This window comes from Sphingomonas sp. IC-56 (assembly GCF_021043375.1).
GTDB lineage: Bacteria > Pseudomonadota > Alphaproteobacteria > Sphingomonadales > Sphingomonadaceae > Sphingomonas.
The window spans coordinates 285471-342258 of sequence record NZ_JAJNDV010000002.1 but is presented as its reverse complement, the minus strand read 5'-3'; the positions used below and the strand labels follow the sequence as shown (position 1 = coordinate 342258).

The 56788-nt window shown below is 62.2% G+C and carries 52 protein-coding genes, 1 tRNA gene and 2 pseudogenes (2 of these 55 only partly in view); 26 read left to right on the top strand and 29 right to left on the bottom strand.

Annotated features, from left to right (window positions below; translation table 11 throughout):
- The 3 genes in view from rfbD to rfbC are tightly spaced (at most 12 nt apart) and all read right to left on the bottom strand, a layout consistent with a single transcriptional unit that may run on beyond the window.
- Positions 1-713, bottom strand: the 5' portion of a protein-coding gene (gene rfbD / locus LQ953_RS04740; protein ID WP_231029515.1) for a dTDP-4-dehydrorhamnose reductase. Its footprint begins 172 nt before the window's first position; the window shows 713 of its 885 coding nt (coding positions 1-713); it begins with the start codon at positions 711-713; its stop codon lies beyond the left edge, outside the window.
- Between the two features lie 11 nt (positions 714-724).
- Complete coding sequence (rfbB, locus tag LQ953_RS04735; protein ID WP_231029514.1) at positions 725-1777, bottom strand: dTDP-glucose 4,6-dehydratase; 1053 nt, start codon at positions 1775-1777, stop codon at positions 725-727.
- 12 nt (positions 1778-1789) lie between these two features.
- Positions 1790-2353, bottom strand: coding sequence for a dTDP-4-dehydrorhamnose 3,5-epimerase (rfbC, locus tag LQ953_RS04730; RefSeq protein ID WP_231029513.1), 564 nt, complete (start codon positions 2351-2353; stop codon positions 1790-1792).
- Between the two features lie 414 nt (positions 2354-2767).
- On the opposite strand from rfbC, the gene LQ953_RS04725 reads away from it, so the two are divergent.
- From LQ953_RS04725 to LQ953_RS04715, 3 genes are read left to right on the top strand one after another with little or no spacing between them, the layout of a single operon-like run.
- A complete protein-coding gene (locus LQ953_RS04725) occupies positions 2768-4126 on the top strand; it encodes an O-antigen ligase family protein (RefSeq protein ID WP_231029512.1) in 1359 nt (452 codons plus the stop codon).
- Positions 4126-4857, top strand: a complete 732-nt coding sequence (locus LQ953_RS04720; RefSeq protein WP_231029511.1) for a polysaccharide biosynthesis/export family protein — start codon at positions 4126-4128, stop codon at positions 4855-4857. The genes LQ953_RS04725 and LQ953_RS04720 overlap by 1 nt, the downstream gene beginning before the upstream one ends.
- An 18-nt stretch (positions 4858-4875) precedes the next feature.
- Entirely contained in the window at positions 4876-7065 is a 2190-nt protein-coding gene (locus tag LQ953_RS04715; RefSeq protein ID WP_231029510.1) for a GumC family protein, read from the top strand.
- Between the two features lie 323 nt (positions 7066-7388).
- On the opposite strand, the gene LQ953_RS04710 is transcribed toward LQ953_RS04715, so the two are convergent.
- The 11 genes from LQ953_RS04710 to LQ953_RS04660 form a co-directional block, all read right to left on the bottom strand.
- Entirely contained in the window at positions 7389-8486 is a 1098-nt protein-coding gene (locus tag LQ953_RS04710) for a DUF1972 domain-containing protein (protein WP_231029509.1), read from the bottom strand.
- A gap of 4 nt (positions 8487-8490) precedes the next feature.
- Positions 8491-9780 carry a hypothetical protein gene (locus LQ953_RS04705; protein ID WP_231029508.1) on the bottom strand — a complete coding sequence of 430 codons (1290 nt, stop codon included), beginning with the start codon at positions 9778-9780 and terminating at the stop codon, positions 8491-8493.
- The gene (locus tag LQ953_RS04700) at positions 9780-10418 is read right to left on the bottom strand and encodes an acyltransferase (protein WP_231029507.1); all 639 of its coding nucleotides are present in this window, start codon (positions 10416-10418) and stop codon (positions 9780-9782) included. The genes LQ953_RS04705 and LQ953_RS04700 overlap by 1 nt, the downstream gene beginning before the upstream one ends.
- Positions 10418-11758, bottom strand: a complete 1341-nt coding sequence (locus tag LQ953_RS04695) for a glycosyltransferase family 4 protein (RefSeq protein ID WP_231029506.1) — start codon at positions 11756-11758, stop codon at positions 10418-10420. Before LQ953_RS04695 ends, LQ953_RS04700 begins: the two co-directional genes overlap by 1 nt.
- 6 nt (positions 11759-11764) lie before the next feature.
- The gene (locus LQ953_RS04690) at positions 11765-12601 is read right to left on the bottom strand and encodes a glycosyltransferase (protein WP_231029505.1); all 837 of its coding nucleotides are present in this window, start codon (positions 12599-12601) and stop codon (positions 11765-11767) included.
- A complete protein-coding gene (locus tag LQ953_RS04685) occupies positions 12598-13710 on the bottom strand; it encodes a glycosyltransferase family 4 protein (RefSeq protein WP_231029504.1) in 1113 nt (370 codons plus the stop codon). Before LQ953_RS04685 ends, LQ953_RS04690 begins: the two co-directional genes overlap by 4 nt.
- An 11-nt stretch (positions 13711-13721) precedes the next feature.
- A complete protein-coding gene (locus tag LQ953_RS04680) occupies positions 13722-14909 on the bottom strand; it encodes a hypothetical protein (protein WP_231029503.1) in 1188 nt (395 codons plus the stop codon).
- 48 nt (positions 14910-14957) lie between these two features.
- Positions 14958-16244: a sugar transferase gene (locus tag LQ953_RS04675; protein ID WP_231029502.1), complete on the bottom strand. Its 1287-nt coding sequence runs from the start codon at positions 16242-16244 to the stop codon at positions 14958-14960.
- 195 nt (positions 16245-16439) lie between these two features.
- Positions 16440-17396: a GDP-L-fucose synthase gene (fcl, locus tag LQ953_RS04670; RefSeq protein ID WP_231029501.1), complete on the bottom strand. Its 957-nt coding sequence runs from the start codon at positions 17394-17396 to the stop codon at positions 16440-16442.
- A gap of 5 nt (positions 17397-17401) precedes the next feature.
- Positions 17402-18481 carry a GDP-mannose 4,6-dehydratase gene (gene gmd, locus LQ953_RS04665; RefSeq protein WP_443026543.1) on the bottom strand — a complete coding sequence of 360 codons (1080 nt, stop codon included), beginning with the start codon at positions 18479-18481 and terminating at the stop codon, positions 17402-17404.
- A 75-nt stretch (positions 18482-18556) separates the two neighbouring features.
- The gene (locus LQ953_RS04660) at positions 18557-19522 is read right to left on the bottom strand and encodes an STELLO glycosyltransferase family protein (RefSeq protein ID WP_231029499.1); all 966 of its coding nucleotides are present in this window, start codon (positions 19520-19522) and stop codon (positions 18557-18559) included.
- 312 nt (positions 19523-19834) lie between these two features.
- On the opposite strand from LQ953_RS04660, the gene LQ953_RS16320 reads away from it, so the two are divergent.
- The 9 genes from LQ953_RS16320 to LQ953_RS04615 all read left to right on the top strand — a co-directional run bounded on the left by LQ953_RS16320 (position 19835) and on the right by LQ953_RS04615 (position 27138).
- Positions 19835-21019, top strand: a complete 1185-nt coding sequence (locus tag LQ953_RS16320) for a glycosyltransferase family 4 protein (RefSeq protein ID WP_231029498.1) — start codon at positions 19835-19837, stop codon at positions 21017-21019.
- Between the two features lie 67 nt (positions 21020-21086).
- A complete protein-coding gene (locus tag LQ953_RS04650) occupies positions 21087-22625 on the top strand; it encodes an amino acid adenylation domain-containing protein (RefSeq protein WP_231029497.1) in 1539 nt (512 codons plus the stop codon).
- A gap of 135 nt (positions 22626-22760) precedes the next feature.
- Positions 22761-23426 (top strand): GNAT family N-acetyltransferase, encoded by a 666-nt coding sequence (locus tag LQ953_RS04645; RefSeq protein WP_231029496.1) that lies wholly within the window; start codon positions 22761-22763, stop codon positions 23424-23426.
- Positions 23427-23428: 2 nt separating this feature from the next.
- Complete coding sequence (locus tag LQ953_RS04640; RefSeq protein WP_231029495.1) at positions 23429-23659, top strand: acyl carrier protein; 231 nt, start codon at positions 23429-23431, stop codon at positions 23657-23659.
- Complete coding sequence (locus tag LQ953_RS04635) at positions 23656-24732, top strand: 3-oxoacyl-ACP synthase III family protein (RefSeq protein WP_231029494.1); 1077 nt, start codon at positions 23656-23658, stop codon at positions 24730-24732. The genes LQ953_RS04640 and LQ953_RS04635 overlap by 4 nt, the downstream gene beginning before the upstream one ends.
- Before the next feature lie 2 nt (positions 24733-24734).
- A complete protein-coding gene (locus LQ953_RS04630) occupies positions 24735-24956 on the top strand; it encodes a phosphopantetheine-binding protein (RefSeq protein WP_231029493.1) in 222 nt (73 codons plus the stop codon).
- A 27-nt stretch (positions 24957-24983) separates the two neighbouring features.
- Positions 24984-25736 carry an SDR family NAD(P)-dependent oxidoreductase gene (locus tag LQ953_RS04625; RefSeq protein WP_231029558.1) on the top strand — a complete coding sequence of 251 codons (753 nt, stop codon included), beginning with the start codon at positions 24984-24986 and terminating at the stop codon, positions 25734-25736.
- Positions 25737-25750: 14 nt separating this feature from the next.
- Positions 25751-26509, top strand: coding sequence for an SDR family NAD(P)-dependent oxidoreductase (locus tag LQ953_RS04620; RefSeq protein WP_231029492.1), 759 nt, complete (start codon positions 25751-25753; stop codon positions 26507-26509).
- On the top strand, positions 26506-27138 hold the full coding sequence (locus LQ953_RS04615) for a NeuD/PglB/VioB family sugar acetyltransferase (RefSeq protein WP_231029491.1): 633 nt from the start codon (positions 26506-26508) through the stop codon (positions 27136-27138). Before LQ953_RS04620 ends, LQ953_RS04615 begins: the two co-directional genes overlap by 4 nt.
- Positions 27139-27190: 52 nt before the next feature.
- Here the strand turns inward: LQ953_RS04615 and LQ953_RS04610 are convergent, their stop codons facing one another.
- Positions 27191-27991: a glycosyltransferase family 2 protein gene (locus LQ953_RS04610; protein WP_231029490.1), complete on the bottom strand. Its 801-nt coding sequence runs from the start codon at positions 27989-27991 to the stop codon at positions 27191-27193.
- Positions 27992-28307: 316 nt separating this feature from the next.
- Here LQ953_RS04610 and LQ953_RS04605 point away from each other — a divergent pair, with 316 nt between their 5' ends.
- From LQ953_RS04605 to LQ953_RS04580, 5 genes are all read left to right on the top strand, one after another.
- The gene (locus LQ953_RS04605; protein ID WP_330999377.1) at positions 28308-29726 is read left to right on the top strand and encodes a lipopolysaccharide biosynthesis protein; all 1419 of its coding nucleotides are present in this window, start codon (positions 28308-28310) and stop codon (positions 29724-29726) included.
- A 254-nt stretch (positions 29727-29980) separates the two neighbouring features.
- Complete coding sequence (locus LQ953_RS04600; protein WP_231029489.1) at positions 29981-31069, top strand: DegT/DnrJ/EryC1/StrS family aminotransferase; 1089 nt, start codon at positions 29981-29983, stop codon at positions 31067-31069.
- Positions 31070-31115: 46 nt separating this feature from the next.
- The gene (locus LQ953_RS04595) at positions 31116-32069 is read left to right on the top strand and encodes a glycosyltransferase family 2 protein (RefSeq protein WP_231029488.1); all 954 of its coding nucleotides are present in this window, start codon (positions 31116-31118) and stop codon (positions 32067-32069) included.
- Positions 32066-33043, top strand: coding sequence for a WxcM-like domain-containing protein (locus tag LQ953_RS16315; RefSeq protein ID WP_330999376.1), 978 nt, complete (start codon positions 32066-32068; stop codon positions 33041-33043). The genes LQ953_RS04595 and LQ953_RS16315 overlap by 4 nt, the downstream gene beginning before the upstream one ends.
- A complete protein-coding gene (locus LQ953_RS04580; RefSeq protein ID WP_231029487.1) occupies positions 33040-33450 on the top strand; it encodes a hypothetical protein in 411 nt (136 codons plus the stop codon). The genes LQ953_RS16315 and LQ953_RS04580 overlap by 4 nt, the downstream gene beginning before the upstream one ends.
- On the opposite strand, the gene LQ953_RS04575 is transcribed toward LQ953_RS04580, so the two are convergent.
- On the bottom strand, positions 33422-35173 hold the full coding sequence (locus LQ953_RS04575) for a hypothetical protein (protein ID WP_231029486.1): 1752 nt from the start codon (positions 35171-35173) through the stop codon (positions 33422-33424). The genes LQ953_RS04580 and LQ953_RS04575 overlap by 29 nt on opposite strands.
- A gap of 488 nt (positions 35174-35661) precedes the next feature.
- Here LQ953_RS04575 and LQ953_RS04570 point away from each other — a divergent pair, with 488 nt between their 5' ends.
- Both LQ953_RS04570 and LQ953_RS04565 read left to right on the top strand, forming a co-directional pair.
- The gene (locus LQ953_RS04570) at positions 35662-37176 is read left to right on the top strand and encodes a glycoside hydrolase family 55 protein (protein WP_231029485.1); all 1515 of its coding nucleotides are present in this window, start codon (positions 35662-35664) and stop codon (positions 37174-37176) included.
- 204 nt (positions 37177-37380) lie between these two features.
- A pseudogene (locus LQ953_RS04565) lies at positions 37381-38137 on the top strand (IS5 family transposase).
- Positions 38138-38505: 368 nt separating this feature from the next.
- On the opposite strand, the gene LQ953_RS16310 reads toward LQ953_RS04565, so the two are convergent.
- Positions 38506-39894 (bottom strand): sulfatase-like hydrolase/transferase, encoded by a 1389-nt coding sequence (locus LQ953_RS16310; RefSeq protein ID WP_231029484.1) that lies wholly within the window; start codon positions 39892-39894, stop codon positions 38506-38508.
- 480 nt (positions 39895-40374) lie between these two features.
- Positions 40375-41214 carry a hypothetical protein gene (locus tag LQ953_RS04555; protein WP_231029483.1) on the bottom strand — a complete coding sequence of 280 codons (840 nt, stop codon included), beginning with the start codon at positions 41212-41214 and terminating at the stop codon, positions 40375-40377.
- 544 nt (positions 41215-41758) lie between these two features.
- On the opposite strand from LQ953_RS04555, the gene LQ953_RS04550 reads away from it, so the two are divergent.
- The 3 genes and pseudogenes from LQ953_RS04550 to LQ953_RS16400 form a co-directional block, all read left to right on the top strand.
- The gene (locus tag LQ953_RS04550; RefSeq protein ID WP_231029482.1) at positions 41759-42001 is read left to right on the top strand and encodes a conjugal transfer protein TraD; all 243 of its coding nucleotides are present in this window, start codon (positions 41759-41761) and stop codon (positions 41999-42001) included.
- A gap of 90 nt (positions 42002-42091) precedes the next feature.
- A complete protein-coding gene (traD, locus tag LQ953_RS04545; RefSeq protein ID WP_330999375.1) occupies positions 42092-42334 on the top strand; it encodes a conjugal transfer protein TraD in 243 nt (80 codons plus the stop codon).
- A 78-nt stretch (positions 42335-42412) separates the two neighbouring features.
- Positions 42413-42841, top strand: a pseudogene (locus tag LQ953_RS16400) (MucR family transcriptional regulator); the annotation flags it as partial.
- Between the two features lie 121 nt (positions 42842-42962).
- On the opposite strand, the gene LQ953_RS04535 reads toward LQ953_RS16400, so the two are convergent.
- From LQ953_RS04535 to LQ953_RS04525, 3 genes are all read right to left on the bottom strand, one after another.
- Positions 42963-43886, bottom strand: a complete 924-nt coding sequence (locus tag LQ953_RS04535) for a HEPN domain-containing protein (protein ID WP_231029481.1) — start codon at positions 43884-43886, stop codon at positions 42963-42965.
- A gap of 72 nt (positions 43887-43958) precedes the next feature.
- Entirely contained in the window at positions 43959-44168 is a 210-nt protein-coding gene (locus tag LQ953_RS04530; protein WP_231029480.1) for a sigma-70 region 4 domain-containing protein, read from the bottom strand.
- Complete coding sequence (locus tag LQ953_RS04525) at positions 44165-45070, bottom strand: ArdC family protein (protein ID WP_231029479.1); 906 nt, start codon at positions 45068-45070, stop codon at positions 44165-44167. Before LQ953_RS04525 ends, LQ953_RS04530 begins: the two co-directional genes overlap by 4 nt.
- A gap of 721 nt (positions 45071-45791) precedes the next feature.
- On the opposite strand from LQ953_RS04525, the gene LQ953_RS04520 reads away from it, so the two are divergent.
- Positions 45792-46007: a helix-turn-helix transcriptional regulator gene (locus LQ953_RS04520; protein ID WP_231029478.1), complete on the top strand. Its 216-nt coding sequence runs from the start codon at positions 45792-45794 to the stop codon at positions 46005-46007.
- 1126 nt (positions 46008-47133) lie between these two features.
- Here the strand turns inward: LQ953_RS04520 and LQ953_RS04515 are convergent.
- The gene (locus LQ953_RS04515) at positions 47134-48297 is read right to left on the bottom strand and encodes a tyrosine-type recombinase/integrase (protein WP_231029477.1); all 1164 of its coding nucleotides are present in this window, start codon (positions 48295-48297) and stop codon (positions 47134-47136) included.
- Between the two features lie 154 nt (positions 48298-48451).
- Positions 48452-48542: transfer RNA gene (locus LQ953_RS04510), tRNA-Ser, on the bottom strand.
- Between the two features lie 77 nt (positions 48543-48619).
- Between LQ953_RS04510 and LQ953_RS04505 the strand changes: the two genes are divergently transcribed.
- Complete coding sequence (locus tag LQ953_RS04505) at positions 48620-49489, top strand: peptidylprolyl isomerase (RefSeq protein WP_231029476.1); 870 nt, start codon at positions 48620-48622, stop codon at positions 49487-49489.
- Positions 49490-49628: 139 nt separating this feature from the next.
- On the opposite strand, the gene LQ953_RS04500 is transcribed toward LQ953_RS04505, so the two are convergent.
- From LQ953_RS04500 to LQ953_RS04485, 4 genes are read right to left on the bottom strand one after another with little or no spacing between them, the layout of a single operon-like run.
- Positions 49629-50222: an ABC-type transport auxiliary lipoprotein family protein gene (locus LQ953_RS04500; RefSeq protein WP_231029475.1), complete on the bottom strand. Its 594-nt coding sequence runs from the start codon at positions 50220-50222 to the stop codon at positions 49629-49631.
- Positions 50223-50230: 8 nt separating this feature from the next.
- Positions 50231-51199, bottom strand: a complete 969-nt coding sequence (locus LQ953_RS04495) for an MlaD family protein (RefSeq protein ID WP_231029474.1) — start codon at positions 51197-51199, stop codon at positions 50231-50233.
- Positions 51199-52014: an ABC transporter ATP-binding protein gene (locus tag LQ953_RS04490; protein WP_231029473.1), complete on the bottom strand. Its 816-nt coding sequence runs from the start codon at positions 52012-52014 to the stop codon at positions 51199-51201. The genes LQ953_RS04495 and LQ953_RS04490 overlap by 1 nt, the downstream gene beginning before the upstream one ends.
- Complete coding sequence (locus LQ953_RS04485) at positions 52014-53120, bottom strand: ABC transporter permease (RefSeq protein ID WP_231029472.1); 1107 nt, start codon at positions 53118-53120, stop codon at positions 52014-52016. The genes LQ953_RS04490 and LQ953_RS04485 overlap by 1 nt, the downstream gene beginning before the upstream one ends.
- 82 nt (positions 53121-53202) lie before the next feature.
- Here LQ953_RS04485 and LQ953_RS04480 point away from each other — a divergent pair, with 82 nt between their 5' ends.
- Both LQ953_RS04480 and LQ953_RS04475 read left to right on the top strand, forming a co-directional pair.
- Entirely contained in the window at positions 53203-53874 is a 672-nt protein-coding gene (locus LQ953_RS04480; protein WP_231029471.1) for an HAD family hydrolase, read from the top strand.
- A 55-nt stretch (positions 53875-53929) separates the two neighbouring features.
- Positions 53930-54400, top strand: a complete 471-nt coding sequence (locus LQ953_RS04475; RefSeq protein ID WP_231029470.1) for a pyridoxamine 5'-phosphate oxidase family protein — start codon at positions 53930-53932, stop codon at positions 54398-54400.
- Between the two features lie 532 nt (positions 54401-54932).
- Here LQ953_RS04475 and LQ953_RS04470 read toward each other — a convergent pair.
- Together LQ953_RS04470 and LQ953_RS04465 are read right to left on the bottom strand one after the other, a co-directional pair.
- Complete coding sequence (locus tag LQ953_RS04470; protein WP_231029469.1) at positions 54933-56138, bottom strand: DUF445 domain-containing protein; 1206 nt, start codon at positions 56136-56138, stop codon at positions 54933-54935.
- Positions 56139-56226: 88 nt separating this feature from the next.
- A protein-coding gene (locus tag LQ953_RS04465; protein ID WP_231029468.1) for an efflux RND transporter permease subunit crosses the window boundary here: on the bottom strand, positions 56227-56788 show its final stretch. 2582 nt of this gene lie beyond the right edge of the window; only the last 562 of its 3144 coding nucleotides appear in the window; the start codon falls outside the window, past its right edge; its stop codon occupies positions 56227-56229.

Below are 56788 nucleotides of genomic sequence, written 5' to 3'. Positions count from 1 at the left end.
ACATGGGCTTCAGATCCCCCCCGGGCGGCACTTTGAGCAAAAATCTCTCGCGCGAAATCCGCCCAATTGGTACAACCTGCGTTCGCGAAATGGTACGTACCCGAGGGTGCAGCAGGATCTTGCCATAGGCGTACCACAATGCGCGCCAGTGCATCCGCAAGATCGGCAGCCGCAGTGGGGCCACCGGTCTGATCTGCCACCACACGTACTGTGTCGCGGTCTGCGGCAAGCCGCAACATCGTTTTCACGAAATTGCTGCCCTGCGCGCTGAAGACCCACGAGGTGCGGACTACCGCGTGACGTGCGCCCGAAGTGCCGACGGCGAGTTCGCCCCCAAGCTTGGAAGCGCCATAGACACCAAGCGGAGCGACAGGGTCGGTGACCGCCCAGGCTCCAAGCTTCGTGCCGGGGAATACATAATCGGTAGACACCTGAACGATCGGAATGCCCGCCTCCCGGCAGCACTCCGCCAGGATCGCCGGCCCCAGGGCATTGACCGCCCAGGCCTTGGCGGGCTCGTCTTCGGCGCGGTCGACCGCGGTATAGGCGGCCGCGTTGATCACCGCATCCCACCGCCCCTCGGCGAAGCGCGCGCGGACGCCGGCAGCATCCTCCAGGTCGAGCAGATCGCGAGTAACCGGATCCGCGCACCAGCCATCGGGCCAGCGCAACCGGCTAAGCGCCGAACCAAGCTGCCCGGCACCGCCCGTCACCAGAACACGCCTCAAGCTGCTAAACCGCGTCGGTCCACGGCCCCGGCCTCCACAATGGAGCGCCACCAATGTTCGTTGTCCAGATACCAGCGAACCGTCTTTTCGATGCCGCTCTCGAAGGTCTCGGCCGGAGACCAGCCCAACTCGTCGCGGATGCGGCTGGCGTCGATGGCATAACGCTTGTCGTGACCGGGCCGGTCGGCGACATACCCGATCTGTTCTTCGTAGCGTTTGCCGTCGGAGCGCGGGCGTAGCCGGTCGAGGATGGCGCAGATGGTTTGTACGACCTCGACGTTCTGCTTCTCGTTATGGCCGCCGATGTTATAGGTACGCCCCGTCTTGCCGTGTTCGAACACCGTCTGGAGGGCGCGGGCATGATCCTCGACGAACAGCCAGTCGCGAATTTGATCCCCCTTGCCATAGACGGGCAGCATTTCGCCCGCGAGGGCCTTGACGATCATCAGAGGGATGAGCTTCTCGGGAAAGTGAAACGGACCGTAGTTGTTCGAGCAATTCGTAATCAGGACGGGGAGGCCGAAGGTGTGCCCCCATGCGCTCACCAAGTGGTCCGAAGAGGCTTTCGACGCTGAATAAGGCGAGCGGGGATCGTAGGGCGTCTCCTCGGTAAAGAGGCCGCTCTCGCCCAGGGATCCATAAACCTCGTCGGTGGAGATATGGTGGAACCGGAACGCCGCGCGCCTCGCCGCGTCAAGGCCCTGCCAATAGCGCCGCGCCTCCGTCAGCATCACGAAGGTTCCGACGACGTTCGTCTGGATGAAGGCGTCGGGCCCATCGATAGAGCGGTCCACGTGGCTTTCGGCCGCCAGATGGGTCACCACATCGGGTGCGAATTCCTGCATCGCGCGTGCAACAGCGTCACCGTCGCAGATGTCGCCGCGAACGAACTTATAGCGGGGGTCCGTCGCTACGTCCGTGACCGTCGACAGGCTGCCCGCGTAGGTAAGCTTGTCGTAATTGAGGACTTCGTGCCCCGTGTTCGCGATAAGGTGCCGAATCAAGGCGGAGCCGATGAACCCGGCGCCGCCAGTGACGAATATCCGCATCTTCTTCTTTCCTTAGCCGAGCGGCTCGAGTGGGTGACCGTCATAGACGAAGGGCGAATGGAAGTTTTCCAGCGCCGGAAGGGCCGCGTCCTTCGGAGAGAGCTCAGGGAGAGCCCCGTCAGGTAGCGGCCACGCAATCGGCACGGAGTCCCACCGAATGCCCGCATCGCAATCCGGCGCGTAGAAATCAGAGACCTTGTACATGATCTCGCAGTCGCTCTCCAGCGTCAGGAACCCGTGCGCAAATCCGGCAGGCACGAACATCTGCGATCCGTTTTCCGCCGTTAATTCAGCGGCCACCCAGTGGCCATAAGTCGGGGAACCCGATCGCATGTCGACGGCGACATCGTATATGCGTCCTCGAACACAGCGCACCAGCTTGGCCTGGCTATGCGGCGGCACTTGAAAATGGAGACCTCGCAGCGTGAACGGCGCTACGGAGAGCGAGTGATTGTCTTGCACGAACCGACAGGCGCGGCCGTTCGCCGTAAAGTTGCGCTCCGAGTAGACCTCGGTGAACCAACCCCTACTGTCGACATGGCGCGATGCGGGAATGAGCTGTACTGGAGACGTCACCGGGGCTCCATAACCAGTCTTCCATGAGGAGGCAATCGCACGGGGCGTCGCCGTCGTTGGCACCCGAGAGCCTGGCGGCTGCCTTGCGTTGCTTGCGCGCGGCTTGTACATGCGCGAGCCGAAATGGACGGGGCGACTTAGATATTCGAGGCCTCATCCATACTCATCAGCAAGTTGATCCTGCATGGAAGCCAGTGAAAGTAATGCCCGGCATTTGCCGCGATCGGACGATCAGGGTGAGGGGCTGACCGGAGGGAGGATTGCGCGGAGCGGCCATGTTCGTGTCGTTCTCCTCGGCGCGGCGAACAAAGGCTGTGCGGCATGAGGCGACGCAGCCGATCGGGCGCACACCGGTGGAAGAGGCTTGTAGAGCGGCTAGGCCTGGATCGAGAGGCGGTGCCATTCGCCGTCCTCGTGACGTTCCTGCTCCTCGTCCTGGTGACTGGCGGCAGCTCTCGTGAAGATGTGCAGTCGCTCGTCGTTTTGCTGCCCGCCGCGGTACTATGCTGTGGCGTCGCACTTTGGGGTTTGCGCGCAGAGCATCTTCGGCGATATCGCGGTCTCGCGGCACTGCTGGGCGCGATCCTGGTCCTTGTGGTACTTCATATGGTGCCGCTTCCCCCTGCGCTATGGCACGCGCTTCCCGGGCGGGAACTCGTAGCGCAACAAGATCGATTGCTAGGCTTCGGGGAGGTTTGGCGCCCGATAAGCCTAGTGCCCGAAGGCGCGGCAAACGTCCTTTATGGCTTAGCCGTTCCAGTGGCGGTTTTCTTGTTAGGCATTCGCCTAAGTCAAGATCGGTTGCGACAACTTGTGCCGGTGCTCCTCGTTCTTGGCGCCATAAGTGGTTGCTGGGCGGTTTTGCAGTTTGCCGGAGGCCTCGACAGCGTTTTTTATACTTATCGCGTATCCAATCCCGATGTTGCGACCGGTGCGTTCGCAAATCGAAACCATCAGGCGGTTTTCCTGGCGTTGCTGTACCCGATGTTGGGAGCATTCGCCGCCGGACCGTCGAGAGATGGCGGGGTAGCTCGGGCAAAACGTCTAGGATCGCTGGCGCTAGGCTTGTTCCTGTTTCCGCTCATCCTTGGGGGCGGGTCGCGCATCGGCCTCTTTGCGGCGTTGCTCGGGATCCTCTTTGGCGGGCTCCTCTATGTGACGAGCACCGCAAGGCGCTTAAGGGAACGGCGGAAAGAAGGCGGGGCGCTTCGGCGTGGCCTCATCGTGGCAGCCGTCCTGCTCGTAAGTGCGATCGTGATCGCAAGCGTGACGTACAAGGGCGTGTCATTTGACAGGTTGATGCAGGCAAGCGCCACACAGGAACTGCGCCTGAAGGTATGGCCGCTCATTTGGAAGCAGAGTGGCGACTATTTCCCTGTGGGATCTGGTGCAGGCTCTTTTGCGCCAGTGTTCCAGTTGGCCGAACCCGACCAGATTCTGCGACCCACTTACCTCAATCGCGCGCATAATGAGTTCCTGGAAATTCTCCTGACCGCCGGATTGCCCGGCATGCTGTTGCTCGCCGCCGGCTTCATCATGGTCCTGAATTACGGGCGCCAGGCCTTGATGCGCGGACGGCACGCCCGCGTCGCGCAGTGCGGCGTTGCCGTGATCATCCTACTTGTGCTGGGCAGCATCACCGACTATCCGATCAGAACACCCATTTTGTCATCCGTACTCGTCATCGCGTCGCTATGGGCTGCGGCTGTGGAGGCGGAGGTACGCGGGGGTGCGAAGCGGCCGGACGACCGGTCTGACAGTGCGGAGCAGTAATGAGCATTCTGAAGCGTAGCGTGGTGTTCAGAACAGCGTCCTTAGTCTTATGCGTGGCGCTGATCGGTTGCGCATCGCGACCACTGGGCGGCTCCGAAGCGGTAAAGGTTGTCGATAGCGCGGCTTTGCCCGAGCCTGGGCGTGCGGATCTGGTAAGCGGAGATCGCCCCTATCTGATCGGACCGTTCGACAAGCTGACCATCGACGTCTTTGGCATACCAGAACTGAGCCAGCGTGAAGTGCAGACCGACGCGAGCGGCCGCTTGTCCTTCCCCCTCGTCGGAACTCTTGAAGTGGCAGGGCAGACGCCATCGGAAGTTCAAGAGATGATCAAGGAGCGGCTGCGGGGCTCCTATGTCCGCGATCCGCAGGTAACGGTGAACCTCAAGGAGACCGTTAGCCAGATGGTGACAGTCGACGGTGAGGTGCGCGATCCTGGCCTCTTTCCCGTTGTGGGGCGCATGACGTTGATGCGCGCGATTGCGACGGCGAAGGGAACTGCGCAGTTTGCGAAGCTCGACGACGTGGTTGTGTTCCGGACGGTGCAGGGACAGCGGTACGCCGCACTCTACAATCTGAAGGCGATCAGACGCGGTGCCTATAGCGATCCGGAGATCTTCGCGAACGACGTGATCGTGGTCGGCGATTCGCCAGGCCGTCGTCTATTCAGCACATTCTTGCAGGCTGCTCCGATTTTGTCAGGGCCTCTCATTGTCGCATTACAGAACTGATCTGGGGAACTTAGCAGCATGTATCAACAGCATCTGACTCCTCCCCAGCTTGCATCGTTCGAAGTCTCTTCGCAGCCAGCATCGCGACTCGGGCCTCCTATACTTTTGCAGTACTGGCACATTGTAACACGCTGGAAGTGGCTCATCGCCGGCATCATCGCGGCGGCGGTTGTGGCCGGGCTCGTGATTACGCTTCTGATAACCCCGGAATATACAGCCTCGACACGAATCCAGATCAGCCGAGATCAGAAGAACATCGCGAAAGTCGACGGATTGGAGTCGCCGGAATCGGGGCGAGACCTTGAATTCTACCAAACGCAGTATTCGCTGCTAAAAGCCCGATCGCTTGCCGAGCGGGTCGCGCGGCGCCTTCGCCTCTCCGCGAACGATGCCTTCTTTGCAGCGCACGGGATCAAGCCGTCCCGTTTGGTAAGCTCGCCCAGCGGCGCAGCCAATAAGCGCAAAGAACTCGATGAGCGGGAGAAGATGGCCGTTGGCCTGCTACTCAATCATGTCAACGTCGACCCCGTTCGGGGCTCGGCACTGGTCGATGTCAGTTATACCAGCCAGAATCCCGAACTCACCGCGCAGATCGCCAACGCTTGGGCGCGCGAGTATATCGCTGCCAGCATTGACCGGCGTTTCGGATCCACTGCAGATGCCCGGCGCTTTCTGGAGGGCAGGCTTTCGGATCTTCGCACGAAACTGGAAGCGTCTGAGCGTGCGCTCGTAAGCTACGCTTCAAACAAGAATATTGTTGCCCTAAGCCAAGGGCGTGACGGAGATGGGAAGACCGGGAGCGCACGGACGCTCGCGCTTGTCGACTTGGAAGCGCTGAATACCGCTTTGAGTCAGGCCGTAGCCGACCGCGTGATCGCAGAGAGCCGCGCCAGCACGGCCGGCAGCGTGGATCTAGGCGCTTTGCAGGCGAGTCCGGCAGTGTCTGCGCTGCGCCAGCGCCGCGCTGAGCTTCAGTCGGAATACGCGAAGCTGCTGACGCAGTTCGAGCCGGGATATCCGGCGGCCCGTGCGCTGGCAGAGCAGATCAAGGTCCTAAGCAGCAACATCGCTCGGGAGGAAGGCCGCGCGGCATCTACCAGCCAGGGCAGCCGACAAAGTGAGTATCGCGCGGCTCTCAAGCGCGAACAGGACCTGCGTCAGCGGGTAGCGGCGTTGCGCGCGCAGTTTGACACGCAGCAGCGCGACACCATCCAATACAACATCTATCAGCGCGATGCCGACACGAACCGCGAATTGTACGATGCGTTGCTGCAACGATACAAGGAGATCGGCGTTTCGGGCGTGTCTGCCAACAACCTTGCTATCGTCGACGTGGCTGAGGCGCCGAACGCGCCGTCCTCGCCGAACCTTCCGCTGAACCTGGCGATAGCCTTGCTCGCTGGGATCGGTTTGGCGGGCTTGGCGGCGCTTGGTCTGGAGCAGATCGACGAAGGCCTGCGCGACCCGAGCCAAGTGAACCGGCTTCTGCAGGCCCCACTTCTCGGAAGCGTCCCGGCGGATGCAGACGAAAAGGGCGTTGCAGCCCTTGCGGACACCAAGTCGGCCATCTTCGAGGCATATCTCAGCATCCGGTCCAATCTCGCCTTCTCGACGGACCATGGCGTCCCGCGGTCATTCATGGTCACGAGCACCCGCGCGTCCGAAGGCAAGAGTACGACCAGTTATGCGCTCGCCACTGTGTTGGCCCGGACGGGCAAGCGCGTTCTGCTCATCGACGCCGACATTCGCAGTCCGTCAGGCCATGAGATGATGGGGGCTACGAACACGCGGGGGCTGACCAACTTCCTCGCCGGGGATGACGCTCTCGACTCCCTTATTGCGCCGGGGGCCGCGAACATGCCGGCACTGCTGTCGGCCGGTCCTCCGCCGCCCAATGCTGCGGAGTTGCTGAGTTCCGATCGCCTGGAGATGCTAGTTAATCGCCTCGTGCAGGAATACGACCACGTCGTGATCGATTCACCTCCGGTCCTAGGGCTCGCCGATGCCCCGCTCGTCGCGCGAGCGGTCGAAGGCTGCATCTACGTGGTCGAGGCGGAGGGTGTAGCAGTACGTGGCATCAAGTCGGCGCTGGATCGTCTTCGGTCGGTTCACGCGAACATATTTGGGGTCGTCCTCACCAAGCTGCACGCCAAACATGCTGGCTATGGCTATGGCTATGGCTACGGGGATACATACGGCGGGAAATAAGGGGATTTGCCCGGCTGCCTTCCCGCAGCCGGGCATTTCTCGGTTCGGTCGCGGCTAACGGCCCGGCCTTCTGTCATGATCAGACCGTCAGCTCGACGATGCCTTCGCCGCCGGGCCGCTCTTGCGCAAGCCGGTGCGGAGCCGTTCTCCGCTCAGACCTAGAGCGCCAGAGGGAACCAGGCATCTCTTCTCGCAACCATCGCAGGGGGCGTGTTGCGTGCTTGCGGCGTGGCGGCAGTTGAGCCGTCAGGTCCTGGGTTCATGCTTGCGACCCATGGTCTGCAGGGTGCCTTCCGTCGAGTAATCCGGTCGAGAGTCGGTGATCAGTCGAGGAGGAGTTCGAAGTACCGGCGACCGATCTCATCCCAGGTGTAACGGCGCATCGCGATCTCGGCCATCTCGGCCCCGCACGCACTTCGGACCGGTTCCCCCAATAGCTGCGCGAGCCCCTTCTTGTCGGTGAAATACGCAGCTTTCCCTTCTGTCGTGTATCTATTGTAGACACAGTCGAAAGCTAATACTGGCGTTCCAAGACTCATCATCTCGACCAACGAAGGGTTGGTGCCACCCGCGGAGTGGCCATGAATATATTGTGAGCAGCAGGAGCGGACGCGATACAACGCGCCAGCTTCGTATATGGGATCAGACAAGGTGATGTTGGGCGTGTTGCCGAACCGCTTGTGCAATTGCCTTCCGTGCTCGGAGTTGCTCCAATTGCCCACGGCGACTAAGCGGCGCCCGGGCACATCGGCAAACGCCTCGAGGATCATCTCGACGTTGTTTTCCGGCTCTATTCTGCACAGCATCAGCGCATAGTCACCGCCCAGCATGTCCGCAGCCGGTAAGGTGCTTGCTGCAGACGCGTGGTCGCCGCCATAGGCGATATCGACCGCGTCGCGACCGTAGCTCTGCGACACATGATCTACGATGCCTTGATTGTCGGCGACGATCACGTCCCCAAACCGGACAGCGACTTTTTCGCACCAGCGCAGGAATGCGGCTGGCGCGGGTGCCCATTTCGCCCGCTTCCATTCGAGCCCGTCGATGTTCACGACCAGCTTGGCGCGCGATAGGAGCTTGACGATCGGCAGCGCGATGGCGCCCGAGACGCCTAGTACAAGAATTGCATCGCTTCGCCGCCACGACGCCCACAGCAGCGACAATATGTCGTACGGCACGCTCCATACGCCGTTCGCTTTGATCGGCAGGTAGAGCAGCCGAGCGCCGTTATGACGCTCCGGGCGGGAGGGATATGCGGTGGCGGTGCAATACACTTCGACGTCGCAGGGCAGACCGTGCTTCGCGGCGTGAAGTGTCAAGTTCTCGACCAGCGTCTCGAACCCGCCATAGTTTGCCGGAATGCCTACGGTGCCGACGACCGCAATGCGTGGCCTGCTGCGGCGACTGGTGTCAGAAATCATGAGTTCACGCGCTCCGCGGAATGTCCGAAACGCCAGAAGGCGCAGGCAACGTCCGCATCGTCTCTTTGTAGCGGGACAGAAGACCGATCGCCCAAGCGATGATCAGTTCGACACCATGCAGCACACTCTTATTGTAAAGCCCGGTGATGACGGCTGTGCTCAGGAGCACAACGATAATCAGACCCCGGAGAATGCGATCCTCCAGGAGTCCACGCCCATCAACGGCCATTCCCATCAAGGCCAGGCGTAGGACCGCGACGGTGTAGATACCGACCCCCACGATACCGTACTTGATTAATACGTTGTAGAATCCATTGTGCAGGATCGGGAGAAAGCGAAACGGTTCGTCGCCGCCGATGTCGATCGTCGTTCCGAGGTCGACGGCTGCTCCCAGACCGTGGCCGAACAGCTTGCGTCCGAGGCTCGCATTATCGAACATCAACTGCGCGTTGTAAGCCTCAAAGCCACGCCAGTTGAGCAACATCTGCGTAGGATCAAAGCCATCCGTCAATAGCACTTCGTCGAGAGATCGGCGCAGTTTAACGGCGAGCGTCAATGGCCCTCCGTTATATTCGGGCAGCACTTGCCAGATTGCAGCAATGAACGCGCCGAAGACCAGTACTCCGACGATCGCCTTACGAGTGTTCGCAAGATACCCGAGCCATGCGAGCACCATCGCTAAAGCCGACAAAATGGTTACGCGAGAGTCACTCACCAGAATGGCTACGAGAAGAAGGCAGAGCTGGCCCCCCGTAGAGGCTCGACGCGAACCACTTGTACCTTTGAGCTGCTCAAGCAGGACTGGAAGTGCTGCAACGCTCACCAGAGGTAAGCGGAAGACTGAAGCGTCCGCCTGTCCCGGCGCCAACGGCGTTATCCCAAATATGAAGAATACACCGACAACAAGAGCTGCCGACAGAGTAGAGAAAAGTACTATACCTTTCAGAACAGGCATGCTGCTATCGGTACTATAGCCTAAAAGATACCCTAATCCCAGGCAAATACACAATTTGAAAGCATACCAAGCATCTTTCGCTGCCAGATACTTCTCGTTATCTCCCGCTACCAGCAACGCATAGGCGGCCATCAAGACAAACGGAAGGTACAGATTGGCCGCTCGAGCATTAGCTTGTGGTGAGCTTTGCAGGGCATACAAAAAGTAGAGCCCCGCAGCGAGAGCACTGAATGGTTCCGCTGGGAGAAGTGTCGCGCAAAGCGTGAAAAAGAGTACACGGGCGGGTGTTATTAGGCCCTTACGTTGAAGAGGTTGGTTTGAACCAATCAAGCTTGCCATCAACGTTCAGCCAGTTTTCGTGCAGGAAGGCCGCCCAGGATAGTCCGCGACCCGTATTGAGCGTTGACCAACAAGGCGCCCGCCGCAACGATATTTTGCGAACCCAGGGCTGAACCGTCCAGCACCGTGCTTTTGGCGCCGAACCAATTGTCAGCGCCAATTCTTATGCCCTGACCCGTGATGCCCTGACGGCGGATAGGCAGGCTGAGGTCATCCACTACATGCGTCTCCGGATGGATTGAGACATAGGGCCCGAACAGGTTATTTGCGCCGATCATCAAGCCATAGCCTCCACCGATGTTGCAGAAGGGGCCGAAAGAAACATTGTCCGCGATCGTCACGCCGGGGCACAGGAAGCTGGCGGCACCCGAGCATCGAAGGATCGAAAAATCTCCAAGGGAAAAGTTGCGTCCTAATCGGAGTTCGACGGTGTATCGCGCGTCCACTAGTGCATACGCACCGATCTTTGCCCAGCCATCTAGCTTTAGGTTCTCGATCCCTCGGATCCGAGCGCCTCGATCCATCGCAATGCGCCGTGGCAGACGGCCTCGAATGAGGAAGTACAAGGCGGCGCGAGACACCATAATTACCAAGCTTAGAAGCTCGGGAACGGTGCGGCGGGCAAATGCCGGCTCCATCAACGCACCTTCTTGCGATGGCGGATCGCAGCCTCGTACATATCACCCCAGAACCGCACTCGGGAACTCCAGGAGAAATGTGTAGCAGCGCCCTGTGTGGCGACCCTTAAGCGCCAAAGGGACGCACGGTCCGTTGCCAGCTGGGTTAAAGCGCCTGCGAGATTGTCGATCATTTCCGGAAGGTCACCGACCGGCAGCTTAACCCCTCGCCCTTCCGCCAGGCTGTCCCGCATCCCGCAAAGGTCAAAAGCGATGGTAGGCACGCCATAGCTCATAGCTTCCCAAATCGTGGTCGGGTGCCCTTCCGCTAGGCTGGTCACAACATGCAGATCCGCCGACTGGAACCGATTCACCGCTTCTTCGCGTGACAAGCGACCGTGCCAGGCGATGTAGCGATCCACTCCTAGGCTAACAGCTTCTTCTTGCGCATGTCCGATTAAGGGACCTGAACCAACCACATCCAGAGTCCAGCGAACGCTATCTTTTAGTTCCGCAAGTGCGCGCAGCAGGATTGTGAGCGCTTTGCGCGTTTCGACACTGCCAACCCATATGAGGTGAATTGGTTTTCCCGCCACTTCGTCGTGAAGCACCGAAGGAGGCTCACCCGGACCTACAATGCGCTCCGCGTCTGACCTGTTGTCTCCACCAGAAAAGGGGGCATCGATGATGCCATTTTCGGGAATCACGATTGCTGGCAGCCCATGCACACGTTGTATAGCGTCTGCATTTTCTGACGTGGCCGCAAGCAATACGTCCGCCCTGCGAAGCGCACGTCGAACACGCCAACTGAAGCGGAACTGTGCCCGATTTACAAAATTGCGTACAAGCGTCTGGGCGCCCGTTTTCCAGCTTAAGCCAAAAAAAGGCCGCGTGGGGCGAGAGGCAATGCCGCCTATCGGGCCCCAAATGTAAGGTTTATCGAGCTTCCATAGGTAGCCGGGCTCGCGAAAGCCGATCGGGCAAAGGTAATGTACCACGTCTATCTCATGTGTCGCAGATAGTCGTTTCGCGACCTTGAAAGCTTCGCGGTGCCAATGCCGGTATGCGAAGTAAAAGCTATAGGGTAGCCATCCAATGCGATTGAGGTAGTTTGCACATTTGGCGAGGAAAGTTGGTTCGATCGGTACGAACATCACCGGATTGACGAAGGTCGACCCGTCAACATCCTTCATCTCTTCCAAGTCGCCCATATGGTCGCCGGCGAGACCGTATAGTACGAAGAGCTCATGCTCACGCGACATGTTCTTCACGTAGTTCCACCCAACCGCATATTCAGATCCCCTCACGGGTGAAATGCTGTAGGCAAGAACCAAAACTCGGCGCTTAATTCCAGCGGCCATGCCGTTCTATTCCCCGACTAGGGCTCCGATCAAGAACCGTAAACGCCGTCGCGCGGTGCTCGAAACCGCGGATAACAGCAACTGCGTCAGGAAGCGGGTCGCCAACACGCGGCGTTTGCCGGTGACGTCGGCATAGGTCAAGAGCCCACGGGTTTCGTGCCGCAACACCGCGTCGCGCCCCTGCGCCGAGCCGAAGGCTTCATGCGACACGCGGATGTCCCCGAAATAAGTGGGTGGCGGTGCGATTTGGTGGAGGCGGCGGGCAAGCTCGGCTTCCTCATGATACATGAAGAAGCGCTCGTCGAAGCCGCCTGCCTGACGGAAGAGCGACGATGCTACGATGAGGAAGGAGCCGACCGGATACACGCGACGCTCCCAGCCCGCGGGTATCGGCGTGAACCGGCGATAAGCGCGCCGGAATTCGCCGATAACGGTCTTGTATTCCGGTAGCACGTCGAACCCATATATAAGACCCGAGGTGTCGCACTGCGCGACAGTTCCCCACATCGTGCCGTCCTGATCGGCAGCTATGGCGTCGATCCGGTCGACAAAGACGATGTCGGGGTTCGCGAAGATCAGAGTGTCGCCCTTTGCTTCCGCGGCGCCGGCATTGCAACCTGCTCCGAAGCCGTTGTTCCCGGTCTCGACGAAGGTGACACCAAAGCCAGCCGCGCGCAGGGGATCGAGCAATCGATCGATGTCGGACGCGCCGGAATTCTCCACAAGCACGAATTCGATCGAGTCCGGCGCGGTTCTGGCGTGCGCGGTGAGGAAGCTTTCTACATATGCCGGAAGATGCCTATGCGACCGATGGCTGACCGTCACGATCGACAATGCCGTCATTGCGCCCCTCCTCTTTTCGCCAGGCTGGTGAGCAGTTGGCCGGCCGCCGCTTCCCAATTGTAAATCGCTGGCACCCGTCCCCGCACCGCCTGGGCTCGCTGCCGCAATTCCGCGATATCCTCTACGGCGGCCCGCACGGCTTCCACGAATGTGTCTACCGAATTCCCGGTGAAATCCGGTCCTACGAACACGGGACGAAGTTCGCTAAGGGCGGTATTTTCGGCGACAACGCAGGGCAATCCAAGTGCGGCAGCTTCGATGACCGGAATGCCAAAGCCCTCGCACTCGGAAGGGAACAGGAACAGGTCGGCTTGTTTGTACATCGCCACGAGGGCAGCGTCATCGACTGATTCGTGCAGGTGGATGACGTCGGGATGGGCTCGCGCTAGCGTGCGGACTTCGTCGGCGTAGCTGTCGGCTCCGTGTCCCACCAGATCCAGAACCACCTCCACGCCCTGCTCTGACAGTTGAACGGCAGCCCGGATGCACCAGTCCTGACGCTTACGCCGCTCCAGACGGGAGACCATGAGCAAGCGAACGGGACCATCTTGCCGCAGGGCAGCGGGCTGTTCGCTCCCGTCGGTGAAGCGCGTGCCCACTGCGTTGATCACGATGTCGATGACCTCGGCCGGCTGCTGAAAATGCGCCGCGATGCGTCTTCTGGAATATTCCGAAACGGTAAGGACCGCATCGCTGTGACTGGCCGCCCAGCCGAACAGCGCACGCCGCAGTGCTCGGTAGCGCCAGCCGAACAGGTGGGGAAAGTCGAGGAAAAGCACGTCGTGAATCACGGACGCAGTCCGCGCCTTGGAGCGGAACGGTCGGACATACTGGCTGATTACCCAATCGGCCCCGGTTTCGCGACAGATCCTCGGCAGGCTGAGCGCATTGCGCCTAACAAAGCCTCCCCGCATCGCAGCATATCGATGAGGCACTTCCACGAATCGCTCGACCGCCGCGCGTGTATGCGCCGCGCAGATTAGTTCAACGGCGATCCCCTTCGATTTCGCTGCCGCGGGGAGGGCGTTCAACACGCCCGCCAGGAACGTGGTTGTTCCTTGCGGTCCGATGTCGAACGTATGGCAGTCGACCAGCAAGCGCAGCGGCATCGTGCCAGCCGTCACAAGCCAGCGGGGGCGGGAGCCCTCGACACCTGCGGGACCAGTGCGAGCCGCTGGAAAGAAATCTCGCTTGCCGAAGCGCGGTCTATGCCGCCGACGACCAGGGCCAGCCGCACCGCAGCACACCCCGCCGGTATGGTAATTTGGGACGAGGTGGCAGTAGCCGGAAGCGCCGGCAGCGAAGCGATGTTGGACGCCGTGTTGCCGAAGCAGGTGAAATCCCAGCGGCCCTGCAGCCCTTCGCTGTCCGTCGCACTCATTTGCTGAACAAGACGGTATGTTCCCGGCTTGGGGAAGATCACGCGGTAGATCGCGATCCCTTGTCCTTCCGGCCCTATGTCGAGCACCGCACCGCTGGCGTCGAGTTGAAGCTGGAATGCAGGATCTTCGCTCGTTGCCCAGGTGAGGGGTTGGAGGTCCGGTGCGCTCGATGCCTGCGAAGGCACAAGCTCCTGCCATTCGCGTGGCATGCCTTTTGCCAGACGGCGCGCCAGAACTCGGGCGGACTCGAACTGCTGCGCCGCGACGGCGTTTCGCAAGAGGCCGGCCTCGAATGGCCTCGTAAAGCTGGACGGCCTGTCGCCTCCATCGACCTCGATCAAGAGTTCGGCGAGCGCGGCTGGCGGTGCGTGACCTGTCGCAAAGTCGAGGAAGGAACGAACCCAAGGACGTCGCACCTTCACATAGCCGAACAAGCCTTTGCGGATGTCCGGCGTATCCACCGCCCCTGCCAGGATCGGGAACAGCAGCGGCTCCGCCTCGGGGTAGATGGAAAGTGCCCGGTCATAATGACGCAGCGCTCCTGCGACATCTTCCTGCCGCACCCGATCTTCGATCAGCCAGAGCTGCATAAGAAGATCGCGCCGGGAAATGCGTTCGGCGGCGCTCATGAGCAGGCGCGCGTGCTCCAGTCCTGCGCCGCTCGCATCCGCCTGCAGCGCAAGAATGGACAGCCCCGTTACGGACAACGGATTGCGCAACAGCGATAGCCGAGCCCGCTCGGCAAAGATCGCCTGCTTGGCAGACTTCATGACCCCAGCCTGCATTTCCCTACGATATTGTGCCCGTAGCGCCGGCATGTTCGATGGAGCCAAGCGGGCGATCGTATCAGGCCGGCTCGCAGCGAAGCTCGAGATGAAGGCTCCGCGCGCGGTGAAGAAGAGCGCCGCGACCGTAACCACGATCACGACGGCGCCGTATCGGCGGCGAACCGATGGGATCACTCTATCCATCATCTACTTAGCACCGAAGCCCGTCGAGATTATCGCCACCGTCCTCAGCAAGATCAAAACGTCGAGCCAAAAAGAGAAATAGCGGATGTAGAAGAAGTCCAGATAGACTTTCGAGCGTACGTCGGCCAGCTCGGCCACGTGACCTTGGCTTACCTGCGCCCATCCCGTCAGCCCCGGCTTTAGGATGTGACGATAGTGGTAGAAAGGGATTTCCTGGCTGTACCAGGAGGAGAGCGCCTCGGCCTCGGGCCGAGGGCCGATGAAGCTCATGTCGCCGGCCAGGATGTTGACGATCTGGGGCAGCTCGTCGATCCGATAGCGCCGCAGCACTCGGCCTACACGTGTGATCCGGGGGTCGTTGTCCATGGTCATGGCAACCCGGTGCGCCTCGGTCAGTGCTGGTGCCTCTTGCGCCACATGCATGGTGCGAAACTTCCAGATCATGAAGACCTCGCCACGGAAGCCCACCCGACGCTGACGGAAGATCGCACCGCCGCGTGAATCGAGGACTATCACGAGAGCGATCGCCAAGAGTACCGGCATCAGTACCAGCACCAGCACAGCCGCCAGCACGCGATCCACGAGCGATTTGAACCGAAGATACAGATCGTTGGGATTCAGCGATCCCAACGTATTTTCCGAAAGATGCTCGATCGGCGAGAGCCCGGTGAGCTGGGAGAACGCGTCAGGTGCGTGGTATACAGGCAGTCCCTGCAGGGCAAACGAAGCGACGGCACTTTCCCACTCATCGGAGAGTTCCGCACGAAGGTCGACGACGACGCCTCCCAAGTCCGGGAGCGGCTCAGACGGGCTCTCAAGCCGAATCCACTGTACGTTTCGAACTGCGGGCGGGTCGTCTCCACGCCCTCCTGGCACGATTCCCAGCCTCAGTATTTTATGCTCGGATATGGCAACCTGAGCGGCGGTGAAAAAGACGGCTGCCAGGATATAGGCGGTGAAAAGTTGCGGCCTGCTGTAATCAAACCGGAACATGAACATCAGCAGAGCCACCAACGCGAAGCTCGCGGACATGCTCATCAGCATGTACCCCGAATATGAGCCGGGAAACAGGTTCAGCCTGCGGAATGCAGCATACCCGACCAGCACGGCAACAAGGCTGCTGGCCAAAGTCGCCAACTGAATGTCAGCGACTTTTCCGTTGTTTAGCAGCCCGATGAACGCCACGAAGGGCACCAGGCAGGAAATCGCAATACCGATTGCCAGCTGGGGCTTTGTGGCCAACCAACGTCGGCTCCCGGCCTGGATGATAGATTGGCTGTTCAGGACCATTGTTCACCGGATTGGTACGAAGCGGTTGCGGGTCGGCGGGCTGACTGCCTGCGCTTGGACAACATTGCGACTATCACCAAGAAGCAGATGTTGCCATGCCCCTATCCTGTGCGCACACGAGGTTTGCTGCCGTGTGAACGGGGCATCGGGCAGTCATCGGTGGCATTTGAGCTACCGCGGCCGCGGCGCGCATTCTCACCCCGCCTTGTGACGAGCGAGGAAATCGCCGTACGCGGACTCGATACCCTCGCGAAGCGGAATCGTCGACGTCCAGCCCAGTCCTTCCAGCTTGCTGCTGTCCATCAGCTTTCGCGGCGTGCCATCGGGCTTGCTTGTGTCGCAAACGATCTCGCCATCGAACCCCACCACCTGGCAAACGAGGCGTGCAAGCTCCAAGATGGTCAGATCTACGCCCGAGCCAACATTCACATGCTCCTCGCCGGAGTAGCGAGCGAGGAGGAAGACACATGCGTCGGCCAAGTCATCCACGTGGAGAAACTCGCGCCGCGGCGACCCGCTGCCCCATAAGGTGAGCGAGGACTGGTGCTCCGTTTTCGCCAGATGCGCCTTGTGGATGAGGGCTGGTAGGACATGACTACCGAGCAAGTCGTAATTGTCACCGGGCCCGTAAAGATTGGTGGGCATCGCAGAGATGTAGTCGCGCCCATGTTCGCGGCGGTACGCCTGGGCCAGTTTGATGCCGGCTATCTTTGCTACCGCGTACCACTCGTTTGTAGGTTCCAGCGGGCCCGTCAGCAACGCGGATTCAGGAATTGGTTGCGGCGCGAACTTCGGGTAGATGCAAGACGATCCGAGGAACAGCAAACGGTTCACGTTGCTGCGATGCGCGGCCTCGATCGTGTTCGCTTCGATCATCAGATTGTCGTAGAGAAACGCGGCTGGGTAGCTGTCGTTCGCAAGGATGCCGCCGACCTTGGCTGCCGCCAGGAGGACGACGTCCGGTCGCTGCGCTTCGAACCAGGCGCGGGTCGCCGACTGATCACGCAAGTCCATTTCCGCTCGGCTTGCGGTCAAGATCTCGCATCGCTCCGTCGCGAGCCGGCGTACGATCGCTGAGCCGACCATGCCCCGGTGCCCAGCAACGAAGACTCGGCGCCCGGCCAGCGTTTCGGCGTTCTGCTGCTCCGCCATGGGCTTCACGCTCCTTTGGAAATCGGCGCGTCGCGCATTAGCACGAGATCCTCTCGCACCATTTCGCGTGCGAGATCGCGTACCGAGGTTTCGTGCCGCCAGCCAAGCTTCTCATGTGCCTTGGTGGGATCGCCGATCAGCAAATCCACTTCGGTGGGGCGGAAATAGCGTGGGTCCACTTCCACGAGGCACCGGCCGGTTTCGCTGCAATACCCCTTTTCATCGATGTCCTCGCCTTCCCAGCGGAGATGCATCCCCGCGTCGGCGAACGCCCACTCGACAAAGGTGCGGACCGTAGTCGTCTCGCCGGTTGCAAGAACGTAATCGTCGGGCTGATCCTGCTGCAGCATTAGCCACATCCCGCGTACATATTCGCGTGCGTGACCCCAATCGCGCTGAGCGTTCAAGTTACCGAGCCAAAGCTTATCCTGACGGCCCAGGCTGATCGCAGCCGCCGCGCGTGAAATCTTTCGCGTGACAAAGGTCTCGCCCCGCAATGGGCTCTCATGATTGAACAGGATTCCGTTGGAAGCGTGAATGCCATAGGCTTCACGATAGTTCACGACGATCCAATAAGCATACATCTTCGCCGCAGCATAAGGCGAGCGGGGATAGAAGGGGGTCGTCTCCCGCTGCGGAACTTCCTGAACGAGGCCGTACAGCTCGGATGTCGAAGCCTGATAAAAGCGGGTTTCCTTCTCCAGGCCCAGGATGCGCATCGCTTCAAGGAGCCGAAGCGTGCCGATACCATCCGCGTTGGCGGTATATTCTGGCGTCTCGAAACTTACCTGGACGTGGCTCTGCGCGGCCAGGTTGTAAATCTCGGTGGGCCTTGTCTGCTGCACCAGGCGAATGAGATTGGTGGAATCTGTCAGATCCCCATAATGCAGATGAAAGCGCGCGCCCTTTTCGTGGGGGTCCTGATAAATGTGCTCGATGCGTCCGGTGTTGAAGGAAGACGATCGCCGCTTGAGGCCGTGCACCTCATAACCCTCTGCCAGCAAGAGCTCGGCGAGATAGGCGCCATCCTGGCCAGTCACGCCGGTGATTAGCGCGACTTTGCGGCGGTCGGTCGACATAAACATCCTGTTCAAAATGCGCCTCGCGACTGAGGGGCGGCCAACAAGGCTGGTTCAAGGTCGGCCCTGCGGCCGGTACGCTCAAGAAGCGCTCGAAATCCCATTTGTAGAAGCGGACAGATCTGCGAGCCAGGCGTCGAGCAGAGGCAGTTCTTCGGCGCCGACGAAGCCCCCGTTGACAAGGGCGCGGTAGCAAGCGCGCATGGCATCGGGGATGTGCTCCTCACCCGCCTGAACTTCCACGGCTTCCAGAGCAGCGCGAATCTTGTCGTTGCCCAAATAGCCGCTGATCTCGTCCTCGAAATCGCGCATCAGATCGTGGTCGTTGCGTTCCTGCACAACGGTGGCCTCGCGGAACAGTATCGACCAGCCATTGGCCCAGCCGATCCGTTGCGCCACGAAGCTGCGCCAGATGTCGGTCATCCTGAAGCTGCAATAAGCGGGAAGGTAGAGGAGCGGAAAGGCCTTCCGATAATGGATCGTGTTCTGGCTATTGAAGGGGCACCAGGCTCCGTCTGCCAGCGCAACGCGGCGCTCACGCTCAAACTGAAACGGCAGCGGCAGCACCAGGCGATAGATAGCGTCGACGTCCGGATTGTCGTTGGCAAGTCCCTGTTGAATGGGAACGTCGACCTCCATGGACGACAGATCGGGTAAGTCGCCTTGGATCTTGTTGAGCGGCAAGCCGCGCGGCCAGATCATGGCATCCGTGTAGTAACGGTAAACGTTTACCCATCCGGCGCCGGATACCGCGTGGGCCTGCATCCGGCTAGGAAGCGGCACGTAAAATTCTTCGCTTGGAAAATTGTCGTCGTCAGTCTCGACGATGTAATCGACTCCGCGTGAGATCGCCAGAAGGTAGCCTATGTTCTTTCTGGCATAGTGTCTGGTCGGGCATATGGCCGCAAACTGTAGCCCTGACTTCAACTGATCGTCGACGCTCAGAAACTCACAGCCTGAAAGCGCGAAATCCGAAGGCGACTTGGTATCGCCAATTACGAAAAACGGCATCTCCAAGCGGGTGCAATCCTCGGCGATCTTTCGCATGACTGCGTTCGGCGCAGCGATCGATGTAAGCACCACGGCGCCAACTGGCCGACCATCGCGTGTTGAGTTCGCATTCATTGTAAACTTGACCTGCCTGACACGTGCTACACAGCGGAGCGCTATACTGGGAGCGTGCTTAGCCGCGCGGCGGGCTCAGTCAACCCGCCAGGATGCTGTGGCAGACGGCGCCTGCCTCCACGAGGCTTTCCGGCTCCATGGCATCCTGTCCTCAGCTTGCCTTTGAGAGTTGTTTGGCTAGGACGGCTCCGGCTTGGGTGGACGAAGAGGTGAGTGGTGGACGGAACTGACACGGTGGCAGTGATCTCGTCCGTCGGACCGGCACGGGCCAAAGCGACGTGGTCCGGAACCACTGCGAACATCGTCAGCGCGCTGGAGGCTGCCGATGTCTCTGTAACGGACCATGCGATCTCCCTCAGCAAGCCACGGCGCCTCGCCCACGAAGCGGCCGGGCGGCTACTGGGCTTGGGCTCGCGCCAACTGGAGCGAGTGGGGCCATGGCGCCAATACTTGCGACGCGCGGCAAGCGCGGCGGCGTCGGCAGCGGCAGCGCAGACGGTGCTGCATTTTGGGTCGAGCCACCTGCCGCTGATAACGTCCCGGCCAGGCCAGCGTCATTATCTGGTCACGGACTACAACCTGCATCTTCTGCTCACGAAGGGCGTGCTCGCGCAACAGGCTGGCACGCGGTACAAGCGGGAGGTGCTCGCCGCCGAGAGGCAGATCGCCGCCGAGATCGACGGCATCTTCACGATCTCGGACTATGTACGGGAGGATTGGCTTCAGGAGTACGGGCTTCCGCAAGAAAAGGTGACGACGATCGGCACCGGCCTAGGGCAGCCCGTCATGCTGGACGGCCAAGTGAAGGATTATGCCGCCGGGCATCTGCTCTATATCGGCCGGCACAGCTTCGACATCAAAGGCGGAGAGTTGCTGCTGCCCGCATTCGAGCATGCGTTGCGACAGCGGCCGGATCTCAAGCTGGTCATCATCGGCGACGCGGCCGATCCCAAGTTAGCGCGGCACTTGCCGACGATCCGTGCCAATCCGGCGATTGAGTTCCATCAGTCGGGAACGCCCCATTTCGTCGACCTGGTCCGCGGTGCAGCCCTCTATGCCGCTCCCGCTCCTGCGGAGCCGTGGGGATTGGTCTACCTGGAGGCGATGATGTGCGAAACGCCCGTGCTTGCGCTCGACCGCAACGCCATGCGCCAGCTGACGGACGGCGGACGGCTCGGCTTCCTCGTGCAGGACGCCGATCCGACGATCCTGGGCGACGCCATTGTCGCGGCGATGAGCGATCCGGACCGCTTGGGGCGCATGGGAAGAGGTGGCCGCGCGTTCGTGGAGGCGAATTTCACGTGGGCCAAGGTGGCGCGCACCATCATCGACCGGCTAGCTGCGGATCGGGCCCTCGAACAGAGGCGCTGCGCGGACGGCGCCGCAATGAGCCTTCCAACGTCACGGGCGATCCGCTAGTGGAGCGCGCCTTCCGACGGCACCCGCGACGTCGGCGATCGAGACCTTCCTGTCCACGGAGCACGCGATGCAGTTGAATATGCTTGCATACTTTGAAAACGGTGCGGCGCGCCAGCACCCGGACAAAGTGGCGGTGATCGACGGTGACAAGCGGGTCACCTTCTCGGAGCTGCAAAGCAATGCGCAGCGCTTTGCCGCGCTGATCATTGCGCGCGCCGACGTGTTGAACCAGCCGATCGCGGTGTACCTTCCCAAATCGGCGGAAGTTGTCATGGCGGATCTTGGCATCCTTCATAGCGCGAACTTCTACGTCAATCTGGATGTGAAGTCGCCGCCCCAGCGGCTCAAGAACATCCTCGACAATATCGGGCCGGCGCTGGTGGTGACGTCGCGCAGCCGCGAAGCCGAAGTCGTGGCCTCGGGCTTCCCTTCGGACCGGATCGTGTTCATCGACGACTTGTGGGAGAACGATGTTGCCGTGGACGCTGCGGCCCTGAAGAAGCGAGTTGAGCAGGTGATCGACACCGACCCGGTGTGCATCATCAACACGTCCGGGTCCACTGGCACACCCAAAGGCGTGGTGCTCAGCCATCGCGGCACCATCGACTTCATGGACTGGGTATTCGACACTTTCGAGTTCGACAGCAACACGGTGATCGGGAGCCTGTCGCCCTTCTACTTCGACATCTACACGCTTGAGCTGAACGTGTGTCTGGCCAAAGGCGCAACGCTGGTGATCGTGCCGGAAAATCTGGCGATCTTTCCCGCCAAGCTGATGGAGTTTCTGGCTCAGGCGCGGATCAGCTTCCTGTTTTGGGTTCCGTCGATCATGGTGAACATCGCGAATCTGGGCCTGCTCGACCGGATCGCCCTGCCGGATATGCGCCGCATCTTCTTCGCCGGCGAGGTGTTTCCGACGCGCCACCTGAACATGTGGCGCCGCGCCTTGCCGCAGGCACAGTTCGTCAATTTGTACGGACCCATCGAAATCCACGTCGATTGCACGTATTACATCGTGGAAGGCGATCTGGCGGACGACGAGCCACTGCCGATCGGCTATCCCTGCCGCAACTCCGACATTTTGATCCTCAACGAAGCGAACGCGGCCTGCCAGCCTGGTGAGCAGGGCGAGCTGTGCGTGCGCGGCTCGTCGCTGGCGATGGGGTACTGGAACGATCCGGAGAAGACTGCCCGCGCGTTCGTGCAGAACCCACTCAACACACGCTACCCCGAGCTGATCTATCGCACCGGCGACCTTGCGACTCGCAGAGAGAATGGCCAGATCTTCCTGACCGGGCGCAAGGACTTCCAGATCAAGCACATGGGCTATCGCATCGAATTGCCGGAAATCGAGCACCAGGTGCTCGGCATCGAAGGCATAGCGAACGCCTGCGTCGTGTACGATCACCCGAAAAAAGCGATTACCCTGTTCTTCGAGCCTTCAGGTGCCGATGTGCCGGCCGCGACCATCCGTCAGGCGCTATCGGCCGTTTTCCCGAAATACATGCTGCCGACCGCCTATCACTCGATGGACCGCTTGCCGATGAACCCCAACGGCAAGATCGACCGCAACGGGCTCGTGCAGCGTCTGGCCGAAGCCCACTGAGTGGAGAGTGTCGAGTCCTGGGATCGCGTCCAGCGAGCGATCAGCGCGGTTCGACGCGATCCTTCGGGCTATACGAGCAACCTCTACGCGTCTCCTGCCGAGGTGGAGCGTTGGTGCGCGCAAGGCGGGTCGCGTATGCTGATAGCGGAGGGCGCCGTCCTGCTGCTGCGGGCCGACCGCGACTTCGAGCGCGTATATCACGTCGCGGAAAGCCAGGCGGCGCTGGGTGCCGCATTGCGCGTGCTGCCGCCGAGTGGCTATGTGACGGATCTGGTCGGCAATGCGGACGGCCTGGAGGCAGTCCGTGCTACCTATGCCGGATCGGGATTCGAAGCATACGGCTTTCTTCAGCGCATGAGCCGGGCGAACGCGGGGGAGCCCTGTCCAGGCGGCGACGTCCTGGTCGCCACGGCGGCCGATGCGGCGGAGACGCACGCCTTCCTTGAGCGCCTGCTCGATCCCTTGGTGGAGCAAATTCCGACGGTGGATGAGTTGCGCCAAGAGGCTGCCGCCGGGCATCTGCTGCTCGTGCGGCGCGAGGGTGCAATACTCGGCATGCTGATGTTCGCGCTCAAGGGAGTCACCGGACACTTGCGCTTCTGGCACGTCGATGACACTGCCCGTGGCGAAGGAGTGGGCCGGCGGCTGTTGGCCGGCTTCTTCGAACGTTGTGCTCGAGCGCGGCGTCTGGTGCTGTGGGTAGTCGGGGACAATGATCGTTCTATCGCCATCTACCGGCACTATGGCTTCTCGCCGGATGGTCTTCTGGACCAGGTCATGATCCAACGAAGGGAACGCTAGACGTGAGTAAAGTCCTGGGCATCTTGACCCAAATCCGCCCGGAATTCGATTTCAGCGCGTCGGACGACTTTTTTGAAGACGGCCTGCTCGACTCGTTCGATCTGGTGACGCTGGTATCGGAGATCGATCAGACCTACGGGGTGTCGATCGACGGGATGGACATCGTGCCGGCCAATTTCGCCAATGTGCCCGCGATCGAGGCGTTGCTGGTCCGGAACGGGGTCACGCCGTGAGGCTTTCTTTCAGCGGCAAGGCGATCACCGGCATGGTGGCCGTCGTGCCCGCGAACGAGCGCAAGTTCGTCGACGAGATGGCCAGCTTCAATTTCTCGCCTGCGCGCTCGCTGAAGCTCGCGGAGGTGATGGGGTATGATCGTCACCGGATCGTCGCAGGCCCGGCATGTTCGTCCGATCTGGCGGTGGCGGGGATCGAGCATCTGTTCGACCGCGGCAGCCTGGCACGCGAAGAGATCGACGCGCTGATCGTCGTCACGCAATCTCCCGATTACCTGATGCCGGGAACGTCCAAGGTCATCCACGGGCGGCTGGGCCTGCACGACGACGTCTTCTGCCTCGACGTCAACCAAGGGTGCGCCGGATTTCTGATCGGCCTGATGCAGAGCTTCATGCTGCTCGACCAGCCGTCGATCCGCAAGGTGGTGCTGGTGAACGTGGACGTGCTGAGCCGCAAGGTCTCGCCGCGCGACCGGAACAGCTATCCGCTCATCGGAGATGCGGCGGCAGTCACCGTCGTTGAGCGGCAGTCGGATGCGAAGCCGATCGAAGCGAGCATCAAGATGGATGGCGGCCGCCGGGAAGCGCTGATCATTCCTGCCGGCGGGTTCCGCCAGCCGTCCGACGCGGGCACCGCGGAGATGATCGAGGACGCGGAAGGCAATTTCAGGTCGCTCGACAATCTGAAGATGGACGGTTCGGCGGTCTTCAATTTCGTCATGACGGAAGTGCCGGTGCTGATCGGCGGGCTGCTCGACGCGACCGCAACGTCGGTCGAGGACGTCGACGCTTTTCTTTGTCACCAGCCCAACAGGTTCATGCTGCACAAGCTGGCCGACAAGCTGGGCATCCCCCATGACAAGATGCCGAGCAATGTCGTCGAGAATTTCGGGAACTCCAGCGGCGTGACGATTCCGCTGGTCGCCGCCTTCAACTATGCCGAGCGGCTTTGCAGCGACACGATGCGGGTTTGCCTCTCGGGCTTCGGCGCAGGCCTGACCTGGGGGGCGATGTTGATGGACCTGGGGCCGCTGCGGTTCTGCGAGGTCATTGAATTTGAAGAGGAAGCTTGAAGATGGAAGAGTTCCTGACTGAAATGGCCGAGATCCTGGAGGAAGACTCCGTCGACGCTGCAGACGAACTGAACAGCTTCGAAAGCTGGGACTCGCTGGCGACGTTGTCGGTGATCGCGATGGCCGATGCGCAGTTCGGTGTGAACGTGACCGCTCAGGAGTTGAAGCCCGCGAAGACGGTGGGCGATCTTCATGCAATCATCGTCGCCAAGAAGGCGGCGTAAGTAGCAGTGGACGCCCACGTGAACCCCATGGACCTGCGCGGGCGCCACATACTCGTGACCGGCGCAAGTTCGGGCATCGGGCGGAGCGTGGCGATATTGCTGCACCGCCTCGGTGCCCGGCTGTCGCTGGTCGACCGCGACGAACCCGGCCTCGCGGCGGTCTGCGCGGAGCTCGGCGCAGGTGAGCCGACGATACCGCACGGAGCGGACTTGTCGGCCATCGAAGCGATTCCGGATCTGGTAGGGCGCTGCGTTGAATCCAGCGGCCGCCTGCACGGGGTTGTCCACTGCGCCGGAATTCAGGCGATCGTGCCTGTGCGAACGCTGCAGATCGAAGGCTGGCGCAAGATCTTCGCGGTCAACACCGAGGCCGCGCTGATGCTCGGCAAGACGATGTCGAGCAAGAAGGTATATGCGGGCGAGCATGGTTCGATCGTATTCATCTCGAGCGTGATGGGGCTCGCCGGGTCTGTGGGCGCGATCGCCTATTCGATGAGCAAGGCGGCGCTCGACGGCATGGCGCGCTCCTTGTCGCTCGAACTGGCGCCGCGGCAGATACGAGTCAATTCGATCGCACCCGGTTTCGTGCGCACGCCGCTTTTCGAGGAGACCGAAAAGCTGTGGGACGAGGAAGCGCGTAAGGCGGTTGAGGATCTCCACCCCCTCGGCTTTGGGCGGCCTGAGGATGTCGCCAACGCAGTAGCCTTTCTGATGGCTGACACGGGGCGCTGGATCACCGGGTCGGTCATGGTTGTCGACGGCGGCTATTTGGCCCGATGAACACGGAGATGGGAATGTCGGAACGGGCCGCCGAGCCTTATCTGCTGATAACGGGGAGCTCCTCGGGTATTGGGAGAGAAATGGCGATCGCTCTCTCGGGCGAGTATAGTCTGATCCTGCACGGCCGCGACGGTGAGCGCCTGGAAGCCACGCGTCAGGCATGCCAGTCTCCCGACCGGCATTTGTGCTGGGTGCGCGATCTTTCGGATCTTGCAGGGCTGGAAGCGGAGTTGCCGCCGCTCTTGGCCCAGAACGGCGCTAGAGTCGGGTATTTCGTACACTGCGCCGCGATGTTGAACGTGCTCCCCCTGCGCGCCATCAAGCCCGAGGATGCCCAGCAGGTCATGAACATCAACATACTGTCCGCAATGGAAATCACGCGCTTGCTCACGCGCAAGAACGTCAACCACAAGGCGCTGAAGAGTATCGTCTTCATCTCCACGATCGCGAGCCAGTTTGGCGCCAAGGGCTTTACCGCTTATTGCGCGAGCAAGGCGGCGCTTGACGGGCTGATGCGGGCGCTCGCGGTCGAGTTGGCACCCGAAGTTCGCGTCAATTCGGTGCTGCCCGGCGGGGTTCGCACACCCATGACAGAGGCGATGTTCGCAGACCCTGACATGCATCAACGCCTGACGCGCGACTACCCGCTCGGGGTGGGACTTCCTGAGGACGTGATCAACGCCGTCCGCTTTTTGCTGTCGGATCAGGCGCGCTGGATCACCGGGCACCCAATGGTGGTCGATGGTGGGCGGTCCGCGAATATTTCCGCATGACTCCTTTCGTGATTTTTGGCGCGGGCGGGTTCGCACGCGAACTGCTGGGCTGGATTGCGGGATGCGGCCCCGAGACTCGCGCGCGCTTCCAGGTTGCCGCCTGGATTTCGGAAGGCGACGATGTCGGCTCGGTTCTGCACGGCATTCCTGTCGTCACGCCCGATACCTGGGAGGGGCCTGCACCGCGCTTCGTCATCGCAGTGGCGGACCCGGCCACGAAGAAACGGGTCGCGATCGCGATGGCGGCGCGAGGCTGGCAGGCGGAGACCTTCATCCACGACACCGCTGCGGTGGGCTTGGCGCCGAGGATCGGTGCGGGCACCATAATCTGTCCACAATGCCGCATCTCGACCGATTGTGAAATCGGTGAGCACGTCCTGGTCAATTCGAGCTCCGGCATCGGCCACGACGCCGTCGTCGGAAGCTACTCGTCGCTACTTGGCGCAGTAAGCGTCAATGGAAACGTGAAATTGGGCGAGGGCGTGCTGATGGGAGCCGGAAGCATGGTCTATCCGGGCAAGAAAGTCGGTGACTGGGCGAAGATCGGTCTGGGCAGCGTGGTGCTTCGCAGCGTAGCTGCGAACGCCACCATGTTCGGCAATCCAGCTCGACGTATCGACCCTTCCTGAAAGTTGGCGACGCAGGAGTTAAATGCGCTCGCCGACGGCGCCATCGCTGCTCTCAGGACGCGTCGTCGCGCATCGTTCCTTCCGCATAATGCTTGGTCAGCGGCTCCGGGTAGCGCCGGATCCGCGGCCCCAGAAAACGCAGCCGCCGTGCGCGGTTCCAGTCCCCCGCTTCGCCATAGCGATAGCAATGCATGTCGGCCTCGACCGCCGCGTAGGAGCGGTGGTAGAAGATGCCAGACGAAGTGACGAAGCCGTAACCGAACCGTCGCGCTTCGTGGACGTACCACTGCGTCTCCCCTTCATAGAAGAACGAGTGATAGATCACGTCGGCGCGTTCCTGCTGTGCAAAGGCGACGAGCTTCTCGATGCGGTCTGGCGTGTACTCGTCGTCATGATCGAGATGCGTGATGAAATCGCCGCGCGCCATCTTGAGCATGGCGTTGAACGGTGCGTTCCCGGCAACCAGCCATCGAAGGCGCGGATCGTCAGGGTAATTGCCGCGTTCGGGAAGGTTCACGAAGCGCACGCGGGGGTCCTCCACCTCTCGCATCAACGCCTCGGTATTGTCGGTGCAATGATCCCCCACCACGACGATGTCGAGGTTGCGGTATGTCTGGGCGATGGAGGATGCCACCGCCCGCTTCAGCAGCAGTTCGCCCTTGTTGTAGGTGGCGATACAGATCGTGACCATGGGCTCGGGCTTGTCGAATACGGCCTGATGCTCCGCGCTGCGCCGAAGCCGGCGAAACCGGAGCGCGTCCAGCACACCCACGTCCTTCAGCGACCGCCAGTCGTCCCTGAAGCGCGCCCTGGCGATCGCCAGCGGGCCGTTAACTCTGTCTATGAGGTTCAAGGGATAGCCTGTGAATTGCCGGATTGCGCGATGTATTGGCCATCGCGCAGATGAGGGCTGGTATCCCGCCAGCGCGCGCGGCGCAACCGGCACCGCCTGCTGGAACGCAAGGCGCCGAGCCGTCGCGGGGCGCAAAGGCACTTGCGCAACGCTCGCGATGGCCGCAATTGGCTGCCCACGTTGGAGACCTTTTCGTGCCACTCCATTTCGGCCTTGTTCCCGCTCAAGCCTCAGGATTCGCAACGCCGGCGGGGGGCCGTACGCAGGCGCACTCGTGTCGATAGCGCGCGCGGCCTCTGCCGGCTTGTGGAGTGCGGTGGACGTCATGGCGCGTCAGGGCGTCCAATTTGTCACTTCCGTCATCCTCGCGCGGCTGCTCGCCCCGTCGGATTTCGGGATCATCGCGCTCGTGAGCTTCTTTTCAAGCTTGGCGCAGGTCCTTCTGCAGGGGGGGCTGTCGACCGCGCTCGTGCAGCGGCATGACACGACCCGAGCCGAAGAGAGCGCCGCGTTCTGGGTCAACCTGATTGGCAGCGTAGCTCTGGCATGTGTGTTGATTGGCGGCGCTCCTGCGATCGCGGCCTTTTATCAACAGCCCGTGTTGCTGCCGCTGATGCTCGTCGCTGGCGCGCAGGTGGTGTTGACGTCGGCCGGCGCGGTTCACGCAGCCTTGCTGTCCCGCGAATTGGCCTTTCGGGCGCTCGCCAAGGTGGGGATTGCCTCCTCGCTTCTGTCGGGCGCGGTCGGGCTGGGGGCGGCAATCTCAGGCGCTGGCGTTTGGGCGCTGGCTGCGCAAGGCACCGTCGCAGCGGCCGCGTATAGTGCCGGCCTGTGGCTGGTGAGCGACTGGCGCCCTACGCTCCGATTCCGCATTTCGGAGCTTCGCCGGCTCTTCGGCTTCGGCGCCTGGCTGAGTGTGGCGAGCATCCTCGACGTTGTATATACCCAAGGTTTCTCGCTGCTCGTCGGTAAGTTGCACGGGGTGCGCGAGCTGGGTCTCTACAACCGGGCTTCAAGCACCCAGTTGCTGCCGAGCACCGTGTTTTCACTGATCATCTCGCGGGTGGCCCTGCCCCTGTTCGTGCCGCGCGTCGATGACCGCGACGCCACGCAGCGCGGGATGCGAATGGCAATCGGATTCGCGATGCTCATCAACGTGCCGGTAATGGTCGGGCTGGCGGTCATTCCCCACACGATAATCGAGGTCCTGTTCGGGAAGCAGTGGATCCCCGCGGCGCCGATCCTCGGCATCCTCGCGATCGGCGGCCTGTTCTATCCGATGCACGTGATCAACCTTCACGTGCTGCTGGCGCAGGGTGATTCACAAAAGTTCCTGCGGATCGAGATCGCGAAGAAGGCCGTTGGCATCGTCCTGGTCGTGATCGGGAGCATTTTCGGGATATACGGCCTTGCGTGGAGTCAGGTGTTGGCCAGCGCCGTGTCGCTGCTGTTTAACGCGGGCGCGAATTCCAGGTCGCTGCAATATGGACCTGGTCGACAGTTGGCGGATCTCGCCGGGGTCTTCTGCTGCTCGGCCGCGATGGGCGCAGTCACCTGGGTGGCTTCACGCTACCTGCTGCTGGCCCCCCTCGCTGAGGTGGCCGTAATCGTGCCGATCTCGGCCGCGACCTATTTCGGCTGTGGCTTCGTTCTGCGGATTCGCAGCTTCATTGAGGCCTGGTCCGTGGTGATGATTCTCCTCAAGGGGAGGGGAAGCCAGCCAGCCGCTGCCTAGGAAGGGCCGCTCGTCTTTGGAAAACCGGGACGCTCCCAGCGTTCGGGCCTAATCGGCGGCGCGATGTTGATCTTTCCGGACCGGACTCGCTAAGGCACCTGCTATGCCGGGCCCAAGTCAACACGGTGAGTTGCAGTCGCGATGATCGTGAACCACCTGAACCCCTGCCGGGCGATGCGTTTCAAGGAACACCCGCACTGATGACAATCCCTCTGAACGACTTGAAGCGGATCGCCGAGGCTCACGGGGCAGCGTTGCGCGAAGTCATCGCCCAGGTCGTCGACTCTGGCTGGTGGCTGCTCGGCCCCCGCACCCGGTCGTTTTGCGAGGCTTTTGCCGAGTATGTCGGCGGCGGCGAATGCATCGGCGTCGCAAACGGCACCGATGCACTGGAGCTCGCGTTGCGCGTCGTTGCTGCGGATTCGCGGTTCGGAGGCGGTTCGGAGGACGGGGAACTCCCCGAGGTCGTTCTGACCGCCAATGCTGGCGGCTACTCCACCATCGCGTGCCATCTCGGGGGCTTGCTGCCGGTATATGTGGATATCGATGCTGATACGCTGCTGCTGTCCATTGACGCAGCCGTTGCCGCTACGTCATCGCGAACCCTCGCGGTCGTAGCCACGCATCTGTATGGCGGCCTTGTCGACGTGCCGGCGCTGCGCCGTGCGCTCGATAGGGCGGGCCGGCGACACGTCGCGATCATCGAGGATTGCGCGCAGGCGCATGGGCTTAGGGGCCGCGACGGCATGGCCGGCAGCTTCGGCGATCTGGCGACCTTCAGCTTTTACCCGACCAAGAATCTCGGCGCGTTCGGCGACGGCGGGGCGGTCCTCACGCGCGACGCCGATCTGGCCAAGGCGGTGCGCACGCTTCATCAATATGGCTGGTCGCGCAAATATGCGATCGACACGCCTTATGGGCGCAATTCGCGCCTGGATGAGATTCAGGCTGCCGTGCTTCACAGCTTGCTTCCACATCTCGACGGCGCCAACGCAGCGCGGGTCTCGATCCTCGACGCCTATGCAGACGCTGCCCCGGCGGGCGTTTCCGTTGTTCGCAGCCCGCAGGGAAGCGTTGCGCATCTGGCGATCGTTCGCACTCCTGCGCGCGATGCATTGCAGGCCCATATGACGGCAAATGGCGTCACCACCGATATTCATTATCCAATCCTGGACTGCGATCAGGCTGGCCTCGCAAAGTTGCCGTTCCACGTTGCTCCAGGCGATCTGCCAAACAGCCGTGCCGCCACGCAGGAAATTCTCACACTGCCCTGCTTCCCGACGATGCGGAAGGACGAGATCGCCAAGGTGTGCGACGCCCTTGCCAGCTTCAAGGCCGCTTGACGTGACCTTGGGCCAAGTCCGTCGGCGCGAAGCATCTGACGGCCCCGTGGCGGTCGTGCCGGGACGGCTGTCGCTCATCGTCCCGGTATACCGCAACGAGGAAAACCTGCCGGCGCTCATACAGGCGCTCCACGACCTGTCTGACCGCACAGGAGGGCGGCTGGAGGTGGTATTCACCATCGACGGCTCGCCAGACCGGTCTGGCGAGCGGCTCGCGAGCCTTTTGCCGACGTTGCGGTTCCCGGCGCGCGTGGTCTTCCACAGCCGCAACTTCGGCTCCTTCACGGCTATTCGGACCGGGATGGAGATGGCCTCCGGAGAGCTACTGGCCGTCATGGCGGCGGATTTGCAGGAGCCGCCCGAATTGGTGCTGCAGTTCTTCGAGATACTCGAGACCGGAGAGACCGATGTCGTCTTCGGTCAACGCGACAGCCGGCGGGACGGCCGCGTCAGCATGCTTCTTTCGACGGCGTTCTGGAGTTTCTATCGCCGGTTCATTGTGCGCGACATTCCTCCGGGCGGGGTGGACATGTTCGCCTGCACCCGGCAGGTGCGTGACGTCATCCTTTCGATCGAGGAGCCGAACAGCTCACTGGTCGCGCAATTGTTTTGGGTGGGGTTCCGCCGCAGCTTCGTTCCGTATGCGCGCCGCCCGCGAGCTGTGGGCGAAAGCGGCTGGAGCCTGAGCCGACGATTCCGGTACATGCTGGACAGCATTTTCTCATATTCCGACCTTCCAATTCTGCTGGTGCTGTGGATCGGGGTCGCCGGCGTCGCGCTCAGTTTGCTGTTCGCGATGGTGGTGATCATCTCTCGGCTGGCGGGCTTCATCGATGAGCGCGGATATTCGACGATCGTGTTGATGATCACCTTCTTCGGGTCGCTGTCGCTTGCCGTTCAGGGTGTGATTGGCTCCTACCTGTGGCGAACCTTTGAAAACACCAAGCAACGGCCGCTTCGCATCATCAGCGGCGTCATCGAGAGTGACGGGCAAGCATGAACGAGTCTTCACCGACGCCGGTGCCCTTTTTCCATCCGCAGGCACTCTGCGAGAGCGAACATATCGGCGCGGGAACGCGAGTTTGGGCGTTCGCCCATGTTCTGCCAGGTGCGAAGATTGGGGGGGACTGCAACATCTGCGATCACGTCTTCATCGAGAATGATGTCGTGGTTGGAGATCGCGTAACGGTGAAATGCGGTGTTCAGCTCTGGGATGGCCTCCGCGTTGGCAACGATGTCTTCATCGGTCCCAACGCGACTTTCACGAACGATCGCGTGCCGCGCTCCAAGCAATATCCCGAAGCGTTCCACCAGACGGTGGTCCACGATGGGGCCTCCATCGGTGCCAATGCGACGATCTTGCCCGGGGTGACGATCGGCCCCGAGGCGATGGTCGGCGCTGGCGCGGTGGTGACTCGGGATGTCCCCGCACGCACAACCGTGGTGGGCAATCCGGCGCGGATCATCGGCTATGCCGCGGCAGGCAACATCCTCTCCGGGGATGCCGCCAGCATCACCGGCCGCACGCTTGATTCAACGCCTGGCGCTTCGCTGAAGCTGGATGTACGCGGATGCACCGTAAGTCGGCTTCCCAGCTTCACGGACATGCGTGGAAAGCTGCTGCCGCTGGAAAAGGATCGCGGCCTGCCGTTCGCTCCGGCGCGGATCTTCAGCGTATATGGCGTCGCGCGCGATTCCGTGCGCGGAGAGCACGCGCATCTTGCCTGCGAACAGTTTCTCTATGTGGTTTCCGGGAGTGTGTCCGTCGTCGTCGATGATGGCCATCGCCGTGCGGAAGTGACGCTGGACCATCCCACGATCGGCCTCCACATACCTGCCCTGATCTGGGGCGTGCAGTATAAATTCTCTCCCGGGTCGGTGCTGATGGTCGCGGCATCCTTGCCCTATGACGCCGAAGATTATGTACACGATTACGAACGGTTTCTGGTGCTCGCCCGCGGCAATTCGGCATGAGCACTAAGCTGCTGGGGCAAGCGGGACGCTTTCTTGTCGCCGGTATCGCGAATACCGTCATGACGCTGGCGATATACCAGCTTCTTCTACTGGTCCTTCCTCCTCGCCCGGCTTACGCCGTGACCTGGGCACTCGGCATGATCTTCGTCGCGGCCGTGTATCCGTCACGCGTGTTTGGGGTTGGCAGGCCGACCTCCGCGATGCGCATTGGCGTGATCCTCGTCTATATCGCGGGCTTCGCGAGCGGGCTGGCGCTCATCCAGCCCGTTGCGAGGCTCGTCGGCGCGCACGGGGCCATTTTCCCCGTGCTCGTCTTCACGACGCTCTTCAACTTCGTAGCCATGCGAGCCGTGATCGGCCTGATCGGGCCGCGTGGCGCTATGATCCAGTCGGCGCCCAGAAAATGACGGGTGGGTGCTCCGGCGCCGGGCCGTAGCGAAGCACGGCCGCCCGCCGGTACCCCCCCGAGCGAGCGAGGCGCGCAATGGCGGGGTGCTCGGTAAAGCGCGGATCGATCGGTCCGACGATCCACGCCCGCTTCCGTTCTTCCGGCGTCATGGATTCCCAGGCAGCGGCAGCAAGGATGCCCGGCTGCTTGGAAAAATGGATCATCCACGGGAAGAACGGCGCACGCGCGCCCAGCAGCGCGACGGTTCCAGGGGCGACGCCAGACAAATCGAGGACCGGGGTGCTGGCGCCGATTCCCTCCTTCCGTGCCAGTTGCTGAAGATCGCGCGCATAAGCTGCTGTTGCCGCATCAACGCGCAGGCGGCTGCGCGTGAAGGGTGCGTCCAGCATCTCGGTCGCGGCGAATACGGGCGAGGGCTGATTATACGGCCGGTAAGCCGACCACGCCAACAACACTAGGCAAAGCGCAATCCATGCGAGTTCCGCCAGACGTGCCATCGTTTGGGGAAAGCATAGCCGTACACACAGGACTGCAGCGATCAGCACCGGGAACAGCGACATGCCCGCTTGCCGTAGAAGGTCATTGGCCGTGCCGAATGCAACCAAATAGGGGACGACGGTGAGCAAAAGGATCGGCACATATCGCGTGGGTGCCCGCAGGATCGCGGGGTTCAGCGTGACGCCCGCTCCGAAGGTGGCCAGCAACATGCCTACTACTGGAGTACCTATGGCGATGGTCCATGGATCGGTTCCGTATACCAGCCCCCTCCGCAACAGCAGGGCGAACATCGCGGCGTCGAGAAGAAGCGCCGCTGCGTTCAGAGCAAGAAAGATCTTTGAGCTCCTGTGCTCGCTGGATTTCAGACTTCGCGCCGCTGCAATGACGCTCGCAGCCAGAACGGCAATCGCCACGAACAGATAGGGCGGCGCGTGGATCACGGAACCGAGCGTCTGCGCGACCAGTGAGAAGGTGGAGTAGTCACTGCTCAATACGGCTACGCCGGCCTTCACCCTGTCGAAGAAGGTAGGCAGGCTCATCACGCTTAAGATGGAGATCAACACCGGCACGATCGCCGCGACACCGGCGATCGAGCCTCGAGTGAGAGCGGTGCGCAGGTCTCTCCGCGCGAGCACCAGAAGCTGCAGGGCAACGAAAGCGCCGGCTAAAACCGCGAAAGTTGGCTTGCCTAGAAAGGCGAGAGCGCCGCCGAACCCACAATAAAGCGAAGGTAGCCAATCGCGCGTGCGAGAGCCACGGTCGTGCGCAGCCCAGCCGAACATGCCCGCAAGCACCAGTGCTGCGCCAGCGTTCGCCAGCATATTGTAGCTGGGGGTCACGGCCCACAGGACGTAATAGAGCGTGCCGGCCAGCGCGCCTGCGATCGGGAGTAAGGCCAGCCGAGCGTCGGGCGCGACTACCCGGTAATAACGCTCAATTGCTGCGCCCATGATCGCTCCGGTGCCGATCAACAGCGCGATGCCGAATAGTCGGAGCGCGATGAGAGATCTTCCAAGCGCCGCGTAGATGGGGTGCAGCAGAAGCCCGAATGGATGAACGAGGGCATCATACGCGTTCGGGTCGTTGATCCAGCTAATATAGTAGATTTCGTCCCATAGCCCGATGGAGAACGGTGTCGCCGCGATTAGCGTGACGACCGTCAGCAGCAGCGCAACGCCAAATGGCGCATACGCGTCAGATTTGGATATGGAAGCAGCTGTCATCAAACCTCAGGCCTTTTCGATAGTGCGAGCGTGCGTATCCTAATACGCGCACCGCCCAGTCAGCATATGTCCGTTACGACTGTGTGCGACGGGTGGTAGCTTGAATGGCCAGGAAGTCTACCAGCCAGCGTGCCGGACATCTGCAACGCAGCCGGGTCGCGGCGCAAGGGCATCGCTACTTCCCGGAGGATGCGCAACGATGCGCGCCCCAGCACGGCGCCATTGCCGACAAAAGCAGCGGCGTGGCTGGTTGGTGCGTCAAGGCGCCAATCCGCAGCGGTAGACGATAACTGACAGAAGTTATCATAAACCGATGTCTCACACTGCTTTGTCGCGTATTCCTCCGATCGACGGCCTGCGTGCATTCGCCGTGGCGTCGGGAGCGACCCTGGGGCATTAAGCAGTACGCTGCTGCGGCGCGACGTTTCGCTACCCCGCACAACAGCTGCCACGCTGGTTTTTTGACAGAGGTGCGCCTATCGGGCTGCATGTCCGACACCTCCCGTAGATCTGCCCTCGCCGCGTTCGCGGTCGCGCCCTTCGCCGCTTTCCACCCGCAGGAGGGCGCCGCGGCCCCTTTGGGAGGCCTGTCGGCCGCGACGTCGGACGCTGTTCGCTTTGCGCAGCAAGGGGCGGGCGCCGTCGAACGAACCCTTCAGGACAAGGCGCAAGAGCGGGTCTCCGTTGTCGATTTTGGCGCTCGGGGACATCCGGTCGACGACACCCGCGCGTTCGCTGCCGCGCTTCGCCATGTCCGCAGCAAGGGTGGGGGGACGGTTCACGTCCCGGCCGGCATCTTTCGGGCCAACGTCACCTTGGTGAGCGACGTTGTGCTGGATGGAGCCGGCATGGACCAGACAGTGATCGTCGCCGCGGACAAGACGAAGCATGTAGTGCGCGGCCCGACGAACGAACCGCTCGTCCGAAGCGGTCTCCGCAACCTGGGCGTTCACGGCGACAGGTCTGGCGACGCGGACGGCATCAATCTGGTTCCGCCGGGTGACAAGTCCTTCTGGTTCGACACGATCTATATCGAAAACGTCCACGTCCTTGGTCACGGACGGCACGGCATTTATGTGCGAGGCACCGCCTCGGACGGGCCGTTCGTACAGCATCTGATCCTGCGCAACGTCACTTCGGACGAAAACATGCGCGAAGGCCTCATGCTCATGGGCGCCGTTTTCGAAACCGAGTTCACGACAGGCTTTTTGACGAACCCGCACACCGCCGATGGCAGCTGCGCGGGAGCGACCCTCGCTTACTCACCCGACAGAGGCGGCAGCTATCCGGGGCGCGTGGTCATGTCCAATGTCGCGTTCGCCAACGCTCGCCCGCATCTCGCATCGCCAAACCCGCAGCGAGACGGTCAGAACCACGCTCCCGCGCTGGCGATCGGCGCAGTGATGGGGCTCACCCTGATCGGCTGCAGCTTCGAGTTCGCGGACCCGGCGATTTTCATCGACGATTTCGTGTTCGCTGGGCAGATCACCGCCATCGGCTGCTCGGCTGGCGTCATCAATCAGGTGCAGAGCATCGTCCGCACCTACAAGTCGAATGCTGCGGTCTTCCTGGGGTGGCGCGTTCTGGCGAACTGCGATCAGTTCCTCAAACTGGAAGGCGGCTATTCCAGCCACTCTGGGTTGATCAGCGAAGCGCATGACTTCTCGGCGACTGTGCGGACGCACATCAACCAGGGAGAAACCTTCCATACCACCGTGGCTTCTGGCGCGATACCGGCACAACGAAAGCTGATCGCGTTGAAGGCGGCCACAGGCAAAGCGGGTGACGAACTCAAGACCATTCATGATGCGCGGAGCGGAACCGGCCTCCTTGTGGACGGCCAGGAAATCACGCTCATTCCCTACGATGATGCAACGATCATCAAGATCAAGCATCGTGCCGGCAACATCCTGCTTGCAAAGCAGGAAGAGCTTGTCTTGGCCGGCTCACGTCCGTTGACGTTGGTATGGTATGGACAGCGGCAACGCTGGATCGAAAAGTGAGTGGCTTCGGCTCCACGCGTGGCCGCCGACCGAAACCGCTTCGTGCGGTAAGCATTGGATTGGCGATCTAACTTATCCGAGCCGCGTTGGGTGCGCTTCGAGGGATAAGAGACGGAAGCATTGACTTCGTCGCTACGCCACTAGGGTCAGGACCCATTGATGTGAGAGGCGCGATCTGATTCAGGCTCTACGAGGAGACTGGGCATGAGCGACCTGTATTGGCTGACGGAAGAGCAGATGGCGCGTCTGAGGCCCTACTTTCCCAAGAGCCACGGCAAGCCGCGGGTCGACGACAGGCGGGTGCTGAGCGGCATCGTTTTCGTCGACCGCAACGGGCTGTGCTGGCGGGATGCGCCGAAGGACTATGAGCCGCATAAGACGCTCTACAACGGCTGGAAGCGCTGGGGTGAGATGGGAGTGTTCGTCCGCATTATGGAGGGATTGGCTGCCGCTGGTGCCGAACTGGAAACCGTCATGATCGACGCGACCTACCTGAAAGCGCATCGCACGGCATCGAGGCTGCGAGTTAAAAAGGGGATCTCGGGCGACTGATCGGCCGTACCAAAGGCGGCATGAACATGAAGCTTCATGCTGTCACCGATGCCAACGGCCGCCCCTTGAGCTTCTTCATGACCGCCGGGCAGGTCAGCGATTACACCGGCGCGGCAGCGCTGCTCGACGACCTGCGAAGGCGCAGTGGCTGCTCGGCGGCCGCGGCTACGATGCGGACTGGTTCAGGGATGCCTTGCAGGCCAGGGGCATCCAGCCCTGCATCCCAGGTCGCAAATCCCGGATCGAGCCCGTCAGATACGACAAGCGTCGCTACCGCGCCGCATCGGCATCGAGATCATGTTCGGCCGCTTGAAGGACTGGCGCCGCGTCGCCGCCCGCTACGACCGGTGCCCGACGGCTTTCTTTTCCGCCGTCGCTCTCGCCGCCGACCGTCATCTTCTGGCTCTGATCAACGAGTCCTGACCCTAGTAGTCGCAGAAGCACTCCATGCGCTAAGCCCCCGATATGTACTTGCTCCTATTCCGCATATCGTTTTGGGTAGCAGGTGTCTTCACCTCCGTCATGGCCACGCTTCCCCACGCCCGAGGCTTGCCGGGCGAGCCTCGGACAAGGTGCAGCATATTCTCGCGTTCGTGGTGCTCACCATCATGGGAAGCGCTGCCTATTGGGAGCCCCGCTCTTACATCAGCCCTGTCGGCCTACTGGCCTTCGGCGCATTGATCGAAGTAGTTCAAGCGTACCTGGAGTTTCATCGATCATCTGACCTTCGCGATTGGATTGCGGACGCTGCGGCGGTTCTAGTCACGTTCGGAGTGGTTACTGGACTACGCGTGCTGCAGCGTCATTCGCCGTGGAAGGTTGACGGTCCTGATCAGGGTTGCGCTTCCTGAGTATCAGATATGGCACGGCTTCTGCGGAGAAAACCTTGCGTGCCAGCTCGGAGGCAAAAGGCGGCGCATGGTCTCCATAGATGAACACAACGTCAGGCTGAACCTTGGCGTTATGCAGGGCGAGCCCGAGTTGTGCCAATGAGCGCTGGAGTAATTTAGCGTAGCCACATAGCGAGCTGTTCTCCGCGAAAATCGACGAGCAAGACCCAGGTTCGGCATCGAGCACCGGCAAGTGAGAATCCAGTGTCATGACATGCACGAAGCGCTTCTGCCCATCGAACAATCCTATCGCACGGGAGTACACGCGTTCATCGCAAGCTGCGTTGAAGGCCGTCTCGGGGCAGGCAGTCACCGCCGGATCGGCTGCTGCCAGATCGTCGTAGAAGAAGCTCTGCCGAAAACCCATCGCCGGGTAAACCGCCCAACGTGAATAGAAGCGCCCGCCGTTGCCGTGTAACGCCACCGTGTCGTACCCACGCCGGCGCAACTGAGACGGGAGGCACTGAGACAATTGTCTGAGCACTCCATCCTGCGCAGCGTTCCCGAACAGGCGCTCCCCGCACAATTCCCGCACCTCACCCTGCAAAGTTGCACCGAAGTAGTCGTGAGCACCTTGCTCGACCTTATAAAGTCCTCCCAATTCCCTGATGAGCGGCTCGATGAGCGCAGCCCGGCGGTTCGGTTCTCGCGCGAGACCGAAGGACTCAAGGCTGATTGACAGAATTTGAGGCGGAGGATTGTGGCGGTCGACATCCGAGTACATGGTCTTGCGGTGGAATGTCTGGAGGGAACCACCCTGTACAGCGCCGTTCAGGTAAATCGGTGCGATGCTCGGGATCGCCGTTGTGATCAGGTTTATCCCCGCTGTGCCGTCGCGAAATCGCGATGTGCCGATCTGGGTATCAATCGCGAGGAGGACTACCAGCAATGTAGGAAGGGGCCAGAGGGCGAACGGCCGTCGGCGTTTTAGCCCTAGTGGCAGGCTGACCAGTGCTGCTCCGGCAAGGAGCAACGCGGCGGTCGGAACGATGACCGACCAAGGGAGATCCTGATAACCCTGTAGATACTGCGGAAGCGCGTCGGGCCCCCAGCGGAACCTTCGCCCTATGACAAGGACGGCGTCGCAGCAAACGGCGAGTAGAGACAAGAGGAACGTACCAATTGCGGCGAACCACCGCGGGGCTCTCAACCTGAGCGCAGCCCACAAGAAGATCGGTGGAAGCGCATAATCCGCCTGGAAGTAGGTAGCCTCACCCGTTCCCGACAGCAGCGCAACACGAACAAGATTCATAGCTAAGAAGATGGAGATGGCCACTCCGTAGTAGCCAGTTTTAGTGAACTTCAATCGTAGCTCCGGTAATCGTTGGCTGCCCCTGGTAGGTCGAGGCTCGAATCTAAACGTAGGAGGGGTACTGGGCGAGCGAAAACCGCGTCGAGCGCATCACTCTCTCTCTCCGGAGCTACGCATCCTACAAGCCTCACCGAGCGGCGGGAGCCGAGGGCAGCACCTCAGCTGATTCTGGCTCAGGCACTCCAGATCGTCAGCCAATCTTGCGCCGATGACTACAGTGCATGCATGTCTGCATTCCGACGTATTTATGACTTGCCTTGAAATGGTGCTTTCGTCCGAAAATGCACTTCAAGTAGCGAAAAATCCGCATGCTTCGCCCAACCTCTCGCAGCAATATCTGTGTGACTCACTCGCAGTCAAGATGGCGCGCAACCACTTGAGCGCAGGCTCCCGCCTTCCTGACTGAACTTATCTCACCCAATGACTCGTCGGGTGGTGGGGCTGTTAGCGCTTACCAGCAGCGCTACCCGCAACGGTTAAGGCTCGGCGAGTGTCGCTTGGATCGTTTGCGCTGAATACAAAGCTCCCGCCGGCTTCTTCAGCCGCAGGGCCGCCTAGAAGGAACCCGGCGCTTCCGCCGGGCAACTGGAACGACGCTGCGCCACCAGAGAGGTTGCCCTGCGCCTCGAACTGTAAGGTGATCGGAGCGCCACAAGTTACCCGGCAATCAAACTGAGTACCCTGAAACACAACTAAAAGCCTTGCCGTGTTCGCCCCGAAGTTGACTTCAAGGATGAAGGTTCCTGTCAGCTTATACTGCGCACCCTCGAAATCGCGTGGGAAACTCGCCGGACTGTCTCCGGTGGCGCGGCCGATTAGCGGGCCTGAATAGCTTGCTGACCCGCCGCTAGGAACACCTGCGACAGCTGTCGGGAAGCCGTATGCGAAGTACCGCGCGTCATACTGCTGCCTTCCCGTGAATCGGTCGGCAGCGGCACGGTCCACGCTGCCGAAGGTGAGATAGCGTAAGCTTGGAGGATTGGCCGCTTGACTGGGTGTGAAACGGTGCAGTCCCCAGGTCGCTGCGTTCGAGCGCTGAAAAGTGAAGGCAGCGCCGTAGCATGTCACGCTGTTATTCTCGTCACAGGCGGCCGTGCTATTGGCCGCGAACGCAACGTCTTCGCTTTGAGCGATGATGAACCCGTTTTCGATGCGGTAGGTGTAACTACCGTCTGAGGCGGCGTAGCGCAGCAGCGTACCATCCGCCGGCGCTATGCTCTTCGTGTTACGAATATTCTGGCCGTTGGTGTCGTACAGGTACTGCAGCGCGGCAGCGATGGTCACGAATGTCTGATCGGACCGTAGCTCCAGCAAGTTCGTGTTGGCTGTGGGTGTGGGCGTCGGGGACGGCGTTGGAGTTGGCGCCGGGATTGGAGTGAGAGTCGGCGTTGGCGTCACCACTGCACCGCCGCTATCGGAATCCCCTGACCCGCAAGAAGCCGTTGCGAGGATCAGCATCGCGCTCACGATTCTTTTCATGGTGATCAAATAGCTGGTGTTCAGTGGAGAATGCAAAGTTATATTGGCACAAGCCAGAGGTGGCGCGATGGCGATCCAGCCGCTCGTCATAGAGGCGGGAAGCGGAGCGGTAGGCAGAGGATGAAAGCGCCGACGTTCGTTGGCGCGCGAGTTGATCCTCGCCGAGAAGTGTAGATCGCTATTGCGGCGGTCTACTTACACTATTCAAGCAACGTTGGCGCAACGGATAACCGGGCCCTCAAAGATTGCATTTTCTTTGGGACGTTCACGTCCCGCAAGGTTTCACACCAAGCACGCTGATCGAAATCAATAACTTAGCCGCCCTCAACGAGCAATTGTGGATAAGGCCATGCGCAAGCCGCGCGACTACAAGTCCGAACAGAAGGCGCTGAGCGAAAAGGCGCTGCAGCTGAAGGAACGCAAGCTGTATCAGCCAGGTGAGCTGGTGCTTGCGACCGCCGCAGACGCTCCCTCTGCAGAACAACTTGCCGCTGCGTTGCTGAGCGCCGTCGAAACCACTGACACAGCAACCAAGGAGGTCTGGCGGAAGCGCGGCGTGACCTTCTTTCAATCAGCACCGCGTAGCGCTTGAGGCGCTGACAAGAACGATCGGAGCAACATCTCGGGCGAGAGCCGCGCGCCACACCTTCCAGGCGAAGTGCGCACGTGATGAGGAGCGAGCGTGGGAGGTGAAGCGACCCGAGCGGACGCGGCAGTTGATCGAGCTTGGGACCTGACTGCGAAGGTCGATTTGGTCGCGCTGACCGAGGACGATCGCGCCGTTATCTTCGGCATTCTCGAAACTGCCGCTTTGATGTTGCGGAGCGGAGATCGCGATCAAGCACTCGTATCGTGGCAGCGTCGAGCCAAGCGGGCCTTCAGTTTAGTCGTCCGAACTTTGAGTGTCGACTCATTTGCCTCATGACGAATAATTGCTCAAAGACTTGTCATAGATCATGACATCGGCCTTCGACGTCTTGCCTGCCAAATCGACAAGGGGCGCATCAGGTCGGACGAAGCATCTTTGAACGCTGTCGAGCTTGCTGCTGAATTGACGATTGCCTGGCTCGGCAATCAGAACAACCGGGTCCCTGCCGAAGACGGGCCTGCATTTGCGCAACATGCACGCGACCGTAACCGAGCTCGCGAACGGCGCTCCCGCGACAGATGAGGGTACTGAAGAAGCGGCACCGGGGGGCCGACTTCACGCCCGCCGTGTCAGTGCGCAAGTCGCTCGCATCCAAAGAGCACATCGTCTCGCTAATCGACGGCAAGCCGTACAAGACCCTGCGTCGCCGTGTCGCGACCAATGGCCTGACGCCTGAAGAGTATCGCGCGCGCTACAATCTCAAGCCCGACTACCCGATGGTGGCACCGAGCTACTCGGAAGCGCGCCGGGCGATTGCGCACAAGATCGGCCTTGGCGCAAATGGCGCGCAGCACGCAATGCAGCCGCTCCTGCATCGGCCCCACGCCTGCGCAAGCCGCGCGCCAACGCTTCTTCTAAAGCCTGAACGTATTCCACGCGCCGGGTGCATCGCACCCGGCGCCGATCACGCGGCGGCGCTGCGCTCCAGTGCAGCGATGCGTTCTTCGCAGATCACCTGCACGGCCTGACCGAGCACCTCGACGCGCTCGCCGAGCCACGCCAGCTCCTCTTCGCTGATCCGGTAGTGCTTCGAGTAGCGCGCCTTCACATAGGCTTCCTTGAGCTTCTCGAAACGTGCGCGATCGGCGCGATCGTCACGCGGCCATGCGTCGATCAGGCGAGGGTCAATCCGCTCGGCTTGGGTACGCAGGAAGCCAAGATTGTGCACATGCGGCGTGTAGAAGGTGCAGACTAGCTGGACGCAGTGGTAAAGCCGCTCGACTGCCTGGTGCAGGTCGAACGCGGCATCCTTGAGGAACCCTTTCGATATATCGAAGCGCGCGATTTCGAAGCGCTTCATCGCAGCCGGGAACCACTCGGCGAAGTACTCCCGCGCCATCGCGAGCGCCTGCGGCGGGGTCTTCGGCTTGGGCTGGTGGAACTCGGTGTCTTCGCTCTGGTAGAGCACGATGCCGTCGCGGGCGACATCCATGAAGAAGTAGCGCCCATGCGCCAGCCCGTCGTTCACCTCGGCAAGCGTGTGCACGATGAAGTTGACCGGCGTGCGCAGCGTCTTGGTGATCGCCAACTCGCGGTTCAGCCGGTCCTCCGCGGCCGACCAGAACTCGACCCGATCGGTGAGCTTGTCGTTGTTGACGATGATCAGCAGGTCGAAGTCGGATTGATAGCCCTTGGCGGTGTGGGGCTCGTCGATCCAGCCGCCACGCGCATAGCTGCCGTAGAGAATGACCTTGAGGATGCGCGCGTTCTTTTTCCAGTCCGACGTCGCAATCGCCGTCGCGTCACTAAACTCCTCAAACAGGATTTGCACGACGCGTTCCAGCTCGCGCTGCTTAGCCGCCGGCAGATGGTCGAGGCTCGTCTTCATGGTTTTGATCCTAACCTGCGCTGGCATCGACGTACACCTCGCCCGGCAAATGCCGGGCGAGGTGTCGCGGCTTCATTCGCGCCTAATCGTTGCCGCGCGGTCGAGCGCCACCAGCACCCGCGCAATGGACCGCTCCACCTCCTCGATGCTGCAGCCGTGGAGCTCTGCGGCCTGGACATAGTCGAGATCGTCGAACCGCACCGATCCGAAGATTGCACGATCGCGCTCGGGGAGCTGGCAATATGCGCGCCGCATCCGCCGCAGTTCCAGCCAGCGGATCATGACTGCGCCTCCTCGTTCGAGACGAAGCCGAGCAAGAAATCGGCAGCCTTGCTGGCCGCGCTCGCTGCCCGGAAGATTGCCTTCTCGTCGTCGCGCAGCACTGCCAGCCAGCTGCCGATATAATCAGCATGGCGCACGGTCGGCCGGATCGACAGCGACGCACAGGTGAACGCGCTCGCCATCTCGGCAACCAGTTCCTCGCGCGCGTAGGCTGCACTGCCAAAGCCGCCGGCCTGATCGCGGTTCAACCGTGTCCTGTGCCCGGTCCAATGCCCCAGCTCGTGCAGCACCGTCCGATACCAGTTGATCTTGGAATGAAACGCCAGCTGCGGCGGCACCGCGACATAATCGCCAGATGGGCTGTAATAGGCTTCGCCACCCCCGATCCGGAGGTCTGCCCCGCTCGCCTCCATCAGCGCATCCGCTTCCGGCACACAGTCGAATGGCCCGGCCGGTTCGACTTGTGGTTCCGGCGTGAAGCTAGCGGGTAACCCCTCGCACTGATCGATGTTGAACACGGTGAAGCGCTTGAGGAACGCCAGCTGCCGCGCCTCGCGATCCTCGTCGCGCGCCCGCTCGGCCTCGTCCCTGGGGGTGAAGCGATCCGCATAGCAGATCGTCGTTCCGCGCTCCCCTTTGCGCACGTTCCCGCCCGCCGCCTGCGCTTGGCGGTAGGTCAGCCAGCCCTGCGACGCGTAACCCCCCTCGATCACCGCTGCCCACAGGATCAGCACGTTGATGCCAGAATAGCGCCGCCCGCTCACCGCATTTGTCGGCATCGCGCAGCCGCACGCCGCGGCATCCCAAGGCTGCGCCCAGGGGAGTCGGCCCTGCTCCAACTCGGCGATTACTTGCGAAGTCACTTCGGCATAGATGCTCGTGCGGTTCTCGGTCCTGCTCATCGCTCCCACTCCTAAAAACCACCGCAACCGGCGCCGGAATGGCGGGTGGGCGGCAGGAGCGGACCGACAGCCCCGCCGACCGAAGGCGGGCTGCACCCGCAGGGCTGCAACGCAGTGGAAGACCCGGCGCAGCCGGGTTGCGGCACGCCGCGGCGGGGCTACAGGGCCGTGACGCCCACTCGCCAGATCGAGTGCCGGAGGCACAACGCCGCGCCGACTAGCGGCGCGTCCGCAGCCGATCAGCGCGCAGCGCTGCCCAGCGTCATCGGCGCTGCACCAAAGCCGCTCTCTCGGATCCGGCGGGCCGTCGCGGCGGCGTGCGCACGCGCCCGTGTGCCAGCCGTCGCCGCGCCTTCCGGCCGGATCGAGCGCGCCACGCGGCATAAAGAAGCTGCGACCCCTGGCGTCTCCGCAGGAGCGCGCCAGTGTGCGCGCACTTGGTCCCCGCGTTCCGCTTCAGCCGGCTTCGCCGGCACTCACGTCATTCGGCCGTCATCCGAATGGAACGAGACGCCGCGGAGAGATTCGGCGACGCGCAGCGTCGTAGAGCGCGATCACGTGGCAAGCGTGACGCGCCGTGGAACATTACCCAACCGCCTCGGGCCCCGGTTGCACTACAAAGGTACCTGCGAGCACTTTAGAGTAGTTTTCGCCCTCCATGGTGCAGGTTCAAAATAGCCGAGGAAGCACCATCCAGGTGCGCCAGTCGTAAGAACCGCTGATGAAGACCAGCACCCCCGAGAGGATCCTCCGCCTCAAAACCGTCCTCGAACGCACCGGCCTCAGCCGCTCGACCATGTACCGCAAGATGCAGAACGGCACTTTCCCGAGGAACATTCAGATCAGCACCCGCTGCGCGGGCTGGCGTGAGTCCGCGATCAATCAGTGGATGCAGCATCCCATCTGCTATGAAGCGGAAACAGAAGGCGAGAGCTGAGGCGGGGGAGGGTAGGGTGGGGCTTACGCCGCTTCCCAGATTTCGCGGACTAAGTTGAGGGTGGTCCGGTAGCCATAAGCTGGGGGCCTCGCCTCGGCTACCGGTGAGCCCACGCGTGATCCTGATGCCATTTTCCTGCAAGCGCTACGATGGAGCCTAGGGCTTACACATATCGGACAGCGCCGCTTCCGCGACATCGGTCCTGCGCAAGCGCATGTCCAATCATGCTTTTCCCGCCCGGCTAACCCTCTCCGCGAGCTGCCGAGTACCACGACCAAGGTGCATCATAACATTTTCTGAGCCTCGGTGCGCTACATTGAGCCTGCCATGGCCTAACGTTCTTCCAATGGGGGAAAGCCAGGAATTGTGAACATGAAGACGTCATCGAACTCGGCTTCGTGAGCGCCGGCAGCAAGGGCCGTTTACCGAAAAAGGAAGAAATGGCGTTCTTGAACGCCGCGGACGGAATGAGCACCTCCCAAGCTTGGTTAGATGCCACGCCAGCCGCTTACGTTCGGACGGGGACACTGCGAGACTTTCGCGGCCGAGCGTTGCACGACGAACGCTTGACAGCTTCGCGCGGAAATAGTCGCTCGGAAGACGATAGCGCCGCTCGATACGCGCGAGCATCCCGAAGGATCTGACAGTGGCCGGCAGCTATGCGCCCGTTGCCCAGTCCCAAAATGTTTTGCAGGCAAAACAATCATCCGGCCGCGACAGCATTCGGTGAGAGCCAGCAACTCTCGCCATGGCGCGCTAGTTGGAGCGAGAAAGTCTCACCAGAGGGTGCAGGGTCCGTCCATTGAGAGGTCAGCGGTTCGGAAATGCGACGGCGGGTAAAGGTTTGCAGCCGCGTTTTAGCGGTACGATCGACGGAGTTGCGAGAGGCGCTGGCAGCAATTTGGCAGAAGGACTTATAGAAATGACAAGGAGGAACTCCTGAGCAGGGATTGCTCAGTCCATGACGATTCCGCACCCCCATTCCCGTGGCGCTAATGCCCTGACTCATTGTCGGGTCGGGCGCCGCCGCTGACAATATAAGGCATGAACCATGTCTGTCCTCAGGCCTTGGACAGCGGACATGCGAGGTTATATGCAGAGCCAAGACATCGTCATATTGCTTAAGCTAGCGAGTCTGGAAGCTCGAGCCTCTGCAGAATGCTGCCCAGTCGCGCATGAGCAGGCGACGCTTATCGAGGAAATCGGTACGGCGATAGGCAGCCTCCGCCTTGTTTGAGACCGTGTGGGCGAGCGCGGCTTCTGCGATCTCCCCTGAATAATCCGTCTGTTCGGCAACCCAGTCGCGAAACGCAGAACGAAATCCGTGCACTGTGACCGGAAGGCTCATGTCTCGCAGGATCTTGAGAAGGGTCATGTCGGACAGCGGTTTCTTCCCATTCTGGCCCGGAAACACCAGGTCGCTCGCGCCAGCCTTGAAGCTTCTGGCGCGCTCAAACACGGCGACGGCTTCGGGCGAGAGAGGCACGACATGGGGGCGTCCCATCTTCATGCGAGCGGCGGGGATCGTCCAAAGGCCGGCCGGCAAATCCAGCTCCGACCAGAGTGCGCCGCGTATCTCACCCGACCGCGCGGCTGTCAGAATGAACGCTTCCAACGCGAGCCGCCCAACGGACTCGCGTTCGCCAAGCTTCTCCACGAAATTCGGTACGTCCGCATAGGGCATTGCGGCGAAATGGCCGTCCTTCTTGGGCTGCCGTGGTAATCCCTTGGACAGCGACCGCATCGGCGCTTCGGTTGCGCGAAAGCCATTGGCGCAAGCCCAATCGAGAACCGTGCCGATGCGTTGCCGTACCCGCCTCGCCGTCTCCGGCTTGGAAAGCCAGATCGGGATCAGAACCTCCCGGATCGCGGGACCCTCGATCTTGTCCACCGTGAGGTCCCCGATCTTTGGGAAGGCGTAGGTGGTCAGTGTCGCAAGCCATTGGTTCTGGTGCTTGCCGTTCTTCCAAGCCTTTTCGTGCTCCTCGTGCACGAGTTTGGCCGCATCACGGAAGGTCGGGACAGTCTGCCGTTCCTGCTTTCGCTCCGCGACTGGGTCGATTCCCTGCGCGATCTTCTTGCGCATGACGAACGCAGAATCGCGTGCGTCCGCCAACGAGATGTTCTTCAGCGATCCCAGGCCGATTTCCCTTCGCCGCCCATTTGACTGAATCCGAAGAACCCATTTGCCGGCTGCTTTGCCGGTCACGTCGAGAAAAAGGCCGTCGCCATCGGCATATCGCCCCGGCTCAGCCAGTGAGCGTATCTTAAGCGCGGTGAGCTTTCCCATAACCCTCGCTCCCAAAATACCCATCATTTTACCCACCACATTGTGGTGGGAAGTGGTAGGATTGAGTGAAATCCGATGAGACGAAGAACGCCCGATTTCATGAGGTTTTATAGCGCTTTAAGGGGGTTTTGGCGAGCCCCCAAAGGGGCGTAAATGGCGGAGCGGGAGGGATTCGAACCCTCGATACGGTTTTGCCGTATACTCACTTTCCAGGCGAGCGCCTTCGACCACTCGGCCACCGCTCCGCATGCTCTGGAACGCGCGGCCCTAGCGTGCGCGGGCGGGCTAGGCAAGCTGGCTTTGCCATGTCAGTCTTCTGCCCATGCTCAAGTCCAGTCTCGCGCTTGCCGCGCTCGCCCTCGCGCCGCCCCTTCATGCCCAGACCGCGACACCCACGCCGGCAGACGCGATCGACACGGATTGGCGCGCGATCCCTGACGATGAGATCCTCGTCATCACGCTTCAGGGCGGGCGCCAGTCCATTCTGCGCCTCGCGCCGCGCTATGCTCCCGCGCATGTCGCCAATATCCGCAAGCTCGCCCAGGCGCATTGGTGGGACGGCACCAGCGTGTATCGCGTCCAGGACAATTACGTCACGCAATGGGGCGACGCGACCGAGAGCAAGCCGCTGCCGCCACTGGTGATCGCCAATCCGCCTGCCGAATATGAGTGGACTCGCTTCGACGGCGTCACCACCCTTGCCAGGCCGGACAGCTATGCCACCCGCACGGGCCACAGCGCCGATGGCTGGCCGCTCGCCACCGATGGCAAGGCGTCGTGGCTCACCCATTGCTATGGCATGGTCGGGGTCGCGCGCGATCTGGCGCCCAGCACCGGCAGCGGCGCCGAACTCTACACCGTCATCGGGCATGCGCCGCGCCATCTCGACCGCAACATCGCCGTCGTCGGCCGCGTGATCGAGGGCATGCAATGGCTTTCCAGCCTGCCGCGCGGCACCGGCGCGCTCGGCGTCTATGAAGGTGCCGGCGAGCGCACGCCGATCCTGTCGGTCCGCCTCGCCAGCCAGCTGCCCGAGGACGAGCGTCCCCGCTTCCAGTACCGTGCCACCGACAATCCCCGCTTCGCCGCCTGGATCCGCGCACGCGAGAATCGCGAGCCGCCCTTCTTCACCGTGCCGATGGGCGGCGCCGACATCTGCAACGCCCAGGCGCCGATCCGCCGGGCGCAGTAGGCGGGTACACCACGAGGAGTTCTCCGGCGCAGGTCGGAGCCAGCTGCAATGCACTTTGTGAGCGCGGTCTGCCGTAACGAACTACACGGCAACTGAGCCCGGACCTTCGCCGGGGCGCCAGGAGGGGCGAAGTTAGCCTTCAGCGCCCAACCCACTCCGCAACCTGCGCGGCAACCTGGTTGGCCGCCTGGTTCAGCGCGACGCCCACCGGAGCGGGCTCCACCACCGCCACGGGCACCCGCGCTTCGAAACGGCGCTTTTCGATCACCGTCTCGGGCCCGCGGGTCAGCGCCGCGTCATAGGTCACCACCGCCTCGCTCGTATCGGCATTGATCCCGAACGCGCGCAGCTCACCTTGAAGATAGGCGCCGGGATCCAGCTGCGACTGCCGCGTGCTCAGCACCAGCCGCCCGGTCTGCGCCGAGATGGTATCGCCCAGCAACCGTGCGAACAGCTGCGACGGCCGCTCCACCCACTGCGCATCCTTCACATAGGCCAGCGCGGTTCCGCCGGTATGCACCGGCACCCGCGAGGCGGCCAGTTCCTGCGGCACCGACGGCACCGACACGGTAATCGTCGCTGCAAGGTTGGAACGCTTCGATTCCCCCACCGGCAGCTGCACTGCGGGGCTCAGCGTCAGCAGCGATTCCGGCGTCTTGGCGCCAAATGAGATGCAGCCAGCCAGCGGCAGGGTGAGAAGGGGAAGGGCGAGGATCAGGGCGCGCTTGGTCATGGTGGTCCTCACTTCTTCTTGGGCTCATAATCGGGCAGCTTGGGCGATCCGATCAGGCTCGTCGCACCGCCCTGGTCCAGCTTTTCGGCGACCGAGGCCAGCGAGGTCGACATGACCCGCAGATCCTGGATCAGCTGACCCACTTCGGGGATGGTCTTCTTGGAAAACGCCTGCAGCCCCGGACGCGCGTCGCCGATCGTCTGGTCCAGCGTTTCCACGCTGCGCCCGGCCTGCTGGATCGTCTTGTTCAAGTTGTTGATCGTCGGGCGGATGTCGTTGGCCAGCACGCCGTTGGTGGTCGATGCCAGCTCGCCGATCTGCTGCGAGGCGATGCCCGCCTTCTGGATCGCGATGCGCGTCTCGGCCAGCGTCGCGGCAATCTCCGGCCCGCGATCGGCCAGCGCACGCGTCAGCCGGTTGGTGTTGGCCAGGATACCGGCGATCGAGTTCTGGTTGCGGTCGCCCAGCAGCTCGCCTAGCCGCTCGGTCAGGGTGGAGATGCGCTCCAGCAGCCGCGGCGCCGAGCTCAGCAGCGCACCCAGGCCGCCCTGCTTGGTCGGGATGATCGGCACGCCCAGCGGGCACGCCGCCTTGGGGTTCTGCTCGGGGCAGCGGATCGGCGGTGCACCCTTGGTCGCGCCGTCCAGCTGCACGGTGCTCGGACCCGTGAAGCTGCCCTGGATCGACGCAGTGGTCCCTTCCAGGATCGGCACTTCGGGCTTCACGCTCACGCGCACCCGCACCAGGCTGGGATCGGGCGCCCAGAACGAGATTTCCTTTACCTGCCCCGATGGCACGCCGGAGAAATTGACCGCGGAACCCGCGCTCAGCCCGTCGACGGCCTGCTTGAAGAAGATGTCATACTGCCGCTCGTCGCCGCCGCCCAGCCGCGCCAGCCAGACGATGAACAGCGCCAGCATCGCCAACAGGATCAGCACGACGCTGCCGACCAGCACATGGTTCGAACGCGTTTCCATCAGAGCCTCTTGTCCTGCGACGCCGGCTTCTCACCGGCACTGGCGACCGCGGCGCGACCGCGCGGACCGTTGAAATATTCCTGGATCCACGGATGATCCAGCGCGAGCAATTCGTCGATCGTGCCCACGGCGATAACCTTCTTGTCGGCCAGCACCGCCACCCGGTCGCAGATCGCATACAGCGAATCCAGATCGTGGGTGATCAGGAACACCGTCAGCCCCAGCGTCTTCTGGAGCGACAGCGTCAATTCGTCGAACGCGGCCGCGCCGATCGGGTCCAGACCGGCGGTCGGCTCGTCCAGGAACAGCAATTCGGGATCGAGCGCCAGCGCGCGAGCGAGCCCAGCCCGCTTCTTCATGCCGCCCGACAGTTCGGCGGGGTATTTCGGCCCGGCATCGGGCGGCAGGCCGGTCATCACCACCTTGTACGCGGCGATTTCCTGCAGCAGCGCGGCGTCCAGCCCGGGATAGAATTCCTGGATCGGCACCTGGACATTCTCGGACACGGTCAGCGTGGAGAACAGCGCGCCGCCCTGGAACAGCACGCCCCAGCGCTTGCGGATATTGACCGCCTCGGTCTCTTCGCGGCCGATCGTGTTCTCGCCGAACACTTCGATCGATCCTTCGTACGGCGTCTGCAGCCCGACGATGGAGCGCATCAGCACCGACTTGCCGGTGCCCGATCCTCCGACCACGCCCAGGATCTCGCCCCGCCGCACGTCCAGGTCCAGCCCCTCATGGACGACCTGTTCGCCAAAGCCGTTCTTCAGGCCGCGGACGCGGATAATGGTTTCGTCTTGTTCGCGCCGCGCCATCAGATCCAGCCAATCTCGCTGAAGAACACCGCGAAGAACGCGTCGAGCACGATCACCAGGAAGATCGCCTGGACCACCGCAATGGTCGTGCGGCTGCCGACCTGCTCGGCGTCGGCCTCGACCTGCATGCCCTGATAGCACCCGGAGACCGCGATGATCAGCCCGAACATCGGCGCCTTGATCAGCCCGACCCACAAATCGGTCAGCGGCACCACTTCGCGGATGCGCTGGATAAAGGTGATGAACGGAATGCCCAACGTCGCCCAGGACAGCAGCGCGCCGCCGAGGATTGCCACCACCGAGGCATAGAAGCCCAGCAGCGGCATCATCAGCACCACCGACAGCGTGCGCGGCACCACCAGCGCCTCCATCGGCGACACGCCGATCGTGCGCATCGCGTCGATCTCTTCGGTCAGCTTCATGGTGCCCAGCTGCGCGGCGAATGCCGACCCCGATCGCCCCGCGACCATGATCGCCGTCATCAGCACGCCCAGTTCGCGCAGGGTGATCCGCCCGACCAGGTTGATCGTGTACACCTCCGCGCCGAACTGGCGCAGCTGCACCGCGCCTTGCTGCGCGATGACGATGCCGATCAGGAAGCTCATCAGCCCGATGATGCCAAGCGCCGAAACGCCCACCACCTCGAACCGATGCACGGTGGCATTGAAGCGGAAACGCTTGGGATGCCTGGCCACGTTCCAGAACGCGATCAGCGTCGCGCCCAGAAAGCCGAGCAGGCCGACCATGGTCCGCCCGGCCGTGACCACCGCCTCGCCGATCTCGCCCAGAACCCGCGTAAACGGATCGGCATGCTTTCGCGGCAGCTCGATGGGATGCTCGGCGGCGGCTACCTGCTCCAGCAGATGCTGTTCGTCGGGCTGAAGCCCCTCGACTTGGCTGCCATGATCGCGGGCAAAACGGTGGATCAGCCAGGCGCCGACCGTGTCGATCCGCTCGACATCGCTCAGGTCCAGCCTGGCAACCGGTCCGTCGACGGCGTTCAGCCGGTCGGGCAGGTCGTGCAGGCAGGCGAGCGACAGATTGCCGCTGAACCGCAGCGTACCGCCACCGTCCTCGATTCGTTCGAAATTGGCGCTGCCCCTCATGATCTGCACCTTTCGGCGATTTACCTCCCCACGGCAAGCGTAAGCGCTGGCATGCCCCGTTCCGCCGCGTCTAGATGCGCCGATGCAGCATTTCGCAATCTATGACATGGACAAGACGATCACCGCCGCGCCTACCTGGACGCGCTTCCTGGTCCATGCCGCCCGTCGCCGCGCGCCGTGGCGGCTGGCGCTGCTTCCGGTCGTCGGCGTGGCCGGGCTGGCCTATCTGGTCAAGCGGCTCGACCGCGCCGGGCTCAAGCAATTCTCGCATCGCCTGCTGCTCGGCCGCACCCTTACACCGGCGCAAATCGAGCAGGTGGCCGAAGGCTTTGCCGCGCACGAGGCGGAGTATGGCGTGCTCCAGGGCGCACGCGAACGCATCGCGCAGGACCGCGCCGACGGGTACCGGCTGGTGATGGCAACCGCCTCGCACGGCTATTACGCGGCCGGCATCGCCCGCCGTCTCGGCTTCGACCATGTCGTTGCCACCCAGGCGCGGCGTAGCGAGGGCGGTGACATCCTCTCGCTGCTCGATGGCGAGAACTGCTACGGCCCGGCCAAGCTGGTGATGGTAGAAGCCTGGCTGGCAGGGCAGGGGCTCGACCGGCGCGACTGCCATATCCGCGCCTATTCCGATCACGTTTCCGACGCCCCGCTGCTCGCCTGGGCGGACGAGCCCTTCGCGGTCAACGCCCACGCGCCGCTGATCAGCCTCGCCAAGGCAAAGGGGTGGCCGCTGCTCGATTGGCGCTAAGAACCTAAAGAGCCACGGCAGGCGTTGATTGCGCGACCTTCGAAGGAGTGCCGCAATGCCCAAGACCCTCGGCGAATTGGCGAGAATCGTCAAAGACATCGATTTCGCAATGCTTTCCACCCATTCGGACGGCGGCACCATCGCCGGCCGGCCGATGAGTAACAACCGCGACGTCGATTATGACGGCGACAGCTGGTACTTCGCCTGCGAAGACACCCGCGTCGTCCGCGAACTGCGCGCCGATCCCAAGGTCGGGCTCGGCTTCCACGGCAAGGGCGGCATGCTCGGCATGAAGCCGGTCTTCATCCATATCGAAGGCGAAGCCCGCATCATCCAGGACAAGGCGCAGTTCGAGGCGCACTGGACCCCCGACCTGGAACGCTGGTTCAAGGACGGCATCGATACCCCGGGCCTCGTCCTCATCAACGTCCAGGGCACTCGCCTCCACTATTGGGACGGCGAGGAACAAGGCGAACTGGTCCTGACCGGCGCCACAGCCGATACGGTCGCTACGGCGACCAGCTAGTTTATTCGTCACCCCGGCCTTGAGCCGGGGTCCCGCTGCCTTGCTTTGGAAGAAGAAGGAAGAAGCGGGATCCCGGCTCAAAGCCGGGATGACGGATGTGCGCCATGCGGGCTCTACATTACCGTATCCCCACCAGTTCCCCGGCGAAGGCCGGGGCCCAGCCTCGGCATCCCCCGAAAAGGCACCCCGCCTTCGCGGCGTCATGGCAACTGAGCCCCAGCCTTCGCCGGGGAACTGTTAAGTGGCCCCAAGAAAGGCTCTGCCGTCCCACCATCCAGCCCTAAGCCAAAGTCCCGCTCCAAAATCCTCCCCCGGAGGGAGCACCGGGTCGGATTGCCCCGGCAATCCAAGCTCGTGCCGGGGGCACGAGCGACCCGGCGCTGTGGCAGCCCGCAGGGCTGACGGAGGGGTAGCTATCCACCAGCCACGCCACTCGAGGCGAACTACTCCTCCACCAGCTTCTCTGGTCCCCCTCCACCTTCAGGGGAGGACTAGCTTAGTGCCCACTTGATACCGGGAGCCTAAGCATCCCTCACAACAACACATCCACCGCGTGAATCCCCAGGCCAACCAGCCCGCCCACCACCGTGCCGTTGATCCGAATATACTGAAGGTCACGCCCCACGACATTCTCCAGCCGCCCCGTGACCGTCTGCGCGTCCCACCCGCGGATGGTGTCGGACACCAGCCGCACGATCCCGTCGCCATAATCGGACGCCGCCCCCACCGCCGCGCGCCGCGCGAAGCGGTTGATCGTGCCGGCAAGCCGCGCGTCGCGCTGCAGCGTCTCGCCCAGCTGGCGCATCGCCGCGGCGAACTCGCCCTTTAGCATCGCATCGGGATTGCGCGCGATTCGCAGCATCGCCGCGCGCCCGGACTCCCAGATCCCCAGCCACCAGTCGGCCAGCGCAGGATTGTCGAGCAACTCGTTCTTCAGCGCTTCCAACCGCGCGCGCTTGTCGGGGTCGTGCTGCAGGTCGAACGCCAGCTGCGCCAACCCTTCCTCTGCCTTGGCGCGCAGCGGATGGTCGGGCTCTTCGGCCATGGCGGCGATCAGCTTGTGCAGCCCGTCGATGATCTTGTTGGCCAGCGTCTCGTCCAGCCCGGTCCAGCGCATCACCGCGCCCGAGCGTTCGTGCACCATTGCGCGGATCAGATGCTCATTGGCCTCCAGCACCTTGGCGGCCCAGCGGATCATGCCGTCGAGCAGCGGCCGGTGCCGGTCCTCGCGCATCGCGGTTTCCAGCGCCCTGCCGATCAGCGGCGCGACGGCCATCGCGCGCAGCCGATTGCCCAGCGCCTGCTTGGCCATGCCCCCAAGCCGCTCCTGGTCGAGCGACTCCAGCATGTCCGCCGCCAGCCGGCCGATGCCCGCGCGCAGCCGCCCGCGGCCCTCGCCCGGGTTGGCCAGCCAGCGTCCGGCAGCACCCGCCAGATCCAGCCGCTGCATCCGCCGCGCCACGACCTTCGGGATCAGGAAATTGTCGCGCAGGAACGTCCCCATCGTATCGGCGATGCGGTCCTTGTTGCGCGGGATGATCGCGGTGTGCGGGATGGGCAGGTGGAGCGGGTGGCGGAACAGCGCCGTCACTGCGAACCAGTCGGCGAGGCCACCCACCATCGCGGCTTCGGCAAAGGCGCGAACGAATCCGATTGCCGGATGGAGGCCTTCATACTGCCGGCTGGTCAGGAACACCGCCGCCATCAGCACCAGCAGGCCGGTGGCGAGCATCCGCATGCGCCGCAGCGCAGGCGGCACGGCATCAACGGAAAGGGGAGCGGGCGATACTCTCACCCGCTCCCCAATACTCGAATCGCCGGCAAGTTCATTCGGCGGGTTGCGGCGCGTCTCCCGGCTTGTGGTCGATCAGCCCGCCATGCGTGCCGATCAGCTTGCCATCGTCGCCGGGGCGATAGGTCAGCAGCCGCTTGCCGAGCCGCGGCCCCAGCCACTGCTCCAGCCCGACCGCCAGGCTGAAGATGCCGGGCACGATCACCAGCGTCAGCAGCGTCGACACGATCAGACCGCCGATCACCACGATGCCCATCGGCGCGCGCCAGCTATTGTCGCCATCCAGCGACAACGCGGTCGGCACCATGCCCGCGACCATTGCGACCGTCGTCATCACGATCGGCTGGGCCCGCTTGTGACCGGCATCCAGGATCGCGTCGAACTTGCGCACGCCCTTTTCCATCTCCTCCAGCGCGAAGTCGATGAGCAGGATCGAGTTCTTGGCCACGATCCCGAACAGCATCAGGATGCCGATGAACACCGGCAGCGACAGCGGGTTGCCGGTCATCATGAGCGCAATGAGCCCGCCCAGCGGCGCCAGCAGCAGCGACCCCATGTTCACCAGCGGCGACATGAAGCGGCGATACAGCAGCACC

Excerpts from the sequence above, each read along its gene's own strand:
- LQ953_RS04530 (WP_231029480.1), bottom strand. The coding sequence starts at position 44,168 with ATGATCCGCTGGCTGGAACTGCGGCGGATGCGGCGCGCATATTGCCAG.
- LQ953_RS04700 (WP_231029507.1), bottom strand. The coding sequence starts at position 10,418 with ATGGAGCCGGCATTTGCCCGCCGCACCGTTCCCGAGCTTCTAAGCTTG.
- LQ953_RS16315 (WP_330999376.1), top strand. The coding sequence starts at position 32,066 with ATGAACGAGTCTTCACCGACGCCGGTGCCCTTTTTCCATCCGCAGGCA.
- LQ953_RS04505 (WP_231029476.1), top strand. The coding sequence starts at position 48,620 with ATGCTCAAGTCCAGTCTCGCGCTTGCCGCGCTCGCCCTCGCGCCGCCC.
- LQ953_RS04570 (WP_231029485.1), top strand. The coding sequence starts at position 35,662 with ATGTCCGACACCTCCCGTAGATCTGCCCTCGCCGCGTTCGCGGTCGCG.
- LQ953_RS04485 (WP_231029472.1), bottom strand. The coding sequence starts at position 53,120 with ATGAGGGGCAGCGCCAATTTCGAACGAATCGAGGACGGTGGCGGTACG.
- LQ953_RS04575 (WP_231029486.1), bottom strand. The coding sequence starts at position 35,173 with ATGACAGCTGCTTCCATATCCAAATCTGACGCGTATGCGCCATTTGGC.
- gmd (WP_443026543.1), bottom strand. The coding sequence starts at position 18,481 with ATGTTTATGTCGACCGACCGCCGCAAAGTCGCGCTAATCACCGGCGTG.
- LQ953_RS04580 (WP_231029487.1), top strand. The coding sequence starts at position 33,040 with ATGAGCACTAAGCTGCTGGGGCAAGCGGGACGCTTTCTTGTCGCCGGT.
- LQ953_RS04525 (WP_231029479.1), bottom strand. The coding sequence starts at position 45,070 with ATGAGCAGGACCGAGAACCGCACGAGCATCTATGCCGAAGTGACTTCG.
- LQ953_RS04625 (WP_231029558.1), top strand. The coding sequence starts at position 24,984 with ATGGACCTGCGCGGGCGCCACATACTCGTGACCGGCGCAAGTTCGGGC.
- LQ953_RS04720 (WP_231029511.1), top strand. The coding sequence starts at position 4,126 with ATGAGCATTCTGAAGCGTAGCGTGGTGTTCAGAACAGCGTCCTTAGTC.
- LQ953_RS04515 (WP_231029477.1), bottom strand. The coding sequence starts at position 48,297 with ATGGGAAAGCTCACCGCGCTTAAGATACGCTCACTGGCTGAGCCGGGG.
- LQ953_RS04520 (WP_231029478.1), top strand. The coding sequence starts at position 45,792 with ATGAAGACCAGCACCCCCGAGAGGATCCTCCGCCTCAAAACCGTCCTC.
- LQ953_RS04645 (WP_231029496.1), top strand. The coding sequence starts at position 22,761 with ATGCTGATAGCGGAGGGCGCCGTCCTGCTGCTGCGGGCCGACCGCGAC.
- LQ953_RS04650 (WP_231029497.1), top strand. The coding sequence starts at position 21,087 with ATGCAGTTGAATATGCTTGCATACTTTGAAAACGGTGCGGCGCGCCAG.
- LQ953_RS04500 (WP_231029475.1), bottom strand. The coding sequence starts at position 50,222 with ATGACCAAGCGCGCCCTGATCCTCGCCCTTCCCCTTCTCACCCTGCCG.
- LQ953_RS04685 (WP_231029504.1), bottom strand. The coding sequence starts at position 13,710 with ATGCCGCTGCGCTTGCTGGTCGACTGCCATACGTTCGACATCGGACCG.
- LQ953_RS04695 (WP_231029506.1), bottom strand. The coding sequence starts at position 11,758 with ATGGCCGCTGGAATTAAGCGCCGAGTTTTGGTTCTTGCCTACAGCATT.
- LQ953_RS04705 (WP_231029508.1), bottom strand. The coding sequence starts at position 9,780 with ATGGCAAGCTTGATTGGTTCAAACCAACCTCTTCAACGTAAGGGCCTA.
- LQ953_RS04660 (WP_231029499.1), bottom strand. The coding sequence starts at position 19,522 with ATGCGAAAGATCGCCGAGGATTGCACCCGCTTGGAGATGCCGTTTTTC.
- LQ953_RS04495 (WP_231029474.1), bottom strand. The coding sequence starts at position 51,199 with ATGGAAACGCGTTCGAACCATGTGCTGGTCGGCAGCGTCGTGCTGATC.
- LQ953_RS04550 (WP_231029482.1), top strand. The coding sequence starts at position 41,759 with ATGCGCAAGCCGCGCGACTACAAGTCCGAACAGAAGGCGCTGAGCGAA.
- LQ953_RS04620 (WP_231029492.1), top strand. The coding sequence starts at position 25,751 with ATGTCGGAACGGGCCGCCGAGCCTTATCTGCTGATAACGGGGAGCTCC.
- LQ953_RS04690 (WP_231029505.1), bottom strand. The coding sequence starts at position 12,601 with ATGACGGCATTGTCGATCGTGACGGTCAGCCATCGGTCGCATAGGCAT.
- LQ953_RS04490 (WP_231029473.1), bottom strand. The coding sequence starts at position 52,014 with ATGGCGCGGCGCGAACAAGACGAAACCATTATCCGCGTCCGCGGCCTG.
- LQ953_RS04630 (WP_231029493.1), top strand. The coding sequence starts at position 24,735 with ATGGAAGAGTTCCTGACTGAAATGGCCGAGATCCTGGAGGAAGACTCC.
- LQ953_RS04715 (WP_231029510.1), top strand. The coding sequence starts at position 4,876 with ATGTATCAACAGCATCTGACTCCTCCCCAGCTTGCATCGTTCGAAGTC.
- LQ953_RS04475 (WP_231029470.1), top strand. The coding sequence starts at position 53,930 with ATGCCCAAGACCCTCGGCGAATTGGCGAGAATCGTCAAAGACATCGAT.
- fcl (WP_231029501.1), bottom strand. The coding sequence starts at position 17,396 with ATGGCGGAGCAGCAGAACGCCGAAACGCTGGCCGGGCGCCGAGTCTTC.
- LQ953_RS04470 (WP_231029469.1), bottom strand. The coding sequence starts at position 56,138 with ATGCGGATGCTCGCCACCGGCCTGCTGGTGCTGATGGCGGCGGTGTTC.
- LQ953_RS04675 (WP_231029502.1), bottom strand. The coding sequence starts at position 16,244 with ATGGTCCTGAACAGCCAATCTATCATCCAGGCCGGGAGCCGACGTTGG.
- LQ953_RS04615 (WP_231029491.1), top strand. The coding sequence starts at position 26,506 with ATGACTCCTTTCGTGATTTTTGGCGCGGGCGGGTTCGCACGCGAACTG.
- LQ953_RS04710 (WP_231029509.1), bottom strand. The coding sequence starts at position 8,486 with ATGATTTCTGACACCAGTCGCCGCAGCAGGCCACGCATTGCGGTCGTC.
- rfbB (WP_231029514.1), bottom strand. The coding sequence starts at position 1,777 with ATGCGGATATTCGTCACTGGCGGCGCCGGGTTCATCGGCTCCGCCTTG.
- LQ953_RS04480 (WP_231029471.1), top strand. The coding sequence starts at position 53,203 with ATGCAGCATTTCGCAATCTATGACATGGACAAGACGATCACCGCCGCG.
- LQ953_RS04535 (WP_231029481.1), bottom strand. The coding sequence starts at position 43,886 with ATGAAGACGAGCCTCGACCATCTGCCGGCGGCTAAGCAGCGCGAGCTG.